40 protein-coding genes are annotated in these 54,237 nt (G+C 60.0%); 21 read left to right on the forward strand and 19 right to left on the reverse strand.

The features are described from left to right. Nucleotides 1–878: hypothetical protein (locus J5J06_00125; GenBank protein ID MCO6435477.1), on the reverse strand; the 878-nt coding region annotated here is incomplete at its 3' end. A gap of 356 nt (nucleotides 879–1,234) precedes the next feature. On the opposite strand from J5J06_00125, the gene J5J06_00130 reads away from it, so the two are divergent. The 5 genes from J5J06_00130 (at nucleotide 1,235) to J5J06_00150 (ending at nucleotide 10,653) form a co-directional block, all read left to right on the forward strand. Beyond that, nucleotides 1,235–1,834 carry a hypothetical protein gene (locus tag J5J06_00130; protein MCO6435478.1) on the forward strand — a complete coding sequence of 200 codons (600 nt, stop codon included), beginning with the start codon at nucleotides 1,235–1,237 and terminating at the stop codon, nucleotides 1,832–1,834. Between the two features lie 100 nt (nucleotides 1,835–1,934). Beyond that, a complete protein-coding gene (locus tag J5J06_00135; GenBank protein MCO6435479.1) occupies nucleotides 1,935–3,332 on the forward strand; it encodes a 3' terminal RNA ribose 2'-O-methyltransferase Hen1 in 1,398 nt (465 codons plus the stop codon). Beyond that, nucleotides 3,329–4,273, forward strand: a complete 945-nt coding sequence (locus J5J06_00140; GenBank protein MCO6435480.1) for a hypothetical protein — start codon at nucleotides 3,329–3,331, stop codon at nucleotides 4,271–4,273. The genes J5J06_00135 and J5J06_00140 overlap by 4 nt, the downstream gene beginning before the upstream one ends. A gap of 8 nt (nucleotides 4,274–4,281) precedes the next feature. Next, nucleotides 4,282–6,873, forward strand: coding sequence for a polynucleotide kinase-phosphatase (locus tag J5J06_00145; protein ID MCO6435481.1), 2,592 nt, complete (start codon nucleotides 4,282–4,284; stop codon nucleotides 6,871–6,873). A 1,149-nt stretch (nucleotides 6,874–8,022) separates the two neighbouring features. After that, nucleotides 8,023–10,653, forward strand: a complete 2,631-nt coding sequence (locus J5J06_00150) for a serine/threonine protein kinase (GenBank protein MCO6435482.1) — start codon at nucleotides 8,023–8,025, stop codon at nucleotides 10,651–10,653. Nucleotides 10,654–11,175: 522 nt separating this feature from the next. On the opposite strand, the gene J5J06_00155 is transcribed toward J5J06_00150, so the two are convergent. The 3 genes from J5J06_00155 to J5J06_00165 form a co-directional block, all read right to left on the reverse strand. Continuing rightward, complete coding sequence (locus J5J06_00155; protein MCO6435483.1) at nucleotides 11,176–12,198, reverse strand: integrase core domain-containing protein; 1,023 nt, start codon at nucleotides 12,196–12,198, stop codon at nucleotides 11,176–11,178. A gap of 235 nt (nucleotides 12,199–12,433) precedes the next feature. Next, nucleotides 12,434–12,730 carry an RNA-binding protein gene (locus tag J5J06_00160; GenBank protein ID MCO6435484.1) on the reverse strand — a complete coding sequence of 99 codons (297 nt, stop codon included), beginning with the start codon at nucleotides 12,728–12,730 and terminating at the stop codon, nucleotides 12,434–12,436. Nucleotides 12,731–13,083: 353 nt separating this feature from the next. Beyond that, complete coding sequence (locus J5J06_00165; GenBank protein ID MCO6435485.1) at nucleotides 13,084–13,494, reverse strand: DUF2294 domain-containing protein; 411 nt, start codon at nucleotides 13,492–13,494, stop codon at nucleotides 13,084–13,086. Nucleotides 13,495–13,856: 362 nt separating this feature from the next. Here J5J06_00165 and J5J06_00170 point away from each other — a divergent pair, with 362 nt between their 5' ends. From J5J06_00170 to J5J06_00200, 7 genes are all read left to right on the forward strand, one after another. Then, nucleotides 13,857–14,300 carry a DUF2294 family protein gene (locus tag J5J06_00170; protein MCO6435486.1) on the forward strand — a complete coding sequence of 148 codons (444 nt, stop codon included), beginning with the start codon at nucleotides 13,857–13,859 and terminating at the stop codon, nucleotides 14,298–14,300. Next, nucleotides 14,294–14,608 (forward strand): carbon storage regulator, encoded by a 315-nt coding sequence (locus tag J5J06_00175; GenBank protein MCO6435487.1) that lies wholly within the window; start codon nucleotides 14,294–14,296, stop codon nucleotides 14,606–14,608. The genes J5J06_00170 and J5J06_00175 overlap by 7 nt, the downstream gene beginning before the upstream one ends. 270 nt (nucleotides 14,609–14,878) lie before the next feature. Then, nucleotides 14,879–15,139 (forward strand): RNA-binding protein, encoded by a 261-nt coding sequence (locus tag J5J06_00180; protein MCO6435488.1) that lies wholly within the window; start codon nucleotides 14,879–14,881, stop codon nucleotides 15,137–15,139. A 304-nt stretch (nucleotides 15,140–15,443) separates the two neighbouring features. Further along, entirely contained in the window at nucleotides 15,444–15,581 is a 138-nt protein-coding gene (locus J5J06_00185; protein ID MCO6435489.1) for a hypothetical protein, read from the forward strand. Between the two features lie 99 nt (nucleotides 15,582–15,680). After that, on the forward strand, nucleotides 15,681–16,916 hold the full coding sequence (locus J5J06_00190) for a glycosyltransferase family 4 protein (GenBank protein ID MCO6435490.1): 1,236 nt from the start codon (nucleotides 15,681–15,683) through the stop codon (nucleotides 16,914–16,916). Next, on the forward strand, nucleotides 16,916–18,049 hold the full coding sequence (locus J5J06_00195; GenBank protein MCO6435491.1) for a hypothetical protein: 1,134 nt from the start codon (nucleotides 16,916–16,918) through the stop codon (nucleotides 18,047–18,049). The genes J5J06_00190 and J5J06_00195 overlap by 1 nt, the downstream gene beginning before the upstream one ends. Continuing rightward, complete coding sequence (locus J5J06_00200) at nucleotides 18,039–19,022, forward strand: glycosidase (protein ID MCO6435492.1); 984 nt, start codon at nucleotides 18,039–18,041, stop codon at nucleotides 19,020–19,022. Before J5J06_00195 ends, J5J06_00200 begins: the two co-directional genes overlap by 11 nt. A 279-nt stretch (nucleotides 19,023–19,301) precedes the next feature. Here J5J06_00200 and J5J06_00205 read toward each other — a convergent pair whose 3' ends face one another. From J5J06_00205 to J5J06_00255, 11 genes are all read right to left on the reverse strand, one after another. Continuing rightward, nucleotides 19,302–19,505 carry a hypothetical protein gene (locus J5J06_00205; GenBank protein ID MCO6435493.1) on the reverse strand — a complete coding sequence of 68 codons (204 nt, stop codon included), beginning with the start codon at nucleotides 19,503–19,505 and terminating at the stop codon, nucleotides 19,302–19,304. Nucleotides 19,506–19,551: 46 nt separating this feature from the next. Continuing rightward, nucleotides 19,552–19,764 (reverse strand): hypothetical protein, encoded by a 213-nt coding sequence (locus tag J5J06_00210; GenBank protein ID MCO6435494.1) that lies wholly within the window; start codon nucleotides 19,762–19,764, stop codon nucleotides 19,552–19,554. 68 nt (nucleotides 19,765–19,832) lie between these two features. Next, nucleotides 19,833–21,089 (reverse strand): DEAD/DEAH box helicase, encoded by a 1,257-nt coding sequence (locus tag J5J06_00215; protein MCO6435495.1) that lies wholly within the window; start codon nucleotides 21,087–21,089, stop codon nucleotides 19,833–19,835. Between the two features lie 495 nt (nucleotides 21,090–21,584). Next, entirely contained in the window at nucleotides 21,585–22,382 is a 798-nt protein-coding gene (locus tag J5J06_00220) for a DUF502 domain-containing protein (GenBank protein ID MCO6435496.1), read from the reverse strand. Nucleotides 22,383–22,570: 188 nt separating this feature from the next. Further along, a complete protein-coding gene (locus tag J5J06_00225; protein MCO6435497.1) occupies nucleotides 22,571–23,623 on the reverse strand; it encodes a hypothetical protein in 1,053 nt (350 codons plus the stop codon). A gap of 120 nt (nucleotides 23,624–23,743) precedes the next feature. Then, a complete protein-coding gene (gene floA, locus J5J06_00230; protein MCO6435498.1) occupies nucleotides 23,744–24,709 on the reverse strand; it encodes a flotillin-like protein FloA in 966 nt (321 codons plus the stop codon). Continuing rightward, the gene (locus tag J5J06_00235; GenBank protein ID MCO6435499.1) at nucleotides 24,693–26,222 is read right to left on the reverse strand and encodes a B12-binding domain-containing radical SAM protein; all 1,530 of its coding nucleotides are present in this window, start codon (nucleotides 26,220–26,222) and stop codon (nucleotides 24,693–24,695) included. The genes floA and J5J06_00235 overlap by 17 nt, the downstream gene beginning before the upstream one ends. A 226-nt stretch (nucleotides 26,223–26,448) precedes the next feature. Beyond that, nucleotides 26,449–26,937 carry a hypothetical protein gene (locus J5J06_00240; GenBank protein ID MCO6435500.1) on the reverse strand — a complete coding sequence of 163 codons (489 nt, stop codon included), beginning with the start codon at nucleotides 26,935–26,937 and terminating at the stop codon, nucleotides 26,449–26,451. Between the two features lie 63 nt (nucleotides 26,938–27,000). Further along, nucleotides 27,001–27,951, reverse strand: a complete 951-nt coding sequence (locus tag J5J06_00245; GenBank protein MCO6435501.1) for a fatty acid desaturase — start codon at nucleotides 27,949–27,951, stop codon at nucleotides 27,001–27,003. 13 nt (nucleotides 27,952–27,964) lie between these two features. Next, nucleotides 27,965–29,887 carry a radical SAM protein gene (locus tag J5J06_00250; protein MCO6435502.1) on the reverse strand — a complete coding sequence of 641 codons (1,923 nt, stop codon included), beginning with the start codon at nucleotides 29,885–29,887 and terminating at the stop codon, nucleotides 27,965–27,967. Between the two features lie 424 nt (nucleotides 29,888–30,311). Continuing rightward, the gene (locus J5J06_00255; GenBank protein ID MCO6435503.1) at nucleotides 30,312–30,716 is read right to left on the reverse strand and encodes a DUF2294 family protein; all 405 of its coding nucleotides are present in this window, start codon (nucleotides 30,714–30,716) and stop codon (nucleotides 30,312–30,314) included. Between the two features lie 373 nt (nucleotides 30,717–31,089). On the opposite strand from J5J06_00255, the gene J5J06_00260 reads away from it, so the two are divergent. Next, the gene (locus J5J06_00260; protein ID MCO6435504.1) at nucleotides 31,090–31,470 is read left to right on the forward strand and encodes a DUF2294 domain-containing protein; all 381 of its coding nucleotides are present in this window, start codon (nucleotides 31,090–31,092) and stop codon (nucleotides 31,468–31,470) included. 355 nt (nucleotides 31,471–31,825) lie between these two features. Here J5J06_00260 and J5J06_00265 read toward each other — a convergent pair whose 3' ends face one another. The 4 genes from J5J06_00265 to J5J06_00280 form a co-directional block, all read right to left on the reverse strand. Continuing rightward, nucleotides 31,826–32,254: a hypothetical protein gene (locus J5J06_00265; GenBank protein ID MCO6435505.1), complete on the reverse strand. Its 429-nt coding sequence runs from the start codon at nucleotides 32,252–32,254 to the stop codon at nucleotides 31,826–31,828. A gap of 6 nt (nucleotides 32,255–32,260) precedes the next feature. After that, complete coding sequence (locus J5J06_00270; protein ID MCO6435506.1) at nucleotides 32,261–32,485, reverse strand: hypothetical protein; 225 nt, start codon at nucleotides 32,483–32,485, stop codon at nucleotides 32,261–32,263. 99 nt (nucleotides 32,486–32,584) lie between these two features. Then, the gene (locus J5J06_00275; GenBank protein ID MCO6435507.1) at nucleotides 32,585–32,869 is read right to left on the reverse strand and encodes an RNA-binding protein; all 285 of its coding nucleotides are present in this window, start codon (nucleotides 32,867–32,869) and stop codon (nucleotides 32,585–32,587) included. Nucleotides 32,870–33,672: 803 nt separating this feature from the next. Continuing rightward, complete coding sequence (locus tag J5J06_00280; protein MCO6435508.1) at nucleotides 33,673–33,870, reverse strand: hypothetical protein; 198 nt, start codon at nucleotides 33,868–33,870, stop codon at nucleotides 33,673–33,675. Between the two features lie 277 nt (nucleotides 33,871–34,147). On the opposite strand from J5J06_00280, the gene J5J06_00285 reads away from it, so the two are divergent. The 8 genes from J5J06_00285 (at nucleotide 34,148) to J5J06_00320 (ending at nucleotide 53,432) form a co-directional block, all read left to right on the forward strand. Beyond that, nucleotides 34,148–34,546 carry a hypothetical protein gene (locus tag J5J06_00285; GenBank protein MCO6435509.1) on the forward strand — a complete coding sequence of 133 codons (399 nt, stop codon included), beginning with the start codon at nucleotides 34,148–34,150 and terminating at the stop codon, nucleotides 34,544–34,546. Between the two features lie 163 nt (nucleotides 34,547–34,709). Next, nucleotides 34,710–36,371: a hypothetical protein gene (locus tag J5J06_00290; protein MCO6435510.1), complete on the forward strand. Its 1,662-nt coding sequence runs from the start codon at nucleotides 34,710–34,712 to the stop codon at nucleotides 36,369–36,371. 58 nt (nucleotides 36,372–36,429) lie between these two features. Next, nucleotides 36,430–42,150 carry a hypothetical protein gene (locus tag J5J06_00295; GenBank protein MCO6435511.1) on the forward strand — a complete coding sequence of 1,907 codons (5,721 nt, stop codon included), beginning with the start codon at nucleotides 36,430–36,432 and terminating at the stop codon, nucleotides 42,148–42,150. Between the two features lie 20 nt (nucleotides 42,151–42,170). Then, nucleotides 42,171–48,560 carry a VCBS repeat-containing protein gene (locus J5J06_00300; GenBank protein MCO6435512.1) on the forward strand — a complete coding sequence of 2,130 codons (6,390 nt, stop codon included), beginning with the start codon at nucleotides 42,171–42,173 and terminating at the stop codon, nucleotides 48,558–48,560. 167 nt (nucleotides 48,561–48,727) lie between these two features. Further along, nucleotides 48,728–49,423 (forward strand): hypothetical protein, encoded by a 696-nt coding sequence (locus J5J06_00305; GenBank protein MCO6435513.1) that lies wholly within the window; start codon nucleotides 48,728–48,730, stop codon nucleotides 49,421–49,423. Nucleotides 49,424–49,504: 81 nt separating this feature from the next. Continuing rightward, nucleotides 49,505–50,134 (forward strand): sigma-70 family RNA polymerase sigma factor, encoded by a 630-nt coding sequence (locus tag J5J06_00310; GenBank protein MCO6435514.1) that lies wholly within the window; start codon nucleotides 49,505–49,507, stop codon nucleotides 50,132–50,134. A gap of 158 nt (nucleotides 50,135–50,292) precedes the next feature. After that, nucleotides 50,293–52,779: a serine/threonine protein kinase gene (locus J5J06_00315; GenBank protein ID MCO6435515.1), complete on the forward strand. Its 2,487-nt coding sequence runs from the start codon at nucleotides 50,293–50,295 to the stop codon at nucleotides 52,777–52,779. Nucleotides 52,780–52,970: 191 nt separating this feature from the next. After that, nucleotides 52,971–53,432 (forward strand): hypothetical protein, encoded by a 462-nt coding sequence (locus J5J06_00320; protein ID MCO6435516.1) that lies wholly within the window; start codon nucleotides 52,971–52,973, stop codon nucleotides 53,430–53,432. The last annotated feature ends 805 nt before the right edge of the window (nucleotides 53,433–54,237 follow it).

Here is a 54,237-nt window from a genome sequence, read left to right on the forward strand (position 1 = left end):
TACTCCATCAGCTTCTGACGCCGCCCGAACTCACGGTTCTTCTTGTTGGCTACCGCCTGGCGCCGATCTTGCACACGCCGGCGCTGGCGCTCCACACACTCGGCATCCAGCCGTTCTACTCTGATGCCGGCGACGGCGGCAGCCGCCGTTGTGACGAGTGTACTCAACACCTTCTCCAATCGTTGCGTCTTCCGATCCGCCCACTGCCTGCGAACATCTTCGCCGTACAACTGGGCGCACAAACGGCCTGTCAGTCGCGCGGGGTCCGAGACGGGCTTCTTCTCGTCGATTTCTTCAACGATGCGAACGTAGACCTCATCCTCTCCAATCGCCAGCGCAGTTTGGCCGCCGCCTGTCGCTGCCGCACGGACAGTCCCACCTTGTCCTTCCCACTTGCGAATCAGCGCCTCGTAAAGTGCAAGACAGCGCTGGACCGAATCCGACGAGACTTGCGCGTCCAGTACCGTCTTCGAGTCGGTGCGAAGCAAGCCGTTCTGATCCGGTATTGCGGCAGCCAGTTGGGACTGAGCGGCGACCACTAGCTCGTGTGGCATGGCATCGGCCTCGGCAACGGCCTGCGTTGCCGGCGTGCCGTGATTCGGCCCCTGGACGTTCTGTTCGAAAGCGTCTTCAGGCAGCTGCCACCCCTGCATCAAAACGACGGAATCCCGGTCACTGAGGAGCTTTGGCAGTGGCTTTCGTGGGGGCTTTTGGCCTGCAGCCAACTTGGCCCAATAGCCTCGTGGCGGCCGCGGAATCTTGTGTCGCTTGCACGCCTTCGCAAGCGCGACATCGGAGATTCCATAGAGTGGTGCCAAGCGGCTTCCGGGAATGGTCCACACCTGCTCGTAGAGTTTTTCGCGGTCAACAGCGGACACGGTATCACCTCCTGTGTCTTGGGCAGGATTCGTCGAGCTGCTATTATGTCGCCAATCGGCCGTCGGAACGACGGACACACGAACTCCCAGCCCGCACGGGAGGATCATCTATGCCCGCCACGCATCGAACAGACCATGAGCCAACCAGTGCAGCCGCGACGGAACTTGGGGCGCCGGGGGGGATTGAGGCAACTTCGCCTCCCACGGTCAAGCTGCGCCTGACAAGACCGCACAAACTGACCCAGGCTACGCAAGCTTCGTGGTCCAACAGCGATCCGTATCAGCACTCGAGCCGTTACGCACCAAGATCCCTCGACATCCGTGCTAGCAAAGGCGTACGAAAGAGGGCCTTGGCCGTGATGGACCGGTTCATCAAGGCGCTGGAAGGCCAAGACTTGCAAGTTGAGATCGCGGAGGATCATCGGGGTTCCGGCACGTTTGCCGTAGGTGGGCGAGATCGCACTCAGATTTACGTATACGAAGAGAAGCGGCGAGTAGAACATGTGCCGACTGCCAAGGAACTACGTGAGAAGGAACGGTATCCGCGAATGCGGATACCGAAGTGGGACGATGTGCCGACCGGCGATCTGGTGCTTGTCCCGGGTGGGCCTGTCGATCTGTCGAGCAATCAAGCGATCACTCAGCTGATGAACAAAGCCGTGGCCGATGTGATTGAGAGCCTGGCCGATGTCCGGCAAGAGCGCGAAGCGGACGAAGCGGCGCGTCGTCAAGATTGGGAACGTCGGAGAAAGATCGAGGAGGAAAAGAGCCGGGTCGAAGCAATGCACAAGGCGGCCGCAGCGCTTCAACAGTACCGCCTGTTGATGGACTACATCGAGGAGGTACGCCGCTTCGGCCGGGTGCCGGACGACCAACTCCGAGACGGTCAGACACTGGAAGAGTGGCTGGCATGGGCCGAAGCTCAGGCCCGTCGAATCCACCCGCTGGGCAGTTGATTGGGGTCGCTAGCGGAAGCACAGCTCGGTAAGCTTAACGGCAGAATTTGACCTCCTCATCCTAGTAGTGGTCAGATGGCACAGGTATGCGAGACGTAGATTGCTCTTGTCAATTACTACAACGATGAAGCAAGCAACGGACCTGGGCTGGCTCCTCCACAAGCACCCGGATCGCTGTCAGAGTTTCGATCTGGCTTTCGGGAAGGCCCACGTCTTCTACCCGGAGGCTGGCGAAGATTGCTGCACAGCCGCGCTGCTGCTCGATGTCGATCCGATTGGTTTGGTCCGTAACCGCCGTGGCCCGGCTGGCGAGTGCTTTCATCTTCGGCAGTACGTCAATGATCGACCATTCGTCGCTTCATCGCTGATGAGCGTGGCGATCGCGCGCGTGTACGGGTCGGCGATGGCTGGCCGCTGTGAGGAGAGACGCGAACTGGTCGAGCAGCCAATGCCGTTGATGGCCAAGCTGAGTGTCGTTCCCTGTCGCGGCGGCGAGGTCCTGTTGCGGCGCCTCTTCGAGCCCTTGGGCTATCGCATAGTCGCAACGCGCCATCCGCTCGACGAGACGTTCCCGGAATGGGGAGAGAGCTCGTACTACACGGTCGAGTTGGGCGCAGAGTGCCGACTGCAGGATCTGCTCACACACCTTTACGTGCTGATCCCTGTGCTTGACGACGACAAGCATTACTGGGTCGGCGGCGACGAAGTGGAGAAGCTTCTGGCCAAGGGTGAAGGTTGGCTGGAATCGCACCCGGAGAAGGAGTTGATTGCGCGGCGATACCTCAAACATCGGACCGGGTTGATGAGAGCCGCACTCGAACGACTCGTCGAGGAGGAGAGCCCGGACGCCGACGAGGTTGAGGAGGTCCACGCCGCCGAAGAGGAGGCTGTCGAAGCACCGCTGCGTCTGAACGATCAGCGTTTGGAAGCCGTGGTCGCAGCCCTGCGTGACGAAGGCGCGAAGTCGGTGATTGATCTGGGTTGCGGCGAGGGCAAGCTGCTCAAGCTCCTGCTCCAGGAAAAGTCGTTCGCGCGGATCATTGGCATGGATGTTTTGTACCGTACGCTGGAGACTGCGCAACGCCGCCTCAACTTTGATCGCTTGCCGCCCAAGCAGCGAGAACGCATCGAGCTAATCCACGGATCGCTGATGTATCGTGACGAGCGCTTGGCCGGCTTCGATGCAGCCACCGTCGTCGAAGTAGTCGAACACCTTGACGCATCAAGACTTGCGGCCTTCGAGCGCGTTGTATTCGAGTGCGCGAGGCCGCGAACCGTGATCGTCACCACGCCGAACGTTGAATACAATGTCCGCTTCGAGACGCTTCCGGCTGGCAAGTTCCGTCACAAGGATCACCGCTTCGAGTGGACGCGCACCGAGTTTCAGACGTGGGCAAAGGATGTGGCCGAGCGGTTTGGGTACGCGGTCCGCTTCGCGCCAGTCGGGCCAGTAGACACCGAAGTCGGCTCGCCAACACAGATGGGAGTGTTCAAATGAACAGCCACAACGTCCAGCGAATCAAGAGTAGCGTTGAGGACCTTGTGGATGGCGAGTTCAAGGCTGCCCCGCTTGAAATCCTAGCTGCCCCATTGGTTCTCAATGCGCACGAACTTCTTGACTACGCGAGGATGATCGCAGAAATCGCCAACTACGTTCGGGGTCGGATGCAATCAACAAATGCAGGTCTCGTCGGTTTCCCAACCGGAAGCGTTGCATTAGGGTTGGAATGCTCAATTGCGATAGATATTGGGCCGAAAGTACGTTTCATCCGCGACCTGAAGCACAGCCCAAAGGGTGAATCCAAGAAGGATCGTGAACCGCAGCTCTTCAACCTGCTGGATGAACTGCGTGCGGTCGGGGTTGACGAATATCTTATTTTGGACGAAGTCGTAAGCGGCAGCAGTTTCGCCGGGACGGTAGATTCGGTTGCCACCTGGGCAGGAAGAAACGACCTGAAAAATCTGCATGTAACTCTGCTCGGAGCTTCCCAACTTGGTACCGACGAATGCGAACGCGTCCTCAAGAAGAGAACAAGAAGGCGCAAGGCTGACCTTCAGCTTAAAATTCGAGCTTTCACCTGCAACACGCTCCTTGCTTTTGACGAACTTGGCGAAGCCACTGCCGGAATTGCTCGACACAAGGATAGCACTGGGTATGGGTGGTCGCGTATCTCTGGATTGCTCAACTCCGGGGAAAGTGCTTTGAGGATCGAGTGTCCGAATGGTGGGCCAACGGTGCCATGGCCCTCGTCGTCGGATTTGGCTTCCTCGTTTGCATCAGTAATTAAGCACATCCTTGATGGAGGAAGTAAAGAGTTCTCAAATGCCTGGCCTGAAACGATCAAGAAAGACACTGGATGTAGTGAGTGCAAGGCATTACTAGATGCCGCAAGACGAACGCGATGCGGGGGCGATGGAGGAACTGCGAACGGTCAGTAGGAGAGCGTGTGCAAGTATCGATTCCTGAACTTTCGCTCGTCGTACTCATCGGTCCATCCGGGTCCGGGAAATCTTCCTTCGCGCACAGGCTCTTCACACCGACTGAGGTGTTGTCGAGTGACTACTGCCGTGGCCTCGTTTCTGACGACGAGAACGACCAAACTGCAACGGGCGATGCTTTCGATGTCTTGCACTTCATCGCCCGCAAACGGCTGGCTGCTGGCAAGCTGACCGTGGTGGACGCGACCAACATCAGACCGGAGGACCGGAAGCCGCTGGTTGCACTGGCGCGGGAGTTCCACTGCCTGCCCGTGGCATTCGTGTTGGATATTCCCAAGGCCATTTGCATCGAGCGTAATCGTGACCGTCCGGATCGTAACTTCGGGCCGCGCGTGATCGTACAACAACTCAGCCAGATGCGTCGGGGTCTGCGCGGGCTGAAGCGAGAAGGATTCCGCCACATCCACAAGCTGAGTTCAGTCGAAGAAGTCGAGGCCATCAGTGCGATCGAGCGAACGCCGCTTTACAGCAACCTGAGAAATGAACATGGCCCGTTCGATATCATTGGTGATCTGCACGGCTGTTGCGATGAGCTGGAAGCACTGTTGGGCACCCTCGGCTACGGGGTCACCGAGCGTCGGGAGGGCGAAACGCTCGACAGCGGGCCCGTCTACGCCCACCCCGAAGGCCGGAAAGCAGTCTTTCTCGGCGACCTGGGAGATCGCGGTCCGCGCGTCCTCGATTGCTTCCGACTCGTGCACAACATGGTCAAGTCCGGTCATGCCCTGTGCGTCCCCGGCAACCACGACATGAAGCTCTATCGCCTGCTCCGCGGGAAGAACGTACAGATCAAGCACGGTCTGGACCGAACGGTTGATGAGCTTGACGGGCTGCCTGAGGACATCGCGGCGGCATTCCGCGACCACCTCGCCGAATTCATCTATTCGCTGGTGAGCCATTATGTATTGGATGACGGCAAGGTTGTCGTCGCGCACGCGGGGATGAAAGAGGAGATGCAAGGGCGGGGATCGGGGAAAGTGCGTGAGTTCGCCCTCTATGGTGAAACAACCGGCGAGACGGACGAGTTTGGATTACCCGTCCGCTACGACTGGGCGTCGGAATATCGCGGTCGCGCGTCGGTCGTCTATGGTCATACGCCGGTGCCTGCGCCGCAGTGGCTTAACCGCACGATCAACATCGACACGGGCTGCGTGTTCGGAGGCAAGCTGACCGCGCTGCGATACCCGGAGCGCGAGCTCGTCTCCGTGCCGGCCGCAAGAGTCTACTTCGAATCCGCCAAGCCCTTCCCCACCGCGGGGGACGGGGATTCCGGTCTGACGGCTCAACAGGAACACGACGATTTGCTCGACATCTCAGATGTCACCGGCAAGCGCATCGTAACGACCCGGCTACGCGCCAGCGTAACGATCCGTGAGGAGAACAGCATCGCCGCATTGGAGGTCATGAGCCGCTTCGCTGTGAACCCGAAGTGGCTGATTTACCTGCCGCCAACGATGTCGCCTTGCGAAACGTCGAAGGAGCCTGGGCTGCTCGAGCATCCAGCCGAAGCGTTTGCCTATTTCAGGCGTCAGCGAATCGACCAAGTGATCTGCGAAGAGAAACACATGGGGTCGCGTGCGGTCGTAGTGATCTGCCGCGATGAGAGCGTGGCACGCGAGCGGTTTGGCGTCATCGATGAAGGCATCGGTTCTTGCTACACACGGACAGGGCGGCGGTTCTTCAACAACGACGTGATCGAGGCTGAGTTCTTGCAGCGGATCAATGCCGCAATCGAGCGGGCAGGGCTGTGGCAGGAGCTAGGTACTGATTGGCTGTGCCTGGATTGCGAGCTTATGCCGTGGTCAGCCAAGGCCCAGGAGCTACTGCGCAGCCAGTATGCCGCCGTTGGAGCGGCTGCGCGCGCCGCCGTTCCTGATGTCGTCGAGGCGCTTGCCCGGACGACGCAGCGCGGCTGCGACGTGAACGGGTTGCTCGAACGTTATAGTGCAAAGGGCGGAAGCGCGTCGAAGTTCGTCGATGCCTACCGGCAATACTGCTGGCCAGTTGCGTCGGTCTCCGACTTGAAGCTCGCACCGTTCCACATTCTCGCAAGCGAAGGTGCAGTCCATACGGACAAGGATCACACTTGGCACATGGAGACGCTTGCGCGGCTGTGCACCGCCGGGGAGGAGATGCTGCTGGCGACGCCGAATCGGCTCGTCGATCTCGGTGACCCACAAAGCGAAGAAGCGGGCTGCCAGTGGTGGACTGAGCTGACCGGGCGCGGTGGCGAGGGGATGGTCGTCAAGCCTCTGCACTTCATCGCCAAGGGAAAGAACGACCTCGTCCAGCCAGCTTTGAAGTGTCGCGGTCGAGAGTACCTGCGGATCATCTACGGCGCAGAGTATACGGCCGACGAACATCTCGACAGGTTGCGCAACCGGTCGCTGAGCACGAAGCGGTCACTCGCGCTCCGTGAGTTTGCCCTCGGCGTGGAGAGCCTGGAACGATTCGTTCGGCGTGAGCCGCTCCGCCGCATCCACGAGTGTGTCTTCGGTGTGCTGGAGATGGAAAGCGAGCCCGTCGATCCGCGATTGTGAGCAGACGAATCGGGGAGGGCTATCCTTTGTTCCGCACGCGTACCGCGCGAGTTTTTGTTGAGAAATATGTGTAGTTGGCTTGAATTCCTTGTCCGTCTGTGTCCACCGGTGTACCATGGTGTCACTCTATGTCATGTGTCGAGCGGCGATGCATACGAAATGTGGTGTTTTGACCGATTAGGGAAGGTTGCCTGTAGAATCGATTCCCCCCGCCTCCAATGTAACTCGGTTTTTCGCAATGACTTACGCTTCTTCTCTTCGTTCCTTTTCATCGGGTACGCGATTCTCCCAACTCGTAAGTCTTTTCTTGGTAGGCATTTACGTTCACAGGGATGGGGGATTCGTGCCCCCGTCCCACGGGACCAATCGGGCCCACCGAAGACCGATGCACGTCAGCCAAGGTTTCCCGGCGAGGATGTGCTCGGCGGTATCCGAAGAGCCAAACTGTTGCACCACAAGGTTTACGCACCAAACGCGCCTCTGCACTCACCCGCTCGCACTCAGGCGCGGCATTCTTTGGTCGCGTCCAGCGCCTCGATGGCATACGCGTTGTTGTTCTGCGCCGTGGGGAGCCTCCGGATGAAGTTTCATTCGTTTCCGGTTTGATGCCCGTCGATGCGTGGCAGGATTGGGCCGCGCGAGCTCGCAGGTTCCGCTACGCTCGGTCCACCAGTTGGTATCACGGAGTGACCTGCCCCCCGAATCTTGATCCATCTCCAGGGCGAGTCTCTTGGGGAATTGATTGGGTGCTGATTGGTGCCTCCGCCTCAGCAACAGAGCTGCCAGGGGATGCCCCTTCCGCACCACCGCCTCGCCGCCGCCCCCGACGTAGGGCCAAGGCCAACTCTATTCGGTTCTTTGGGCCTAATCGCGCCTCCGCAACAGGATCAATGGAAGGCATGAGAACGGATTCTTCCGGACACCTTGGAAGTACGCCCGACACGTCACGCCATCACCAGCCAAATCGCGAAATCGCCGTGAAATCGCAGAATCACGCGGTCACGGTCCGCATGTAGCTTTGGGGGTACGTCTCTGTATCATGGTCAGCAGGCCACCGGATTCTCAGAACTGGCCAGGGCCAACAGATGGACGCGGGGCGCGCTCAGGATCGCCTAAGTTCCGAAGTGCGCCCGAGAAGGGAACCGAGCATTGACCGAACATAGGGAGACGCGGGGTGAAGGCCTGGACGGGTCCGCCCAGCCGGAGTCAGCAAAAGCTGAGAATACTTCGTCTTCGCCCACGGAGACGCGCGAACTGACGCCCACGTCGAGCCCAACGGGTATCCCCCAGCGGATCGGCCAATACCGCATTAAGCGGGCGATTGCGTCGGGCGGGATGGGAACGGTCTACGAAGCCGTTCAGGAAAAGCCGCGGCGGACGGTGGCTGTGAAGCTGATGCGCGCGGGGATCGCGTCACGGTCGGCGCTTCGAAGATTCGAGTACGAGTCGCAGCTTCTTGCGCGACTTCGCCACCCCAGCATCGCGCAAGTCTACGATGCGGGAACCCACAAGGATGGCGAGGTGGCGGTTCCGTACTTCGCGATGGAGTACATTGTCGGTGCGAAACCGATCACGGACTACGTGCGCGACAAGAAGCTCGGCGCGCGCGAACGCATGAAGCTCTTCGTCAGTGCCTGCGACGCCGTCCACCACGGCCATCAGAAGGGTATCATCCACCGCGACCTCAAACCCTCGAACATCCTGGTGGATTCCTCAGGGCAGGTGAAAGTCATCGACTTCGGTGTGGCCCGCAGTACGGACAGCGACATGGCGGTCACGACGCTGCAGACGGATGTCGGTCAACTCATCGGTACGCTTCAATACATGAGTCCGGAACAGTGTGCGGCCGACCCGCACGACATCGACACTCGAAGCGATGTCTACGCACTCGGCGTTATCCTCTACGAGATGCTGTGCGAGCGTCTACCTTATAATCTCAAAGGCGCCGCCATCCACGAAGCCACACGACGCATTCGGGAAGAACAGCCGCCGAAACTCAGTACGCTAAGCAGAACGCTGCGCGGCGACGTGGAGACCCTAACCTTCAAGGCGCTGGAAAAGGACCGCGACTGGCGTTATCAAAGCGCGTCGGCGCTGGTGGCGGACATTGATCGGTATTTAAACAACGAACCGATCGCCGCCCGACCGGCGAGTGCAATGTATCAGTTCAAGAAGCTTGTCTCACGCCACAAGGCCCCCTTTGCCTTTGTGGTTGTGTTGTTCCTGACGATCAGCGCCTTCGGCGTTTGGATGAGCGTGATGTACACCCAGGCCGACAGGCTCCGCTTACATGCCGTCGCCGCCGAACAGGAACAAGCGCTCGCCCGCGAGGAGGCAGAAGAGGCCCGTGACAACCTGGAGACGATTACGGAGTTCCAGCAGTCCATGCTCAGCGACATCGACGCCGAGGAGATGGGTCGCGGGATAGTCGATGCGCTGCGTGAAGACATCAGCGCGCACTTCACCGGCGAAGGCGCCGACGCGGCGACGTTGAAGGCGGCCCTGGCGTCGTTTTCGGATCTTGTCAGCAAGGTGAACGCCACCAACCTTGCTCTGAAGGTCGTGGACGAGCACGTTCTTGCCCGAGCGGTGAAGACCATCGACGAGGAGTTTGCCGGCCAACCCATCATCCGGGCCGCCATGCTACAGACGGTGGCAATGACTTACCGCATGATTGGACTCCGTAGCGCCGCCATGCCGTTACAGAGAGCCGCCTTGGAGACCCGCCGACATGAACTTGGCAACGACGACCCCAGCACGCTGTACTCAAAAGACAAGTTGGGCACCCTGCTCCAGTCGACGGGCAATCTGGACGAAGCGAGCCCATACATACGCGAGGCGCTGGAGGGCTATCGCCGCGTCCTGGGCGATGACCACCCGAGAACGCTGTCCTCGATCACAAACATGGGCATACTGCTCCAGGCGCACGGCAAATTCGCCGCGGCCGAGCCATACTGTCGCGAGGCGCTGGAGGGCAATCGCCGCGTACTGGGCGACGACCACCCCAGCACGCTGTCCTCAATCAACAATATGGGTGCCCTGCTCCAGCAGATGGGCAAGCTGGACGACGCGATGCCCTACTTCCGTATGGCGCTGGAAGGCAGACGCCGCGTCCTAGGCGACGACAACACATCTACGCTGATATCAATCAACAACGTGGGCAGCCTGCTCGAAGCGATGGGCAAGCTGGACGAGGCCGAGCCATACTATCGGGAGGCGCTAGATGGCCACCGCCGCGTTCGGGGCGACGACCACCCGATGACGCTGAACTCGATTACCAACATGGGGGGCCTGCTCGAGGCTCAGGGCAAGTTGGCAGAGGCGATGCCCTACTGGCGCGAGGCGCTGGAGGGTAATCGCCGCGTCCTGGGCGACAACCACCCGGCTACGCTAAATTCGATTAATAACATGGGATACCTTCTGAACAAGATGGGCCGATACGACGATGCGGCGAAAGTCTTGCTTGCGGGCGAATCGGCGGCGAGGCGCGTGTACACTGGGGACAATACAATGTGGCTGGGCAATTATCTTGCTAAGCTCGGCGAGGCGCAAAGCGGCCTGCGCAAGTATCCCGACGCCGAAGCGACATTTCTAGAAGCACACGGGCTGCTAGCGGCGGGCTTTGGCGACGACCACGCGCGCACCACGAAAACGATCAACCAATTGATCGCCCTCTACGACGCCTGGCACGCCGCCGAGCCGGGTAAAGGCTACGACGCCAGAGCCGCCGAATGGCGGGCCAAGCTGTCGGCACCGAAACCGGAAGAGAGCAACGGCTGAATGCAGGTCCGGTCGAGCTGTAGTACATCGCCGAGTTCCAACGGCGTCGATGACGCAAACCTGGAAACACAGCCAGCTGCCGAACAACGAAGCTCCCTTCAAGATCGCGACCGAGTTGCAGTTCCTTTCGACACTTAACTTTGAGGGTGATCGGACGTCAGCGAGGCCCGCGCCTGGGCGAGTCGGGCAACTCGGTCAATCCATTCGTAGACCGGTGCCGAGAAGCACACCCGTTTCACGACTTCGAACCTCATAGCGCTGCGCACGGCCATCCGTCACCACGAAGACGATCCGTGCGTCTGGCCAGTAGATTTTCGTAGGCCGCCCTCTGTCGTAGAGCTGTCCCTCCTGAAAACACTATCCGGAGTGTTCTGTGCTCGCGGGGTTTAGGCTTGACGGCACGACAAGGCGGACGCAGCCGAGGCGCGCGACGGCTTTCGGGTCGACGCGGCGCTGAATTCCGGCAGAAGCGCGGACCGGTCCCAGTCGATTCGTTTGGACCCAGACACGCGAAGTTGTTGCTCAAGCCGCGCGTCGGTAGCGATGATGCAACCCGCCCACTTGCGGAATCGCGATCACCCTTCCTTCCGATGGATGCTCGACTCGACGTGGCACTGGTGCATTACATTCCAGCGAAAGATGAGGGCGAGCTTCGTGATAGTACGTGAAGTAGCTGCTGAGAATTCGTCGCAAGTGGGCTGCGTTGAGTATGATAACATGGGCGAGGCACTCTCGGCGGATACTGCCGTTCAGGCGTTCAACGTACGGATTCTGCCATGGAGATCGTGGTGCTATTACGACTTCTTCGATTCCCATGTGCTTAACACGCTGGCGGAAGAACTCGCCGTAGATGGAGTCGCGGTCGCGAAGCAGGAAGCGTGGCGCCGAATCCTCAGGGAATGCCTCGATGACCTGTTGAGCTGTCCACTGCGCCGTCGGATGCGCCGTTACGTTGAAGTGGACGACCATACGGCGGTGATGGCGCAGTACGATGAAACAGAACAAGATGCGAAACGCTGCCGTGGGTACCGTGAAGGAATCGACCGCCACAATGTCACGAACGTGGTTGTCCAGAAAGGTTCGCCAAGTTTGCGACGGTGGTTTTCGGTGACGCACCCTGTACTTGTCTACGGTTGCCTTCGACGCCTCGTAGCCAAGGAGACGCAGCTCCGAACGGATTCTCGGCGTTCCCCACGTTGGGTTTTCCGACGACATGTGCCGTATCAACTTGCGGATCTCAGCGTCGATCTTGGGCCGGCCTGACTTCCTGGATCGCGACTTCCATCGCCCGTAGAGGCGGAATCCCTCTTTGTGCCAGCGGATCACGGTCGCCGGTTGGACGATGACGAGGACGGAACGCCAGTCCGGCCAGAGGCGAGCGATCCAGGTCCAGAAGATGCGGTCCCGGTTCCGCAGCCGCGGCCGTTTCGAGCCTTGCTCAAGGACGGCGAGTTGCTGCCGTAGGACGAGGTTCTCGGTAGCCAGCTCAGCTTGGCTCCGAACTGCTGCCCGAAGGAAAACGAAAACCAGCTGTACCCAGCCCATGCTCCGCTCCCGGACTTCTTACCTAATGTATCTGCGTGTGAACGGCTACGAGCGTAGCCGTGGTCCGGAAACGGTCAATCGCGAATGCTCGACGAGACGCCCCAAACCGCGATTCTGGTCCCGGATGCGGTTTTCAGGACGCACAGGTACGTGCTCAGTGAGGACCGAGCGCATCAGGAGAAGGGAAGGCTACGATGAGCAGCCCTCCCTTCTGGTATTGGTGTCAGAGAATGCACTAGCGGCTACTACCGTAACCGCGGTTGCCACCGTATCCGCCGCGTGATTCGCGTGGCTTGGCTTCGTTGACTTTGAGGGCGCGACCTCCGTGATCCTTATCGTTTAGGGCATTGATCGCCGCCTGCGCCTCTGCGGCGGTGCCCATCTCGACAAACCCGAACCCTTTGCTTCGGCCGGAGTCCCGGTCTTCAATGACCTGGGCGCTCTCAATCGTGCCGTGCGGTGAGAACAGCGTTTCCAAATCAGAGCTATTCACGTCGTAGCCAAGATTTCCGACATACAACTTCTTGCCCATCGTCTTTCTCCTATGAAAGATGGGCGTAACCCCTTGCTTTACTTTCAGGATCACAATTGAAAGTGGCCGTCGTTCCGGCCAAGAAAGTTGAAGGACGATCTAGAGGTAGGAAGTGGAACCTGCAGAACAAATGCCACGCCAGCGACCGGCTCGTCAATTCGACTACGGGGATTATACCCCGTGCCTCGGGGAAGTAAACCGAATAATCTGGGATGTTTTTACTCCGGCTGGATGCTACTGAGAAAAGCATGTCTTGCGGGGTATCATCCGGCCCGCACACTCCGATCGCCCAGAGACCGGGTGCGAGAACACCGAGGAAGCGAAACCCGTTCGCCCTGTCCACGGGTGTCCCTCTATGCGCAACGGCTGTTTTCAGGTTGCGGCCACGGCTTCTTCTTTTCGCGGACGATGGGCGACTCGTCCAAGGTGAAAACTACGATCTCTTCGCCGGTGGTGGTGCTGATGTCGTGGTGCAGGCTCACGACCCTCGCGCCGGTGACCTCCAGGACCATGGATTCCAGAACCGGCCGAGCAGTCTCGACCAGCTGAGTCCTCACTTGTTTGAGCAGGTCTCGGCCCTTCTCGGTCGGAAGCGTCTGAACCAGCTGCTGTTCAGCGGCCGTCAGGACGCCCTGAAGACGTACGACGACAAGGTCGTCAATCAAGTGCGAATGGATGTCTTTGGGCCCACGGCCCATGAACTCCTGTTCAAAGCGCCTGATGCCCTCGCAGATGGCGGACTCGATTTCTCCCTTTGTCTTCATCGTGACATCCCTTCATTGCCACGAAGAGGCCGGCATCCACGCAAGCAAAGCGCCAAGAAGCGGAGCGCGCTGATCCCGACATGCTTCGCAACATGAGACTGTCCCTCGAGCGAGATATCTTCTCATTATTCACGAATTTGGCAACCATCGCCGCGCCGTTGGCGTATACTCTAGCAGCAGGTGCGTCGCCCGGTGAAGACCGGTGACACACTCTCGGATGACTTAATGAAGGGCAGCCCAGCCTTACCGGGTGGCTCGTTGAAGAGTAAGCCGACGCGGTTGAGCACTCTCCGGTGCTTGGCTGCGTCGGCTTTTTTGATTGCGGTGGAAGTGGACGGCCGCAGCGGCCAAGGAGGAACGCCATGGACAAACCCGGCTCGACAATGGCGCGCCAGATTGCCCACGCGGCCAGTGTTTTCGAGCAGCAGAGGACGGGCAACACGCCGAAGTCCGTGACCGTGGTACTGAGCGACACGACGCTGTTGATCACGCTGCACGGGGCCTTGTCGGAGGCCGAGAAGGCCTTGGCGAAAAGCCCCGAGGGTGCCGCCCAGATACAAGACTTTCACCGACAGTTGTTTGCTAACGCTTCCGAGTCGTTGCGGCAGGAGATCAAGAGAATTACCGGCGTCGAGGTGCGCGGGGCTATTGCAGAAATCGAGCCGGCAACCGGCACCATCGTTGGCGTATTCACGACTGGTACGACTGTGCAGGTATACCTGCTTGCAGACACGGTACCTTCGGGTACGTGGAGTGGAAATGTACCCGATGACGTGGCAAAGAATAGGGAGGTTCTGCCATGCTAGTGCTGTCGAGGAAAAACGATCAAGCAGTGATCATTGCGAGCGAAGTCGACCTCCAGAACATCCTCAAGGTTACCGTCCTCGCCATCAGAGGCGGGAGCGTGAGGCTGGGTTTTGAGGCCAACGAAGATGTTCACGTCCATCGCGAGGAAGTGTGGGAACGGGTACGCGCCGCCCGTCCCCGTGACCCTCCTGCCGGCGACACTGGTCGAACGAAACCGAGCAGCACAGTTGAAGTCAAGCGCGTGCTTTCCGGATTGGGGAAGGGAAGGAGCCCGAAATCCTTGGAGGGACGGGCATTGCGTGCGTGAAGCGGCAGGAGCGTGGTTTTGCACGCGGCCGAATGGAACGAAGGGCCGATGCCCGGACTCATCGGTGGGATTTGCGGAAGATGTTCTCGGTGTCGGAAGTGCGCGACGTCGGCGCGCTGGGGGATGGCGGGAAAGAACCTGATGAGTTTGGCGCGGGCGGTAACGCCATAGCTCGCAAGTCCAAATGAGAAAGCAGAGAATCAGGCGCCAACTAGAGAAGCGAATCGTGTTCCCGTCTCTTGGGGCGCCGGAGTTTCTTGGAGCAATTCCTTGACGAAAATCCATATTGGAAACCTGTCTTCTGAGGCCACGGAACGGGGTATCCGTGAAGCCTTTGCAGGCTTTGGGCTCGTTCAAAAAGTGTCGATCATGTGCGACCGTCACTCCGGCGAGCCGCGAGGCTTCGCGTTCGTAGAGATGGAAACCGACGAAGGCGCTGCCAGTGCCATCGCTGCGCTGAACGGGATGCAACTGCAAGGAACGGCCGTGACCGTAAGCCAGGCCCATGTTCGCGCGGCGAAGGCCGGCTGAGGTCGGTGATATGTGTGGCTTCATTGCCGTTGGTGCTGCCCGTGATTCACGAGAACCGGGCGGGCAGCATGATCAAGCAATTCAGACACCGGCTCCCGGTCAGTACGCCTGTGATCGTTAGCGTGGGATCGAAGACCGGTACCGGCACACTCGTCGTGTCAGAATCTGTCGGAACTATTGTGGCGTGGGGGCTTGAAGCCAGGGGCTCGTGGCACGCGAAATCCGGGATCCAAGGCAACCGCTATGGAAACGGCAAACTGGTACTCCACCTGCTCTTGCGGAAGGTCGATGGCGAAATGACGGCTTGCCGAATGACCTCTGGGTGTTTGAAGGACTCTGCGCGGGACTCGAAGACTACCTGAAAGACCTCGGCCTGCACGCTCAACTGGAGATAGAGCTATTGCATCGCTGCTTCGCCCAAGAAGACGGCAGGTCTGGGTAAGGTTCAGACGGCTTTGTGGTTTCGGCCCAGCTGAATTCCTCCGCCAACGCCGCCGAGGCAACCGGGCGAGCGAGAATTGTGAGCTTAGGAGGTGACATTTTGCACCAAGTGCGACCGCTCTTCATTTCCACCTATCCGCCGGAAGAGTGCGGCCTGGCCACGTTCACCAGGGATTCCGCCGATGCGGTGGACTTGGCCGCTGGGAAGCCGGTGTGCTCGTTGGCCGCAATTCAGAAGACGCGCCCGCGAGACCACGACGGTACGCGTGTGGTCCACATTATCGAGAACGCCGACCGCGACGCCTACCGTGTGGCCGCGCAGGTGGCGAATGACGGGCCCTACGACGTGATCAGTCTGCAGCACGAGTTTGGACTGTATCCCGGCGAGTGGGGCGACCGAGTATTGGACTTCTTTCTAGCTTGCCGCAAGCCGATTGTCACCACGTTTCACACACTGATGACTGCCCCGGACCCTTCGCCACGGCGCATCATCCAGAACATCGCCGCCCTCAGCCGAGGCATCGTGGTCATGACGAAAATCGCCGCGACGCTACTCGCTACGGTCTACGAAGTACCGGTGACGGGCGTGCGCGTGATCCCGCATGGGGTGCCGCGAGTTGCTTGGCTGGACGCCAGTGAATGCAAGACTCGGCTGGAACTGGCGGGTCGGCGAGTTATTTGCACATTCGGCCTCATCAATCGAGGCAAGGGGCTGGAGCACATGATCGAGGCCATGCCCCGAATCGTGTCCGCGTATCCTGACGCCTTGTACTTGATCGTCGGGGTGACGCATCCACAGATCAAGCGGCAAGAAGGAGAGACCTACCGGGAATCTCTCTCGCGGATGGCGGAAGGGCTGGGCATTGGCGCCCACGTCCGTTTCGTCAACAGGTTTCTGAGCTTGCCCGATCTCCTCCAATACCTGCAAGCCTGCGACGTGTACACCACTCCTTATGCGGGAAAGGATCAGATTGCCAGTGGCACGCTGGCGTATGCCATGGCCGCCGGCCGGCCGATTGTGAGCACTCCCTACCTCTACGCCGAGGAGGTGTTGGCAGAGGGGCGGGGTTTGCTCGTGCCTTTTGCGCATAGCGCCGCTCTTGCCGATGCGACGCTTCGATTCCTCAATGACGACGTGTTGCGGGAGGAGACTCGCCGCAGGGCCTACAAATACGCAAGACCGATGCGCTGGCCGCATGTGGGCAGGGCGTACTCAAAGGTCTTCAGCGAAACCGTGTCCTCCGGAAAGGCGAAACGGAACGAAGGTTACCCCGCCATGTCGGCAACCTCAGCGGACAAGGCGATACCCGATGCGTTACTTCATGGAGGCGTGTGATGGATGGCTCCGACCGGATTGTGCTGGATCATCTGGACCGCATGACGGACTCAACCGGACTGCTCCAGCACGCCATCTACGCTGTCCCACGGCGCGAGAGTGGCTACACGACCGATGATAATTCTCGGGCGCTGCGGCTTTGCACTCGTCTGTGGTGCCGACGCCCAGAGGACCGCATGTTGAGTCGAGTGAACGCATACCTTAGCCTCTTGGAGTATGCTCGCCGTCCCGGCGGCGGATTTCATAATCTTCTCAGCTACCAACGCCATTGGCTGGATACGGATGGCGACGGCGATTGCCAGGGTCAGGCCGTTCGCGCTCTGGCGGAACTGGTCGGGAGCAATCTGCCGGATGATCACCGCACGTTGGCCCGGGAGTTGATCGAGGCGGTTCTGCCTACGCTCGCGGGTTTGCGGAGTCTGCGTGCACAAGCATATGTAATCCTGGCCTGGGGGCATCTATTTGCGGGCGGGGCAGGCAATGTCGCATCGCTCGAATGCGTGGCCAGGTCCGCAGCTCAGCGGTTAATCGATTGCTTTCATCGTTCCCAACGACCGAACTGGCCGTGGTTCGAGTCCCGAATGACTTATGCGAATGCCGTGCTGCCTCACGCCCTGTTCCTTGCGGCACAATGTTGGCCGAAGGAAGAGTTTCTCGATGTAGCAGTCACGTCGTTTGACTTCCTCGATCGCGAAACGACGAACGGGGATATCTTCTGGCCCGTGGGAAATGACGGCTGGTATCCGCATGGAGAAGAGAAGGCTCCATACGATCAACAGCCGGTGGAAGCCGGTACCATGGCCGATGCCGCGTTCGCCGCGTTCAGCATGCTCAGGGATGAAACATATCTGGACAGCTTCTGTCGGGCGCGAGATTGGTTTCATGGCCGGAACAGCCGAGGTCAGCCGCTGGCTGACACCCGAACTGGCTCATGCCGTGACGGTTTGCAGCGTTCCGGCGTGAATCGGAACCAGGGGGCCGAATCGACGCTCGCTTACTTGTGGACGGAAACACGCAACGCAGAAGTTCACGACTCGCTGCGTGAGACACCCGGTCCATCTGGAGAACGGGCCTCCTCGGAAGAGATTCATACAGAAGTCAATGTTACCCAAGGAAATAAGAATGCACTGTGAATCGAAAACGCCCAGTTTATACAAAGAGTTGTTTCATCGCCATCCCGGGAATCCAATCCTCACAGCTCGCGATTGGCCCTACCCGGCCCACACGGTGTTTAACGCGGGCGCCTGTCAGATCGGCGATGAAACGATCCTGCTCGTGCGCGTTGAGGACCGCCGAGGCCACTCTCACTTGTCCGTCTGTCGGAGCAATGACGGAGTGTCGAACTGGCAAATCGACTCCAAACCAAGCTTCGCTGCGGATCCCAAGAGCTATTCGGAAGAGGCGTGGGGAGTGGAAGACCCCCGCCTGACTTGGGTTGAGGAACGCGATGAGTGGATCATCGCCTACACGGCCTACTCGCCGAGCGGACCGCTGGTGTGCTTGGCGCGAACGAAGGACTTCACCTCATTCTCCCGGCTCGGCCCGGTCATGCCACCGGAGGACAAAGATGCCGCCATCTTCCCCCGCCGCTTCGGGGATCGCTATGCGATGATTCATCGGCCGGTCTCCGCTGGCAGTTCGGGCGCGCACATGTGGCTTTCTTTCTCGGCCGACTTGATTCATTGGGGTGACCACCACATTCTCCTACACGCACGGTGTGGTGCATGGTGGGACGCCAACAAGATTGGTTTGAGTCCTCCTCCTTTGGAGACTCCGGAGGGCTGGCTGATCCTCTACCACGGGGTGCGCGCCACGGCCGGCGGATGTCTTTATCGGCTGGGACTGGCGTTGCTCGACCTTGAGGACCCCTGCCGCGTTCTTCGGCGCAGCGACGAGTGGATCTTTGCGCCCGAGGCGCCCTATGAACGCCACGGTGATGTGGGCGACGTGGTTTTTCCCTGTGGTTGGATTCGTGATATTAGCAGCGGTTCGATTCGTCTTTATTATGGAGGTGCCGATACGTGCGTGGCATTGGCCACGGCCAAGCTCTTCGACTTGCTTGACTATTTACGACAATGCCCCCGACCCCAAAGCAGCGCGAGTTGATCCTGCATCCAGATCGTGCTCAAGCGAGGTGAATCCGGCCGTGTACGAATCCGCGGACAGGCGGCGATTCGAGCAACTTGATGACCGAAACGTCACCGACGCCGGAGCTACGCAGCGCGAACGGTCCGTCATCGCCCTGGCTGAATAAACGGGATGTCCGAGGGTTGTTTGGTCCACAAGAAGATCCCAGTGCCCGGCTTTGTGCCCTTTGGTCGATCGCTAAAGCCAAGGACATGCGTCCATGTGTTCGCGGCGGCGCTCATTCAAAATGATCGGCTTCTATTCCGGCATGATGGCCCCGAGAATCAGTTCGCCCGGAAGCTCCTCGACTTCGTCCCACAGGAGATCGAGCCCGAGCATCTGCTCGGCGAAGTAATCGATGGGAATCGGTAAGCTTAACGGTTTGGCGCCGCAACCATCGACGAAGCGTATCAGCGTCTCGGGGAGCTTTCGAACGGAATCGCCGCGTGAGCGATTGCCCATCGCGCTGCAGGAGAGTCACGGCTCATTCGCTTGTACCGACCCTGCTTCAGTCGATGTGCGTGCGGTAGCCAAGTCCTTCGAGCACACGCTGAATCTCCACACGCGCATCCCAGGAATGGTAGCCCCAAGCCCGAGTGATTTCGTTGAAGGGCGGCCGAGCCAGCTCGTCCGAATCGCCAACCTCCAGTTCGGCAATGACGGCTCGCCCTCGGGCCGTGAGATCAAGCTCTGCGACGGGTGTGTTGAGACCAGATCGCAACCGCCTCGTCTCTTCCAGGTGCGCACGGAGGGCCTCAAACGTCAGTGAACAATTGCGCCGCCGCGGGATCAGCCGTGGGCTGTTTGCGGTGCGGCCCTTTTTTGCGGTGACCGCTTGGGGCGTGGGCGGCGACGGCGGGGTTGGATGGCTTTGGGATTGGCCACGCGAATCAGTCTCGATCCGTCAATGCCGTTCCGAGGCAAATCAACCGCCCGCCGAAGCGGCTCACAGATCAGCCGCTCGATCGCCTGAAGGTCCCCGTGATCCTCCGATGTGCAGAACGACAACGCGATGCCAGCCGCTCCCGCCCGGCCCGCCCGGCCAATGCGATGCACGTACGTCTCAGGGGTAGGCGTCAGGTCGTAGTTGATGACCCGGGAGATGTTATCGACATCCAGACCACGGGCCGCGATGTCGGTTGCCACGAGCACCGGCGTCCGTCCAGCTCGGAATTCGGCCAGCGCACGCGTGCGCGCCCCCTGGCTCTTGTTGCCGTGCAACGCCGCGGCTGGCACACCGGTCCTGACGAGTTGCCTGACCACCTTGTCGGCCCCGTACTTGGTTCGCGTAAAGACCAGAGTTCGCGTGTCCCGCTTTTCCGCTAATAGGCGAAGCAACAGACCCGGCTTTTCAGGCTTCTCCACGTGATAAACCCAATGGGCCACCGATGGAGCGGGCGATGATTCGCGCTCTACCTGCAGCACAACTGCGTCTTGGAGAATGTCACCTGCGAGCTTGCGGATTGGGGGCGGCATGGTCGCCGAGAAGAGCAGCGTCTGGCGCTGACGAGGTATATGGGCGAGAATCCGGCGCAGGTCCGGCAGGAAGCCCATGTCGAGCATGCGGTCGGCTTCATCCAAAACAAGAATCTCGGTCTCCGCGACACTGGCCAGGCCTTGCCCCATGAGGTCAAGCAAACGCCCGGGCGTAGCGGTCAAAATGTCAACCCCGGCACGTATTGCGCGCGCTTGTGGACCCTGGTTCACTCCACCGAAAACTACGGCCCGCTGAACGCCGGCGTGCCGGCCGTAGACACCAAAACTGTCGTGAATCTGCTGTGCCAGCTCGCGCGTCGGGCACAGCACCAGGACGCGGATGCGGCCCGGCGGCGCTGTCGTCCTTACTGCGCGCTCGCTCAATCGTTGGAGGATGGGCAATGCGTAAGCCGCCGTCTTGCCGGTGCCCGTCTGGGCACAGCCGAGTACGTCGCGGCCGGCAAGGATGGGCGGAATAGCGAGGGCCTGGATAGGCGTTGGATGTACGTAACGCGCAGTGCGCACGGCACGCAGGAGCGGCTCACCGAGCCGCAGATCTTCAAACTGCATTAGCTGATACTCTCAAGAACCCCAAGCGAAGATGTGTCGAACGCGCGTCGCGTCTACTGAAGCCACCGATGCCTGGCTGTGCTCCGATGGCTGCTTTTCCACGGGAAGCGAGTAGAGTATAAGGCCCGGATTCTGCGTTGTCAATCGGGCGCAGGAATAGGAACAGATTCGGCTCGGTGGTATCGGCATCACTATAAATTTCGCACGGGATTATCAGGCCATTCGTCTCCACGGCCCCAAGAGCACGCCCGAGCCGGTCATGCTGCGCCAAGACCATGCGGGTCTGAGCCATTCGGTGGATCATTTCTTGCGCCTGGAAATGTAGACGAGCGCGAGGATACCTGCCATTGCGGTGCACAAAGTCACCGCAACTATCGTTTCGGATATTTCCGCAATCATCATTCGTTCCTCCTCATGCTCGCAAGTACCCGGGCGGCGTCATTCGCATTCGTTTGAGCTAGCCCGTTGAATTGTAATACGGTAGCGTCCTGAGTCTCACCTCTTCGCAAGGCCTGGCGCCGTACCGTCCAACACCGTGGCCGGAGTCCGACTCACCGGGTAGACACGGTCGAATGGGATCTTGGCCGGACAGAGTATACCGCCCGACATTAACACTTTAACCGCTTCTTCCACCGTCCAGCCCGTTTCCGATACTTCCTCAAGTGGGAGGATCTGCATATACCCGGTCGTGGGATTGGGTGTGGTGGAGATAAATACCGTAGCCATCTTCCGTCCGGTGTCCGTGTCCTCGGCCACCGACGTGAGGAATCCGATACATTTCATTCCCGGTCGAGGGAACTCAACCAGCACGACCTTCTGGAACTGCATTGAGTCGCTTCCGCCGGCCAACGCACCAATGATGCGCTTCGTTGATCCGTAGACCGTCTTGACCAGAGGCAGACTTTCAAACAGACGTTCAAGAAGCAGAACAATGCGCCGACCCAGCACGTTTGCGGTTAGCAGACCCAGCAGGTACAACGAGAAAAGTGTCAGCAGAACTGCGACCACCGGCACAGCCCAATCCACATAGGTGGGTAGGTCTTCCGCCTGACTCCCCATCGATCGGGCGACCCATTGGATGCCGTGCTCGATGATCGGCTGAGTGGCCGACCGCATCGTATCAAATATGAACTTGATGACGATCCATGTCACCCACAGGGGAATGACGGTGGCCAAACCCGCAAAAATGCGAGTACGGAGCAGAGCGCGCATCGCCGTCCATAGCCGGCGATGCTGCGAACCGCGCTCAGGCGCAGTGGGCGGTGTTTGCCGAGAATCGTCTGTCAAGACCATCGCGGCCTTCCCTTCAAGAATTCTGGAGCTGAGACAGCCACTTCATCCAGGGATTGGGAATCACGCCCTCCTCGAGGAGTCTCCTGAAGCTCCTACTGTGGCATTTGGATCGGTGTCATCCCGGCCGACAAGTCTGACCGGATGTTCAGCGCTTCGACCTCGGATCACGTAGCCCTGCCTGGGAACCGTCATTTCTCGACGGTTCCACTTTCGTTACGCTCGTTCGAAGCTTGTTCACTATCGATCTCGCGCATTTCCATGCGGATACGATTCAGGCCAGCGTCTATGCCATCTAGGAATCGATCGATCTGGCCTTTCGCTCCCAGGGGTGGAACGGACCATTCTGCCAACAGATCAGCCAGCTCCAAGACGATGCCCGTGAACCACTCCCCATCGCAGGCGCGAATCTTCTGGATCGCCCGAAGGTATCCGATCTCCGCTTCGCGAAATTCCTCGGCGGTATCCGGAACCGCACATGCCACTCGATGAAACTCACGGACCGCGGCAGCGTGGGTTCTGACCTCAGCGGTAATGGCCCGTTCGCGCTCGAGCAGCTTCTTCGTCGTAAGCTGGTATTGCAGGCGTTCGTCAGCAGCATTGATGACGTCGCGACGAATATCTTCCAACCCGGGCTCGTCGAGTAGACCCGGGTGGGCGGCATGAATTGCCGCGAGTCGGCGCATCGTGCGCGCCAGGTCCCGTTCATTCCCTTTGCGGGATGCCACGACCGCCCGCTCTGCCAGCGCCACGATTTCGTCCGCAAGCTGCCTGATGTGGAGCTGGAGCCTCTCGACACGTTGCGCGTATTCCTCGATAACGGGGGCTGGAATCACCTCCGGGCTTCGTTGTTGGAGGGCTCGCATCTTGGCGAAGGTAATCCGGGTCTCTTTTTCGTTGCCACGCTCCAGTGATGTAGAGAGAGTTAGAACCAGCCGGTTGAAATTCACTAGATCCGGCTCAGGCGTCGTCCTGGGAACCGTCTCTGGCAGACTCGGCGTCCGATCTTGTCGGGGCTCTGATGGTGTCGGCGCGGCCCCTTGATCCTGAGATTCCTGCTCGAGTTCGGCTCGGCGTTTCTGTAGTTCGGCCTGGATCATGCTCTGAAGCGTCGGGTCATCGTGGACGTCCGTATCAGCCAGCGCACGTACGCCGACCTGTTCCAGCGAAGCAGAATCCCGAGCCTCGCGCCGAATCGCATTGCTCCAACGTTGGAAGACGACGTCGCGCTGCTTTGTGTTCATGCTCGCCTCCTGTTCATTCTCCGACATCGGCGAGAGTCAGGGATCGGATCCCCCACGCGGTTGTCAATCGCACCGCCACTTGGCGTAACCACAGCGAAAACGCCGACAGTGATGCGAACATCAGTTGCCCATTATGCCGAGATTTCCTGAACGGAAGGCTTCGGACAAGGCCCAGGGCACTTCGGCTTCGGCGAGGACAATCTTTGCACGGTTCTCTTCGACCTTGGCCGTGTTCTCTGCCACCTTGGCAAACGCCATGGCGCGGCGCTTTTCGGCTTCGGCCTGGAAGCGGCGCATGTCGGCTTCGGCTTGGTCGACCTGGAGTTTGGCCCCGATATTCTCGCCGACATCCACGTCAGCGATGTCAATCGACAGAATCTCGTACGCCGTTCCTGAGTCGAGCCCCTTGCTTAGGACGGCCTTGCTGATTCGATTGGGGTTCTCAAGCACGGCCTTGTAGGTACCGGAGGATCCAATCGCGCTGACGATGCCCTCGCCGACGCGGGCGATGATCGTTTCCTCCGTGGCGCCGCCGATAAGCTGGTTGAGGTTTGTGCGGACCGTAACGCGAGCCTTGGCCTTGAGTTGGATTCCGTCCATCGCCACAGCGTCTATGGATTGTCTTCCCCGCCCCGGATTAGGGACGTCAATCACCTTCGGATTCACACTGGTGTTGATGGCGTCCTTTATATCCCGACCGGCCAAATCGATAGCGCACGCCTTGTTCCAGTCCAAGGCCAGAACAGCCCGGTTGGCGGCAATCATGGCACGGGTGACGTTGCTTAAGCGTCCGCCAGCAAGGTAGTGGCTTTCCAGGTCGTTAACCGACACGTCGTCGATGCCCGATTTGACGAGCTGAATCTTGGCGAACACGACGGCGGTCATCTCGACTTTGCGCAGATGCATGCCGATCAGGTCGGTCATTCTCACGCCGGCGTTGCTCATATAGGCCTGCAGCCACAGGCGGAAGAACTGCGCGACAACGACAAAGACGGCCAGAATGATCACGCCGCCAATGCCGGCGAAAATCCACCAACCGGGCCAAATCGAAGACTGGGCCAAACCGATTCTAATGTGCAAGCTCATGACCCACTTTCTCACGCGTGTGCGCATGCGACCATAGCGGTGGTGGCTTGCCGCACTGCACCTGTGTGTCCTTCCGATTCTCCTTATCCCGGCATTGCTCGAAAGCATCAGTGTGAGCAGCTTGGTTGACCCGATGGCCGCCTTGCAGCAGACCCTGAGATGCCATGAAGGCAATCTGACTCCCAGGACTCAAATTGAGGTTGCTTCGATAGGAAAGATTGGCGACTAGTGCGATCAGAGGGCTCCGCCAGTGGCGCACGCAGCGCCACGCCCGGCGCAAGATGCGTCCTACGGAATAGAACGTCCCGTCGCAGACTTCCATCTCCTTCACGATTTCAAGACACGAGAGATGCTGGTAACGACCAACGGGAAACGTCAGCGTGTAATACTTCCAGTCCTCCGGAAAGCTATTTGCGACAAGACGGCGCTGTGATTCCATTTCGTCCCACAGCCGCGTGCCGGGCAGGGGTGTCAGAAACAGCGTGTTTAGCGTGTCTACGCCATAGCCCATGGCCGCGCCTGCAATTCGTCTGCCGATCCCCGGCTCATCCGTGTCCAAGCCCATGATGAATGAGCCGGCCACCAGGATTTTGTGGCGCTGGATTCGACGAACGGAGGCGGCAAAATCGCGGCCGTTCGTAATGTTGAACTTCTTTCCGACCTCCTTCAGTCCTTCCGCAGTCGGGGATTCAAAGCCGATGAATACGCCGACACAGCCGGCTTTGGCGGCCAACGTCAGCAATTCCTCGTCGTCAGCCATATTGATCGTCACCTGGGCGATCCAGCGCTTACGAAGTCTCGCGCGAATCATCGCATTGAATAGGTCCTTTGCACGGGCAACATGGCGGTGGCTCGTGCCGATCAGATTGTCGTCTACGACAAGAACCAGATTCTCCGGAATCCCGCCGAATTCCCGAACCACTTCATCGATAGGCCGCTGCCGATAGCGAAATCCATTGAAAGCCGTCACGCTGCAGAAACTGCAATTCAGCGGACATCCCCGCGTCGTCTGAATGGCCCCGAACGCATAATCGCCGGACAACAGGTCGTTCCGGGCCGGCGGGATCCGGTTCATATCTGCATGGGAACCCTCGTATTGGCGCTGCAAGGCACTGCGCTGTGCGTCGGCCAGTACCCGGCTCCACACGTGCTCTGCCTCGCCTGTTACCACAGAGTCTACGCGCTCTGTGGCTTCCTGGGTCCGCATCGTGGCATGAATGCCGCCCATTACGACTGGCACATCGCGGCTGCGGAAGTCAGCCGCCACTTCGTACGCACGGTTCGCCTGGGACGTGAATGCGGTGACTCCCACGAGGTCCGGTCGCGGCAATTTTGCGTAGTCGGGCACGCGCACATTCTCGTCGATGATGGTAATGTCCCATTCCGGCGGGGTCAGCGCCGCCAGAGTGGCGAGCCCCAGCGGCTTCCACACGCGGTAACGGTTCCAGCGACTCTCTTTCACGCGCGTCAGGCACACCAAGGGGTTGCGTGGATTGATCAGATAGAGGCGCATGCCTGCATTCCTTTAACATACCGCGGACTTCATTCGACGTACGGCAATTCGCCCACGAGAGCTGTCTTATTGCCCCGCAAAGGCTTGAGGGCAGCCCAAGATAGGCCATCGACCGTCTCCGAACATGCATCTCCGATCCGATCGTGGTTTTCGCCGGTCCGGGCGTAGGGTCGGACAGTGGCCTTATGCATGCCAACGCCTCGGACGAGTGTTCCCTTCCACACTCTCATCCGGATCCACCTACTTCTTGGGCAAAGGAATGCTGGAGCAAAGCCATCTCCTTTTGTCCATGTTCCTTCAGTTTGATAAGATAGTCCTCCAGTTCTGCGCACACGCATGCGAATGCTGTCTCTTCGTCTGGAGAGACATATTCAAGTCTTAGAATAATCGCCTCAAAACTCTCCTGAAGCTCTCTGCGATTGGCCCGCAGCGTGCTTACCTCGCTGGCCAGGCGTGGAGCCGCCTCTATGATCGACTTCATGTACCCTCCATGGTCGGCAAGAACTCGTGTGCGCGTGAGGTGGCGCTCAAAGGACCTCGCGGCAAAGCGCAGTGTTGAGAGTTTGTGGTTGTTACCTCGATCGCGCGTCATCCACTGGAGCGCGGTCCTGAGCGATTGCTCAACGCCCAGCAGGATCGCCAGCTCGGTTTCGAGCTGTCGCGCAATCTCATTCGCATCGTTGGTGTCGGGGTCCATGGACTTGTCGTCTGTCATCCGGATCTCCTATTCTCCAAGAAGGCCGAGGTCTCTGGTTGTGCCTCTCGTGTGCTGGTGAAATCACGCCGGTGGTGGGTGCGGGGCGCCGTCATTCGCCGCGAGTCGGCAGCACGCCGGTACCCGTACGGCGCGGGCTAATCCTAGCAGCTCCATAGCCCGGATGGTCAAATAGCTCATGTCAAGCTGCCACCATTTTAGTCCATGCCTTGCCGAATATGGAAAGGAATGGTGGTTATTGTGCCAGCCTTCTCCGAAGGCCAAAACGCCAAAGAGAAAGTTGTTCCGGCTCTGGTCGCCCCGATCAAAAGGTCGGCTTCCCCAAAGATGGCAAACCGAGTTGATGCTCCATGTGACGTGGTGACCAATGAAGATGCGCACCAAGCCTCCCCAGAGAAACCCCAAAAACGCACCAGACCACGTGCCCGTGAAAGCCCCACCGAGCGCGGTCGGAATGAGAAGGCCGAGGAGCACCCACGCCCCGAAAAAGCGGCTTGTGGTACGGATCAGGCTATCGGAGTAGAGATCGCGCACATAGCGCTTGAGGTTTGGGTAGTCACGCTTGAAGATCCACCCGACGTGCGCGTGCCCAAAACCCCTGAGAATCCCGATTACACCGCCGCCATAGTGGTGTGGGGAATGCGGATCTTCAGGTTCATCACTGTGCTGATGGTGTCGACGGTGGACAGCGACCCATTTCAGCACCGGCCCCTGGACCGCCATGGAGCCGAATACGGCCAGCAGGAACTTGACCGGTCGGACTGCCTCGAAGGATCGATGGGCGAACAACCGGTGGTAGCCGACAGTGACGCCCAATCCAGCTACGGTATACATACCGGTCAAGAGCGCCAGCTCTGTCCATGTGACGCCCCATCCCCAGAAGCCGTACACAGCGACCACCAAACCCAAGAAGGGAACCACGACGCCTACCGCCGCGGCGAAACGCTGCGTGGCCGGTTGGGTAGCCGTGGAATTCGCCCCGCCGTCCGCAATCACGTTGCTTGTTGTCCTCATGGTTAACAGTGCCTCAGTTAATTATGGCTGTTGTCCACGCCGAAGGCGGATTGAGTTGAGTCAGGACCGGCAATGGCGTGCTCGCCTCGCTATCCACCGGGCCGGCCGGGCATTCGGCCCTTGTCCCTCTTGTCGCCGGAGTGACCGGGATCGCGTGGCTCGCGCCAGACCCATCGACGGCACGCATTGGAATGCTGTTGACAGGTACCGCCGTTTTCCTTCGAATCTTTCCGAAACGCAGTCGTAGGGCCCAGCCAAACGTCTTACGGGCAGTTTGCGCGAGGCCCCACATTCCGAGGACCTGCCAGATGGCGTCGGCAAAATGCAGCCGGGTGACGGGGCGAACGAGCGACCGGAGCAGGCGCATCGGGTTGTAGAAGTACGCGTACGCCAGAAGAATGTTGATCTGCTTCCGCCAAGGTCGCCGGTGCCGCGACGCAACGACATAGTTGCCCCCGAGCATATACTCCTCAACGCGGCGCCCGCCGACGCTTTCGAACGCCATTCCCGACGTGTAATTCCCGACGTACGACTGCGACCCCGTGGCGGGGACCAGCATCAAGACTTGCATGCTGACCGAGCCGGCCTTTCGCAGCAGACGTACCTGGTTCAGCAGGCCATACGGCTTGGGTCCGAAGCTGATCAGCGGTTGTTCATCGTGATGCATCATCATTGGCATGGGATGAATGCTGTTCTCCTTGAGCAACCTAAATGCCTCGCTCGTCTTGTCCACGCTTTGGCCCTTCTTGATCAGCGTTGCGGTCATGTCCTCAACGCCCACCCAGAGGCTTTGCGCGCCAGCTTTCCGAACCAGCGGGAGGTGTTCTTGAATTTTCAGCGTATCGTGCACCGTCGCTTCTGTAGCCCATCGAAATCGGCCTCTACGACGACGGTTGCTCCTGCGAACCTGGGCAAGTGTTTCGACGATCTCGAGCGTGCGTCGTTCGCAATTGAAGAAGTTGTCATCTGCGCCAAAGAAAAATCGCAGGCCGAACTCGCTTTGGATGCGGGTCATCTCGTCGGCGATGCGCTCGCCGCTCTTGACACGGTGTTGTCGCTGGTTATACGCCGGAATCGGACAATACGGACAAGCGAACTTGCACCCGAACGTCATCACCAGCGATCCGATTGGACTATACCTTCGAACCTGATCCGCGGAGAGTGCACGCGGGCTCAGCGTGGCCGCCCGACTTGGCGGCTCGAGCAAACGGTAGCCGAGCGCAGCATGAGGCAATTCGTCAAGATCTCCAACAAGCCGCTGAATCCCCGTGTCGATCAACTCCGTGGCGACGTTACCGCCGTCGGATCGCGCGTAAACAAGCCCTGGTATTGTGTCCAATGCGCCGCTGTCGCGGGCACGTAGAAAGGTCGCGCGGATGGATTCTCTTCCGCTGCGAACGGTCAGGAGAGTCTCAATAAGGTTCAGGAGTACATATTCTTCGCCCGTCACAGCGACATCCGTACTCCACGGATCCTTCGGATCCGTACCGAAAACATCCCAAGGTTCGTAAATCACTTTCGGCCCGCCGGCGATGATGAGCGGGCGGTGTTCGGAAGCGATCTGGCAGGCATCCCGGATCAGCCCTTTGCACGCGGCGGTGTGCAGCTGCATGCTCGACACCATGAAGATGTCCGGAATCCCCCCATCAACGCGCATTTGTGACGGCCGGAATTTCCGGTTCCATTGCTGCAACACGATGCGGGTTTTCTCAAACCCAACGTCTGCCATCGCAGCGCCGATCGCTCGAACGCCCGCCGGTGCCATCCGTATGTCGGCATAGATAAATGGCAGCATGCGGGTGCGGTGGTCGAATGCACAAGCGACGACACTGGTAAGATCATGATCGCGGGCGATTCGCCGTATGCGTCTGCGCAAACTCAGCAGCGCGCCTGGCGCCAAGAGTTCATCACCTCTTGTGCGACGTGGTAGTTCCATGTCTAACCACTCCTGGGAGTCGCTCGGTGGAGTCTCAGTTTTGCACCCGCGCCGGTCATTCGAACGTGAAGTCTTAATTCGGCCATGGCTTCCGACACGGCCGTATCAAGGAGGAGAACGTTCTTGCCTTCATGGATGAACGTGGTGTCATCCGGCCTCGAGCGGTCCGGGCGCAGTCGCCACCCACCCGTTTCTTGCGTGAACCTGAATGCTCGGTCACCGCCGACCTTCCTGTTGGCCAGTTTCTTTGACAAGCGATCCAATGCAGCCTTCGTTACCGTTAACATCTTTCACCATTGATCCGCACAAGGTCGGATCCCTTCGGAGAACAGCCTTTGCAACGATGGCGCTTTGTGATCGGGACGTCGGCCATGTCTTGCTCCAGCTATCGTGAGACGGTTCATTTGGCGTAACGGGTATTCGCCTATTGCTTTCCCGCGGCTTCCGGTCCTGAGCTGGTTCCGCTCCAAGTCTCCCCCGGCACAGCCTGAGCGAGTGCGAAGAGCTGAACCATGGCTCCGGTTGCTGTTTCGACTTCCGCGGTAGCCGCAAGCACCTCGACTCCGAGAATGCCTCGGATCTCTTTTCGCAGGGATTGGGATGCCATACTGAACAGCTGCTGATGAAACTCACGAAGCCGAGCGGCACCTTCCGGACTCTTGGCCAACGCTCTCTCGGCGCGTGAAAGCGCATCGTGAAGCGTGATGACGACCGTATCGTGGCTCATGACCACGGTGATTGCACCAGGCCGCAAGCCCGTCGTTCGCCATTCAAAGTCAATGGCGGCGTGTGCGATCTGTTGAGCTCTTGTCGGAGTGGAAGAGAGCATCAGGTTTCTGTCGCCGACCCGTCTTGCTTCCGTTGTCAAAAAAAACCGACGCGGTAGAACACGCACAAGCGTGCTCAACCACGTCGGTTTACTTTTCGATCGGCCACCCGCTACTGCCGGGCCGCCCCTCATCAAGTCATCCGAACACTGCGCTCGGGCCCGACGTTCCAAACATCGCGACTCCGCTCACATCTCTATTATACGCCATTGGTCCGGTGGCGGTAGTCAGATTCCGGAAAGAATCGTAGAATTTCGGCCGACGGACGGCGTTCTTGAGGTCAGGACGGCGAAGTTGGTGGTTGCCGCGCTCGTTGGGGATACGTCCGGGCCGACGGCAACGAAATTGCCACTTGAAGACAATTTCGAGGTCACGATGAAAACGCAGGGAGAAATTGAGGCCGCGATTTGCGAGGGCATCAAGCGCTTCGAACTGGAGTTTATGGGCCGTGGCCCTAAAGACATCCGTTCGCACCTGATTGACGACCTCGTTGTTGTCCGACTTCAGGGCGTTCTTACTGCGGCCGAACAGCAACTGGTCCAGACGCTTCCAACCGACAAGGGCCGAGACCTGCTTAAGCAAGTACGAGTTCAACTAATCGAAACCGCCCGCCCGGTGCTGGAATCCATGGTTCAGGAGATTACAGGGGTTGAGATCGTGAGCCTGCACCACGACATCAGTACTTTGACCGGCGAAGAAGTGGTTGTCTTCACGTTGGCTCAATCGCCACTCGTCCGTGAGAAGAAGAGACGGTAGTGGGTTCTTGAAGCATGCGCTCGATCGTCTCCGATGGTGAGAATCTCACGCAGGCTTCAATCGGTTCTTCCTGCAATTGAACCGAAAACGCGGGAGTGTCCGTCCTGCTCCATCGACCAAGTCATTGCGCATTCAATTCGGCCCACTACGTGCCGCCGGACCGTCAGCCTCTTCAGTCCGCCCGACTTGGCCCTCCTCAACGGGTGGTTTCGATTCGCCCGGAACACGGTTCTGTCGCCGCTCTCGTTTCCGTGCCGCCTTCTCGGCCTTCTTTTGATCGCGATGTCTCTTTTGTTGTTCGCGCTGGATTTTCAGGACCGATGGTCTTTGCTTAGCCATTAGCTCTCCACGGTGCTTAGGATGCTGCCTGCGAATCGCAGGCCTTCGTTTCCTTTTCTCCAAACGCGCTTTGTAACTGGGACCCCTCGGTGCCATTGCGCCAGATCGGCATCGATTCGATCTGCCCACGAATGACTTCGAGCGTCGTGTCGTCGCGATCGTTGAATTCCTGCAACGATATCATCGCGCGCAGCTCTTCATCCGGAACAGGCCATCCGTACGTCTCTCGCTTACCATGAATGTGGCGGTCGCATTGGTCAAAGAGCACAAACGCTCGCTGCCAGCCGAATAAATGGCACATCGCTCCAGAAAGATCCCATGCGACTGCCATTGCATTATCGTATGCAACGTGCTCGCCGTTTACATCCACAGCCTCGGCGTTACGGCACCAAGCACCGGGACTTGCGAACAGCGTCAGTAACTGTTCCTTTTCGTCGTGCATCATGGCAGACTACTCGCCTTCTGCCGCCGGCCGAATCGCAAGCTGATCCCCCTCAACGTCGAGGGCGTGGTCGGCAAGCAAGTCGGAGACCTGCGAGTCCGGCAGCAATACGACTCGGCCGCCGTGGTCGAGTGTCGCGTCATCCTCCCGCACCCGATCCGGTTGAAGGGAGATCCCATTCCCGTCGTACACGAGGCGGATTGCGACATCCGATGGCGCTCCCTGCTGCGCCAACAATCCCTCGAGGCTGGCACAATCAGCATGCGCAACGGCTTGAAGTGTACCCCCCGATCCATGAATAGTCCTTTGGTGGCCCAACAAGGTCGCGACTAATTACCAACGTTTTCCACGATCTTGACTACCGGCCTCCACACGTGGTCTAGCCTCGTTCACCTTGATCGTACGGCCACCGAAGTCCTTGCCGTCCAACGCGGAAATCGCCGCTACGGCTTCCGCGTCGGATTTCATCTCCACGAATCCGAACCCCTTGCTCTGGCCAGTGTAGCGATCCGTGATCACGGTCACGCTATCAACGGTACCGTGGTCAGCAAAGAGCTGCTCCAAGTCCGGGGTGCTTACGCTGTAGCCGAGATTTCCTACGTAGAGTTTCTTACCCATCGTTCATCTCCTCGAGAGATCTGCAAACCCGCATCACCACCGGGATCAACCGCGCTGATTCAACTTGGTTGCCTTCGCTTCAACGCCCATACTAAGCGTTGAGACAACTGGGAGTGCTTCGACCGCCATTTGTTGCTGTCCGGAAACGGACAAGACTTGGCTCTGCGCGTTAGAATACTGGTAAAACGGGATGCGGGAACTCTCTCAATTCCGTGTGGCGGTTGCCGCACGAGACCCGTCAGGCGGTGATTTCGGCGAACAGTAACGCACTGCTCCAACGACCGCCCGGTCATCATCCGAGCCTCAGTGACCAGTCCTTATCGGGAGAGCACGCCCGCCGAGGCGAGCAGAATCTCAGGAAGTGGAACAATCAACGAAGATCGCTAACACCGGAAGCATATGCTATTCGGTTTGTGCTGCCAAGAGCGATTCCAGGATTCTCTCCAATTCTGAGAATCCTGGCCGATGCGGTGGAGCCGTCCGAAACGCTGCTCGAGCCGATTGAGGTCCCAGGGTAGGTCGTAAGCGCAAGGACAGCGCGATCTACCGTTTGAGACCGCCTTTTGACACGGAAATGCGCCGAGAGGAACCCAATACCGAGGATTCTCGCGGATCACTATGGTCCGAAGAGCAGACTGGTTCAATGCTTCGACCGGTCCATTCCGGCGCCGAATTCGACCGATCGGGCGACCAGTACCGGTCCGACTGTCGGACTCAAGCAGGACCAAGGAACAGGGCAAGATATCAGGCCAGCCGTGGTGCTTCTGCGACGCCCTGGATAGAAAACATCGCCCCCGAAGATCTCACAGAGGACGCGCGTACGCTTTCGCTTTTCGTCCGCCCTGCCCGTTGGCCACGAACATCGCGGCCGTATCGTTCATCGCGCGCCGCGTGGACAACGCCAAGGCGGCTGTCGCCACCGGCGTCCCGTACCCGATGAGTACCCGATAGAATTGGTCTTCGATGGTGCCCGATGGTCTCGACGGGTCTGGAGTGGTCATTCAAAACCCGCTTTGCTTTCGCAAAATCCGCGATTCTGGCGCAGGAACGCTGCTTTTCGGCCAGGGGGAAACGGAATTCGATTCCCCCCGCCTCCAATTCGCAAGTCTTTTTATTTAAAATAGTTACGAATTTGGAATTGTAAAAGTGCGGAAAAAGTGCGGAGTTGACATCTGAAACGCCCACAATTCACAGGCCGCTTTAGTCGGTAGGCGGCCCCTGGCCAATACGCTGCTGGCACTTTTCGCGGGGACCGACCCCGCGGCTAGGAGCGGCGATATGGCCTGCATTTCTCATCACAAGATCAAGGGGTATCGGGTCCACTGGCGGTTCACGGTCAAGGCCGGGCCGCGCGCCGGCGAGGCGGTCCGCGGAAGCCTTCTTCTCGGCCGTTGCTGCAAGGCCGCGGCGAAAGCCCACCTCCGCATGGTCGAGGCTTGGGAAGCCTCGGTCAAGACCGGCGAGCAGATCGCCGACGCGGCCTGGAAAGTGGTCCGAGAGGCGTGGCTTCGCGAGCGGGAACTCGTCTACACCGAGCAAACCCTGGCGCGCGCCAAACGGGTCATCGGCACGCACGAACGCTGGGGCCCGAAACCGCAACCCTTGGCCCCGCGGCCACGGTGGTTCGAGATTATTCTCGCAAATCTGACGTTCCCGGCACGTAGTCCACGCATCTAGGACAAGGCTGAACAACGGCCGACACGAGTGCCCTGCGTGCGTACGCGGGTCCTCGTGGTTCGCAGAAGGCTGCTTCGCCGTCGCAAGAAAGGCCGTCAGCGGAGGCAATGTCCTGGCAGCCAAACTCGGCGGGCAAGAGCAAACGGACAAAGGGCCCGAAACCATGCGCGATATTAACGTGACCCTGTTTGCCGCGACATGCCTGTTGGGCGTGGCCCCGGCGGTCAGCAGAGCACAACTCGTCACAGAATCCGTCGACTTGGAGCCGGGATGGAATGCAGTCTGGCTAAACATTGAACCGGAGCCAAACGAAGTGGCCACGCTTCTTGCCAATCTGCCGCCGCCGCTTGATTGTCAAGCGGTCTGGTTGTTTGATCCGACGCCAATTGGGTCAACCTCGACAATCGCCAACGCGCCGGGTCGATGGTTCGTATACGACAAGAGCCTGCCGGCCGAACTGCAATCACTCCACGCAATTCACGGACACTTGGCCTACTTCATTAAGGTCAACGTGGCCGGCCAGTTACTGATCAGTGGTCACCCAGTGAGTCGCAACACGTCGTTCTCCAGCCACACCAGCAACTTGTTCGGCGTACTCACGAAGCCGACGGTGGGTTCGCTTACTTTTGAGGAGTACTTCTCGCTGCCCGGCGTCATCGGCAAGATCCGCACCGGTGCTCAGCCGAATCAACACGACCTTTTCGCCCTGGAAGATGGAGCGCTGGTGCGGCGCAGCCTCCTGGACCTGGTCGCGCCCAATCGCGCTTATTGGGTCAACGTCGTGCAGAATTTCGATTTCGGCGGCCTGGTGGACGTCACGACGGCCGGCAAGGGTCTATCCTTCGGGCGAACCACGGCGCTGACTACGCTCAACATCGGCTTACCCTCCCTGCCGACCAGTCGGACTCTATCACTCCACGCGAGTAGCTGTGTGTCGCTCGGGAGCGAGGCGTGCCCAGCCGGCTCCTCGGGCGAGGCGTGGCTTGAATACCGGGACGATTCCGGCGGCGGGCTCCCGGTCTGGCGTTCGTTGGCGGACGGCGTGGACGTCATCGTGCCACCGAAAACAGCCAAGGTGGAATTGACGCTGCGTGCGCGACGTGCGTTGGTCTCTGACAGGGGCAGGAGTGCGATGGGTGCCGTCCCCATCAACCCGCTGCCGCCCGTGGTCATCGATGTTACGGATGACCAGGGATCGCGCGCGCTGGTTTCGGCGGACGTCATTGTAGAGCCGATATTCGGCCAATGGGTGGGCCAGGCACACCTGACCAAGGTCAGCACGCACCCGGTACTGCAGAGCCTGCCGCTCGATCAGGCTGAAGCGATCCCAATGGATATGACCCTCATTCTGGAGCTGCCCGGTCCGGACGACCAGGCGGGAGGGGCCGTGCCACATTTGCTGGACTCCATAGCTCTTGAGACATTTCGCGACGGGAGAGCCCTGCAACGGCGTTTCACTTCCGCATTAATCGATCGCCCCCTCGTGTTGGTCGAGGACGAGGGGGATCCGGTTGACCCGCTCGGCGCGACCGGAACGCTGCACGGCACGCTGCATATCGCGCCGCACGATCCGTTGAACCCATATCGGCATCGCTACAACCCGGAACATCGGCTCGGCTATGACATCACGCGCGACATCACGATCGAGATTCGATCGCTGGGCGCCTCGGTTGCGGACGAGTTGGCCGGGCTAGACGGGACGTTCGGCCCACATCGGCTCGCCGGTCGGTACACCGAGGTGATCACCGGCATTACGGCCGACCCCATCACGGTCCAAGGGGAATTCAGGCTGGATCGGTTCGAGGGCCAACCTGTTTCCAATTGACGCATCGCTGAATGGGTGAAGGCGAAGAGTCAACGCTTTATTAAGATGGAACGCTCCGATGCAACATATGCTATTTGACAAAACTGAGCAGAACACTCTTCGAAGTACGGCGAGAATCCGCACGACCACAGTTCGCCGGCGCCTGGTGGCGAGGAGCGTGTTCGCGCTGATGATGTTCACCGCCTCGCGAACAACGGTTGCCGGCGAGTTGTGCGACCCACAAATCGCCGTCTGTTTTCAAAGCATCGGTGATCTTTCGGGTGGAGACTTTTTCAGCAACGCATTGGGCGTCGTTCACGTCAACGGTGTAGTGGTCGTGGTCGGGGAAAGTGCCTCTGACGCGACGCCCCCGACCTGCGGCAACTGTCGGGAAGCGGTCAAGTTCGCCAATGGGCAGCTCTTTCGCGTTGTAAACCTGACAAACGGGATCATCTCCTCCACCGCGAGGGATATCGCCCTGGTCGACGGGGCGACCGTGATTACCGGGAACGCCACGACCGATCCTCCCGGCCCCGGCGCTTTGGTGACCAACGCTTTTCGCGCGGTCCAGGTCGGGGACGAGTCGGTGGTCCCGCTCCTATTGCCAAATGCCGGCTTCAAGTCCGGAACGTCGATCTCGGACGACGGCATGGTCGTCGTCGGTCACACGACCGACGATCTCCTTTCAAACAGCACTGCGTATCGATGGACGCCTTCCGGCGGCACAACGGTGCTGCCGATCTCGGGTCTTCATCGCACCGCCTTTGGCGTGTCACCCAATGGCTTCTACTCGGTCGGTACGCTGGGAGATCAAAACGTCCCGTGGGTCTTCCCCAATCCAAACCTGGCATGCCCTGATCCGAACGTTTGTAGTGCGTTGATCGGCGGCATGGCCGACTCCGCAACGAGCGTATCTCCCATCACCGGCCGTGCGGTAACAGACACCGGCGTTGTCGTCGGCATGGCCAACCTGATCTTTCCACTGTCCGGTCAGGAGGCCTTTCGCTGGACCCCGGCGCACGACTCGGAGCCGGCGTCCGTTGTCGCGCTTGGTGACCTGCCTGGTGGATTCGTGAAGAGCGAAGCCTTGGCTGTCTCCAACGACGGAAACACCGTTGTGGGCTACAGCGCGGCTTCACTCTCGATTCCGACCAACGCCGCGTTTATCTGGAATTCAAACTTGGGCATGCTTAATCTTCGTGAACTCGCCGCCGAGGACGACCATGTCGGCGTGTTGGATGGCTGGACGTTGGTGCAAGCGAACGCTATCTCCACCGATGGCTTGGCCATCGCAGGCACCGGTCTGAACCCCTCCGGAAATACCGAAGGATGGTTCATCACGCTGCCGGACTGCAACGGCAACGGCTGGTGGGACGCCGCAGAATCACCCATCCCGTCGACGCGCACCACGAGAACAGTATTGGAGCTCGACGGAATCGTTGGCTTCGCGGAATTGGTCGCACCGCCGCCGGCACTTGAAATCACGGGTGATCTGACGATCGAGGCTTGGGTCTACCTGCGGCGCATCGGCGTCACCCAGACCGTGATCGTCCTGGGCGGGAATGTCGAAGACCCTGCGAACAATGTGCTGTACGGCGTGGAAGTGGATGCGACGGGCGACGTCGTTGTCACGCATGAGCGATCCGATCTGTCCGACGCCGTGTTTGTGGCGGATACGAATCTGCGGCCGGGCCGATGGTATCACCTGGCCGTTATGCGTACGGCGCCGCCATCACAGGATGCCGAATACGCAGTTCAGATCGACGATCGACCGGCTCTGGTGGGAGGCGTCGGTGGCGGGCCGGATGGTGGGACGTCTGGAACGCTGCGCATCGGTCGAGGAACGGGCGGAGCCGGAGATCGGCAACTCGACGGTTTTCTGGCTGACGTGCGGGTGTGGAATGTTGTTCGCAATGCGGCGCAGATTCACGGATCAATGTTCACATCTGAGCCGCTGGACCCGGACGGGCTCGTGGCTTCCTGGCCGATGGACGAGGAGGACGGCACGATACTCGTGGACACGGCGGGTTCCAGCGATCTGACGTTGGCAGGAAACGCCCAACGCGCCACGGTGGGCGCGGATTGCAACCACAATGGCGTGCCTGACGCCTGTGACCCCGACTGCAACGGAAACGGCATACCCGACGAGTGCGACGTCATTGACGGTACAAGCTGCGACAACGACCTCAACGGCCATCCGGATGAGTGCGACGCGCCGCAGGTGTTGGCCGAACTCGCCAGCGCGGATGCGGCGGCGACCCAGGTGTTTCGGGAGGAACGCGACGATCCGGTGAGCCCGACCACGTTTGGCACGATGATTCAGCACTACGGGCGCCCCTGGAAGCCGGACACGGGGCAGACGCCTGGCGGCGGCATCTGCGTGGACGGTTCGCGTGACGGTCTGACGTGTGGCCCGGGTGAACCATGCCCCGGCGGGAGCTGCCTTCCGCCACTTGGCACAGGCACGACGCGCGATCCGGCCGAGCGCCTTCGCATACTGGCACGCAACCCTTCGTGCCTGCCGACGGACGTAGCCCAGACGGTCCTGAACGAATTGTTTTCATTCGAAATGTTGCTGGGCAATGAGGCCTTCTCCGATGCGATGGATCCTACGGTCGGCGAGGGCGCTTTGGGCGAGTCGATTTCCCTGGACCAGGTACCCGGAATCTTTGCGTTCAACGGGTTGCCGGGCATCAACTCGTTGATGGCCGAGGAGCTGGCGCTGCTGCGCGGGCGTGAAATCGCCCTGCCGGCATCGCCCATGGATCCGCTTGACGACGGATTGGCAAGCAACGCCGATGGCAACTATCCGCAGTTTGGCGCGGCCAAGCGAGCCGCGGTCTATAACAGACTCCGGCCCAACACGACGGGAGCGCTCGGCTCCATCGGCTTTCGCTCCAACTATGGTTTCTCGAGTACGACAGACAACGCGGCCGCTTCGGAGGCGTACCCTCAAGGTTACGGCGACGCCTTCGGGTACTACCTTACAGCCACGACCACTTATCTGGACGCATTCGGGGCGGCCGGGGCTGAACCGGTGCCGCCCGAGTATGCAGATCTGCTGGTGGAATCGCTGGTCGTTCCTGACGGCAGCACGGATTGCAACGGCGCCGACTGCGAATCGATCCAGGATGACGACGGCGTGATTCACCACGTCGGTTTCCGGTCGGTGCGCAACATGGCTGCGGCCATGGCGGCGCGAGCGCGAACGGCTGATCGCATTGTGGAACTGACCTTTCGCCGCGACTACCGGGAGGACATCGACACACCGCTGACGGATTCAAATCCCCAGCGGGCGTGGGGCATCGCGGATTGGGCTCGTCGAGGCGCGGTCGGCGCCTACTTCGATTGGGCGGCGCTGAACCACCTTCTGCCGGCACCGCAGGCGGGCGACGGCACAGGCGTCGCCGATGTTCATCGCCAGAACGCCGAAGAGGTTCGCATCCTATGCTCGACCGTGGAGCAGATGCAGGAGCGCGTCAATTCCGCCGGTGCCGGGCTGAATCCCCTCGGCCTCGTACCGAACGTCGTTCCGTTCCGCATCATCCAGCCGGGGCAACTGCTGGACTTTCTCGAGGGTGGTGCCAGCGCCGGCAATTCACACTACGGCATCGTTCGCTCCGCGGCGCTCGACGCTATCAAGAACGCTCGCGGCATTCTGCAGCGGGCCAACCTCGCGCTCAATCGACTGCGAACCAACGAGACCTCCTTTACAGACTTCGAGGACCAGGTTCGCGAAAGCGACGTCGGCCTTAACGACCGGCTGATCGAAATCTTCGGTCTGCCATCGGTTTCCGATCAGTCGGACAACGACGGCGAGGACAACGACGCAGACGGCGTTCAGCTCACCGGGGGCCTCAACGATCCGGACGACGACCTCCTGGAGTCAGGCTGCAATGGCGACTGCCCGGGGAGTCCGGACCTGGTCAACTTCCTGCTCGACGCCCAGGCGCTGGATGATCTGGGTTGGGCGGAGCGCGGCGCAGTTGGACAAGTACAGTTGGCGATGTTCGAGCTGAGAACGGCTACATTGCGTGCGCAAATCGCTCGACAGGCGCTGGCCAACCTCGAAGCCTCGATTCAGGATCACGCGGAACACGTGGCGCTGGTTCGCCAGGAGGCGGTCGAAGAACTAGAAATTCGCGCTGACGCCTGCGACGAGCAACTCAGCGTCGTCGCGCGCCAGGAGGAACTGGCCAAGGCTCGGCAGGAGCAAGGGTTCCTTAGCCGCGTGGGTGGGTTTTTCGAGCAAGCGGCGGCTTGCGCCCTTTCGGGAGGAACCGTGGGCTGCGGATCGGCCCTAAATGGGGCGCTCGGGATCGGAGGCGAAGCCATCGGTCAGATCGCGTCGGGCAGCAGTCCGGTCGACGACATAAGCGAACAGTTCGACCTTCAAAAGGAGGAACTGCGCGTCAACTGCTGGCAGACTGCCTCGCTCACGAAGATATCCAACGACCAGACCATCCGGTCCCTGGAGATCGCCCTGGAGGACCTTGTGCGGCGAACTCCACAGGCGATTCTGGAGCTCGCCGTCGCGGAGAATCAGGCCCGCCAGGCATTTGCCGTCGTGCGCAAGGACTTCCAGGAGGGCAAGCGGCTACTCGACGAGCGAGACCGCGTTCGTCGCGTCCAGAGGGACAAGCTGCAGGACTTTCGCTTCCGCGATCTGGCCTATCGCACGTTCCGCAATCACGCCCTCGAGCAGTACGGCGCCTTCTTTGATCTGGCTGACCGCTACGTCATGCTGGCGGCACGCGCGTTTGCGTATGAGTACAACGAGCGCGACGCGGTCGACACCGAGATGCGCGCGTTGTATGGCGAGCAGCTTCTGGGGACCGAATCGGCAGTCGACCGGGGTCTCGAAAGCGTCATCGCCAGATTGGACGAGCGGCGTCAGGAAAGCGACTTCGCGTCGCGGCTTCAGAAACTATCGCTGTTCGACCAGGGCGGCGACGAATTCAGCTTGCGAAAGAACCTTCTCGGCCTGGCGATCGACCCGGCGCACGACACCGCGCAACAGCAATTGGAGAAGAACAAGGCGTTCCGCGCCGTGCTCGAATCGAGCATCGTGCAGGATTTGCTTGAGGTTCCAGCTTTCGCACAGCTGGCCAGCATCGACAGCGATCGCGACGGCGGCCCGGCAATCGTACTGACTTTCCCTACGGAAGTGGCCGGTCGAACCCTGTTCGGCAGGCGGCGCGGGACACAGTTTGGGGCGCCGGCCAACTTCGACACCTGTTCGAATCCAAAGCTATTCGAGTTCGCGATCCTTCTGGAAGGGGTGGACAATCCAAGTGCTTTGGGTGTGGACGGACCACTGATCTTCGCACACTTCCTACCCGTGGGGTCGAGCATGTTGCGTACGCCGACGACAGGCGACTGTGCGTTGCGGCCGGTGCGGACCTGGGCGGTCGTGGATCAGAAGATCCCCGGCGTGCTTTCGGCCTACCGCAGCGCGGGCGAGAGCATCCTGGACGTGTTTGATTTGCCGCGGCTTGCGACGTCCGCGGATCTCTACGAGATCAATCGATTCCCAGTTTCGCAGGCCCAAGTTCGCCAGACCGAGAACCCGGTTTTTCAGGATGACCTTGCGGGGTGGTCGGTGTGGAACACGCAGTGGATGCTCGCCATCCCCGGGAGACAGTTCGCGGACCACGGCGACAACGCCGATGTCGTGCGGCAAAAGCTGCTGATATTGATTTATGACGCGGATGCGAATGGAAATCCCAGAAGCCCGGATGCCAACTTGGGCATCGACGATATCAAGATCCGCATCAAGGCCTACGGCAAACCGTCTTGAGACGACCACGGAGTGATCCCATGAAACGGCGCACAGTATTAGGAATCATCTTCCTGTTCTTGGTTCCAATCGCCGAAGCGTCGGACAAGAACGGCGTATCGCCGCAGGCTATATCGCTTCCGTCCGGACCGGGGTCGATTCAGGGCTTGGGGGAGTCTTTTCAGCCGCAGCTTAACAGCGGAAGCGGATCGTACTCCGTAGTCCTTCAACTTCCGAAAGGACCAGCCGGCTTTGGACCGTCGCTGTCGCTCCAGTATCACACCGGCAACGGGAACGGCGTGTTCGGCCTCGGCTGGCGGCTCTCAGGCGTGACCACGATCTGCCGGAATATCGACCACGGTCTGCCGCTTTACGTCGAAGCGCCGAATGGCGTGGACGATGATTTCGACGGTGTCGTCGACAACCCGGGAGAGATCGATCGCTACAGCGGCGTGGACCTCGAGGAGCTGGTGCCGCTTGCCGACGGCACCTTCCGCAGCGAAAGCGAGTCGCGGTTTCTTCGGTACGAACGGACACCGTCGGGTTGGCTGACCCGCGAAAAGAAGGGCATCGCACACGAATTCGGCGCCACGCCGTCGGCACGCATCGAGGACAACAGCCGGGTGTTCGCATGGCTACTTGACCGGACTACTGATCTGCACGGCAATGCCGTCGAGTACCGATACGTTTCCGATGTCGATTCGCCCGGGCAGAAGTACTGCAAGGAGATTCGTTGGCCAGCGGCGCCTTCGTTCTATGCTGTGGTGATAAGCTACGATCACGGCCGGCCCGACGTCTACTCCGATTTTCGCAGCGGCTTCGAGGTCCGCACGGCGCAAAGAGTGTCCCGAATCGACGTGATCGCCCAAGGCGTCCCCGTGCCGCCCGGGGCATTGACGGGCGACTTTAACGATGACGGCGTGTCGGACTTTCTGATCCGGCGCTACGTTCTCGAGTATGCTCCCGACACATTGCAATCGCTGCTTTCCCGAATCATATTGATCGGTGCGGACGGCGTAACGGCCCTGCCACCGATCACGTTCGACTATACGGGGTGGCAGCCGCTTGACGACGTCGCCGCCACGATCACTCAAAGCTCGGGAGATCCCCCGGCCGCCCTGGACTCAGACAACGTCGAGCTTATCGATATGAACCAGGACGGCCTGCCCGATCTGCTGCAGGCTACCACCTCGTCTCATCAAGTGCACGTCAACCTGGGCATGGATGTGTCGGGCAAGCTGGCTTGGGATGCCGTCGGGGTCACCATCCAGGGTGCCCCAAGTCTTAACCTTGGATCGACCACCGTTCACTTGGCCGACCACTCCGCAGACGGCGAGGCCGATCTCATCCACAAGGTCAACGACACGACGTTCCAGTGCTTTCTGAACAGCGGTCACCTGAGCTGGTCGGGTGAACTCATCCTTGGCAACACGGACAGCTGGCCGAAGTGGCCGTTTGAGAATGCCGATAGTCGGACGCTCGACGCCGACCACAATCGCATGAACGACATTCTGTTTACGTCAGACAACAGCTATCGCCTGTGGATGCTCATGTCCGGCGGTCGTTATGGACGGGAAATCTCGATCCCGGTGCTTTCGGACGGGACGGGAGCGTTTGGCTTCCACGATCCCGGTGCGCGAGTCGCCGATGTCAACGGCGACCGCATATCCGATCTCGCGTGGATTCAAAGCACGCGGGTCGTCTACTGGGCAAGTTGCGGTCGCGGCAATTTCGACGGCCCGATTATGCTTCCGTTGTCAGGAACGCTCAGTGCGCAGGATATCACGCATTCCGACTTCGCCGACGTGAACGGCGACGCGCTGGCCGACCTGATCGTGGTACGCCCGGCGGCGTCGCCCAACGGCATCCAATATTACCTGAACCGCGGGCAATCGGGTTTCGATACGGTGCGGACGATTCTGGGGCTTCCGGCGGTTCAAACGGGCGACACCGTTCGCTTCGCCGACATGAACGGCAACGGTTCCGTTGACTTCCTCATTTCCAACAGCAATCGACCGACGGGTACGCGCGAGCAATTTCTCGACTTCGTGCCAGGCATCCGGCCGCACCTGCTTCGGCGGGTCGACAACGGCCTGGGGCTCGTGACGACGATGGAGTACGAGACGTCCGTAACGCAGATGATACGGGCGCGAGATCAGGGCACGCCCTGGACGTCGAGCATGCCAATGTCGATCCCTTTGGTGGCGCGCATTACCGAGGACGATGGGCGGGGCGACCTGACTGTGCGCGAGTTCGACTATGCCAACCCCTTCTACGATCCAAAGAGGCAGGAGTTTCGCGGCTTTTCCAATGTTGTGGCACATGATCTCGGTGACAATTCAATACCGACACGGACTACGAAGTATGAATTCGACACAGGAGCCGGAGCCGAGTGCCGCAAAGGGATGATTTTGAGCCGCGACGTCAGCGACGCCACTGGGACGCACTTCGAGCGTATAGAGAACACGCTGCAGGATCGCGTCGTGGGCACATCGGCCGACGGGCAAGAGGTTTGCTTCGCCTTCAACGCCACGAGCGACCTGCAGGTTTACGAGCAAACCGCAAACCCGGTAATCGTCCGTACGGAAATCCAGGTGGACGATTTCGGAAACGCGCTCGTGGTAGACCAACGCGGCGTGGCCGACACTGAAGGCGATGAAACACACGTCGAAAACACGTTCGCCTACCACCCGGACATCTGGCTGATGGACCGAAGGTCGCACGCGACGACGCGCAATCGCAATGGGGAGAAGGTCGCCGAATCCCTGTTTGAGTACGACGAGTTCGGCGACCTCATCGAGCGGCAGGACTGGCTCGATACTGGCGATCGCTACATCTCCGCCGTCCGCAGGGAATACGACGACTTCGGTAACGTCATTACGATGATCGACGCCAACGATCATAGTCGCTCGATCGCCTACGATGACGTGCTGCACGTCTACCCACTGTCGGAAGCGGTGCATCTGCAATCCTACGATTTGATTACGACCGCGGCTTACGACATGGGGCAAGGGAAGGTGACCGCGATGGTGGATTTCGCGGGCGCGACGACCTCGTTGGAATACGATGCGCTGGGCCGACCGGTTGCCATACGCCGGCCGGGCGGTGCAGAGACAAGATACGCCTACAAGCTGGGCTCGCCCATCAGTCGGATCATCACCTCTGTGCGAGAGCAACTCGGGGGTGGTACGTTTGACACCTATACCTACACCGACGGTCTGGGCCGCGGCCTTGGATCGAAAATCGAAGCCGAGGACGGTCAATGGCGATTCGTCGATGCCGTCACGTTTAATAGTCGCAAGCTCCCTCGCCAACAATGGCTCCCCTATTTCACGTCGGGACCTGACTATGAGGCTCCCGACCCAACGATGCCGAAGGACACGATGGCGTACGACGCCCAGGGTCGTCGCGTGCAGACTATTCACCCGGATGGAACGGAAACACGCACCGACTACGGCCCCCTCACGCGAACGGAGCATGACGAGAACGACATGGCTACGACCGACACGCCGCTGGTGGTCCGCATCGACGGGCTCGGCCGGGTCGTCGAGGTTACAGAGGCGAGAAACTCCGCCCAAGAAGGCCATACACACTACACGTGGAATACGCTGGGCAGTCTCACTGACATCGTCGACGCGCACGGCAACAGAAAGTCGATGACCTACGATTCGCTCCGGCGCAACGCGTCGCTGCACGATCCGGACAGGGGCAGCCTGACGTACGAATACGACGACGTCGGCAACCTTCTGCTGACGACCGATGCAAGCGCGCGGCAGGTCGCCTATACCTATGACTATGCCAATCGGCTCGTCACCGAGAACTACCTCGACCAGGGCGGTGGTCAGGATGACACCGTGGACGTTCGCTACGTGTACGATATCCCGGCGGAGGACGTGGACTTCGGCGACGGACAATCGGCCACAGCGACGTTTACGGGCGGACGGCTCTCTTCGGTCGAGGATCTCTCCGGACAAGAGTATCGTTCGTACGATGCCCGCGGCAATCCGGTTTGGGTGGTCAAGCGCATCCTGGATCCGCTGCTCGGCGTTGCGACATCATTTCGGACGGGTTTCGCCTACGACACGATGGATCGCATTACGAGCGTCGACTACCCGGACGGCGATCGATGCGGGTACACGTACAATGAGGCGTCCTTCCTCGAGACCGCCGGCGGCGGCGCGGGCGGGCAGATCATCGTCGCGAGCGCGAGCTATGATCCGACCGGTCGGCCGACGGAATTCACATTTGGCAACGGGGTGGTCACCACAAGTTCCTACGACGACCGCGATCGCTTGTCCGCGTTGCAGACCGTCTCGCCCGAGGGCGGCGACCTCATCCATTACGGCTACACCTACGATCCTGCTTCCAACATCACACGCATTGACGACCTACGTCCGCAGTCGGGCTCGCAGGCAGTCCCAGTGAATTCGCCGCGACGGAATACTCAATCTTTCCAATATGATGACCTGTATCAACTCACCCAGGTGAAGTATGCACCCGCGGATGGCGTCACGCCCGACCTGGGCCAACTCGATTACTCATATGATCGAATCGGGAATATGCTCAGGCAGTCCACCCCGGCAGAGGGCGAGGTCGGGCATCTGACCGATGCCGCGATGGATCTCGGGCTCTTGACCATTGGCGGCACAGCCGGAACCGAGAACCGTGTCGGCCGACTGCCCGGCGATCCCCCGGGGCCGCACGCGCTGTCCGCCGCGCAGCATGCCGGCACGTCGGAATACGACGACAACGGCAATACCACAGAGACTGATGGCGCGACCTTGTACTGGGATTTCAAGAATCGGCTCGTGCGTTACCGCCGTCCGGGCGCGGAAGCGAAATATGTCTATGACTACTCGGATCGCCGCACAGTGAAACTCGTCACGGCGCGTGAACGGGTGGAACGGACATTCTACGTCAACCCGAACTTCGAAGATCGTCCCGGTAACGCGCCGACGAAATATGTCTTTGATGCCGATCGGCGGCTGGCCAAAGTCACCGGCACACTTGACCCCGGACGCATGCGCGTGCAGCGCATTCGGCTCGTCGCGGGATGGAATCTTCTGACCATCGCGGTGCAGACCTCGCAGATCATTGGCGAGTTGTTCGGTCAGGACGCTCAGGTCTACGAATGGACCGGGACGGACTATCGGCCGGTGGCGACGGATTCGCCCGTCCCGATCGGAGTAGCGCTTTGGGTCGATGCGGCTACCGCTCGCGTGGTCGCTGTCCGAGGCGCATATCTTCCGCCGATGGATCCGCTCGTCATTCCCGCCGGACAAATGCTGGTCGCGTGGCCTCGGCTGCAGCCCTTCGTACCGGAGCGGCACGTGTCCACGCCCGACGCGCAGATTCAGGCCCTTGACCCGCAGCAATTGCACTGGCTGCTTCGCGAAAAGTCTTTGCCAGCCGGCGTGGCAGAAAACCCAGATTTCCTTGCGTCCGCCGGGGCGATGTGGCTTACGGCTCCGTCTCAGCGCATTATCCTTCCAGAGAGCGCGGACGCCCGCACTGTCGTGTTTTATCACGGCGATCACCTGGGCTCGGCAAGCGTAGTCACTGATCACCAGGGCGCATTGGTAAAGGAGATTGCATTCTACCCTTTCGGCGGTCTGCGGAACATGTTTGAACCAGGCGCGCCGGCTCACGAGCCGTATGGATTCGCGCAAAAGGAGCAGGATGAAGAGTCGAGACTCCAGTACTTTGAAGCGAGATGCCTGGCCGGCGCTGTGGGACGATTCATTTCGCCGGACCCGAAGTATGGAAGCCCTGGTATGCTCTTGCCTGACGAACTCCAGGGTTACCTCTCCCAGCCCCGGAAAGCCAACCTTTACGCTTACGTGCAGAACAACCCGCTGAATCGAACCGACCCCACCGGTCAGGACGACGACAGCATCTGTTCGCTTATCGACACCGCCGCGGAAGTCTCGGACAAGACCAGTTCCGCTCTCGACTTCCTCGAATACAGTCGCGCAACCAATTTGGCCGAATCGGCCAACATCACAGTGGATGCGGCGCGCGACCTCACTGCGTTCAAAGTCTCGCCGGTCGTTGGCAAGATTGCCACCGGCCTCGGCATTGCCTCCAACGCGGTGGAGGCCTACGAGTTCATCAAGGATCCCACGGTGGAAAAGGGCGCACATCTGGGTGGGACCACCGCTATCACGATCGGGGGCTTCATCAGCGGCCCGGGCGCGGCGATTGCCGCGACGGCCCAAGCTACGTACGACAGTTCGCCCACGATCCACCAAGCGGCCAATGCGGCGGGCGACTGGGCGGCAAGTCTTCCTGGCGGCACCAAGGTCAGCGGCGGGATCGTAGCCTCGGAAGTGTCGGTGGGTTTGACTCTGGTCAAGGTCGGCGCGATGGCCGGGGCAGGCGCGCAAGGGGCTGAGGGCTTTGATCGATTTCTCTCGTGGGTGCTCGATTGATCGGAACGCTGGACCTTGAATTGGTGAGCCGCGAAGACAAGGTCGATTGAAGCAGAGAGGTCGTTGAACGGTCCATTGCAAACGAATGAACCTGGGCTGCTGAAGCCCATGAAATATGTTGGCGTGGAAGTGGCAAGAGCAGGATTCTCTGGCGGGAGGGTTATCCCATGTTGCGAACGATGGGTGCAGTCGTCACAGGTGTCGTCGTGTGTTGTTCGAGTGCGGCAAGCGCGGGTATTCCCGAACCCGATGCAATTCTTTACGGTACGGCGCTTGTGAACGGCGCTCCCGTGGCCCAGCAAAACGACGTTGTAATCGTCGCCCGTCTTGATTCGGGCCAGGAGATCGGCCGCTACAACTTCGCGGACTGTAATGCCGACGGCGTGCGCGATGCGTGCGAACGGAGTTGCCAAGCCCCCGGGTGTCTCGGAATTCCCGGTTGCGGAACGGCCACCGACATAAATCCGGTCGACGGGCTTCTCGATGACTGCCCTGGCAACCTATATGCCCTGAAGATCCGTTGCGAGTCGACGCCCGACGGTGTAACACCGAGCGGCCAAGCCGCGATACTTGACCCGACCCATCCGACGTCGGTACACATTCTGCTGCAAACAAATGGCGAACCGGAAAAGTTCGCCAGGGACCTCCAGATTACCGACCGCGGCATCATAAGGCAGGTCACGCTAAGTGAATTGAACCTGGCCATGTTCGGCAGTTTCGCTTCGTGCATTGGCGGTCCGTCAGGCCCCGTGCCCGGTGGCACGTGCAGCGACTTGCTGTTCGCTACGGCGGATTACGACGGGGACGGCGACGTGGACCTTCGTGACTACGCCGTCGTTCAGATTCACTTTGTCGCGCAGTAATCATGACAACGAACAGGATATGCCGAGCGTGCGTCGCCCGGAACGGTGCCGCCAAGTATAATCAAGCGCACGATACATGGTATGACCCGCTCCGCTTCTGAATTCGACGAATCCGCGCCATCGCCCGACGAGGGTGCCGCGGAGGTCACGCGCCTCATGGGCGAGGCCGCTGCCGGCAGCGCGCAGGCGGCCCGTGAACTCCTGCCGCTGGTCTATCGATCCTTGCACAAACTTGCGGCGCGACGAATGCGCGGCGAGCGACGCGGTCACACGCTTCAAGCCACTGCACTTGTTCACGAAGCGTACATGCGACTGGTGGACGGGCGAAACCTCGGATGGGACAGTCGGGCACATTTCTATGCGGCCGCAGCGGAGGCGATGCGCCGCATTCTGATCGAGCACGCCCGCCGCCTCGGGGCCAAAAAACGCGGTGCCGGGGCCATACGAGCCATTGCCAGCGTCGCGGATCTGGCACACGAAGAAACCGTCCAGGACGCGCTCGAAATCGATGCGGCGATCGAGGCGCTTCGCATGGAAGACCCGCGGGCGGCAAGCGTGGTACAATTGCGCTTTTATACGGGCCTGTCGATCGACGAGACGGCTGCTGCACTGGGCATTGCGCCAAGTACCGTAGATCGGGAGTGGCGCTACGCCCGCTCGTGGCTTTTGCGATGGGTGCAGCGGGAGAGAGAGTCGGAACGGAAACCGTGAACTCCGCCAATCGGGAACGTGTCAAGGAATTGCTTTCTCGAAGCGCTCGACTTCCCGCCGTGGAGCGTGAAGCGTTCATCAGGCAGGCATGCGGTTCGGACCATCAAACCGCCGACGAAGCGATAGATCTTCTTGGCACATTGGACGATTCTCGGTTCATGAGCGCGCCCACCGGCGTCGGCCTGGGTGCCGCTCGCCCCAGAGCTCTGCCGCCCGGTGAAATTCCGGGCACGCGCATCGATCGCTATCGACTGCTGCAGTTGATCGGCGAAGGGGGCTTCGGCTCCGTATATATGGCCGAACAGTGCGAGCCGGTACAGCGGCGCGTGGCCCTGAAGATCATCAAGGCAGGAATGGACACCAAGCAGGTGATCGCCAGGTTTGAGCTCGAGCGGCAGGCGCTGGCGATGATGGATCATCCCAACATCGCGCGGGTGCTGGACGCCGGCGCCACAAAGACGGGTCGCCCCTACTTCGTGATGGAACTGGTTCGCGGTGAGCCCGTGACGGGCTACTGCGACCAGAGACGATTGGCGGTCAGTGAACGTCTTGAGCTGTTCCGGGATGTCTGCCACGCCGTGCAGCACGCGCATCAGAAAGGGATCATCCATCGAGACCTCAAGCCGACCAATGTCCTGGTCACCGTTGCCGACGGCCGGCCCGTACCAAAAGTAATCGACTTTGGAATTGCCAAGGCGACCGGCGCCCGTCTCACCGACAAGACCCTCTTTACCGAAATGCATCAGCTCATCGGAACGCCGGAGTACATGAGTCCGGAGCAGGCCGAGGTAGCCGGCATCGACGTCGACACGCGAAGTGACGTCTACTCACTTGGCGTGTTGCTGTATGAACTACTCGCGGGGAGTACACCTCTCCAGCGCGAACGACTGCGGTCCACACCCCTGGCGGAGATCCAGCGGCTCATCCGCGAAGAGGAGCCGCTCAAGCCCAGCTTGCGTTTCGCGGCCATCGCCGCTTCGTCCGCGGGCACAAACCGCTCGTGCTCCAGGGCCCTCGAGATCGCGCAGCAACGCCAATCAGAGCCGGCAAATCTCACACGCACGATTCGGGGTGACCTCGACTGGATCGTCCTGAAGTGCCTGGAGAAGGAGCGCTCGCGCCGCTACGGGACGGCCAACGCCCTGGCGGAGGATATTGGGCGATTTCTCGCGGACGAACCGGTGTTGGCGATACCGCCTCGTCGAAGCTACCGGCTACGAAAATTCGCTCGCCGCCACCGTGCAGGCCTGATCGGCGCCACTGCGGTTGGGCTAAGCCTCATGCTTGGAACGATCGGGGTGGCCATCGGTTTTGTCCGAGCGCGTGAGGCGGAGAGACTGGCGCTGACACGCTCCGAGGAGTCGTCGCGCTCTGCAGCAAAGGCTGCAGCCGTCAACAGCTTTCTCCAGGAAATGCTCGCGTCTGTCGATCCCGCGAAAGCGCAGGGAAGCGAGGTCACCATTCGACAGGCGCTCGACGAAGCCGCCGCGACCGTCGACGCCGGGAAACTCAGGGGTCAACCGAGTGTCGAGGCCGATCTGCGTTCCACCATTGGCACGACTTACTTTGCGATTGGCCACTATCTCGAAGCGGAGCACCAGCTGCGAGCCGCGTTGGCGCTCCACCAAGGATCGTCAAACGAAGACGCGGCCGATAGAGTGGCCGAGGACATGGGCAATCTTGCCGGCGTGGTTGGCGCAGAGGGAAATTATGCGGAGCAGGAATCATTGATGCGCCAGAGCCTTGAGATTCTACGGCGCCTTCATCCAGGCGACGACGTGAACGTGGCCGGCGCCGAACAGGGCCTTGCCGCTTCGCTGCGCGTGCAAGGAAAGCTTAACGAGGCGGAGCGGCATTATCGTGCGGCGCTGGAAATGCGTCGTCGTCTGTACGGCGCGGAGAACATCGAGATCGCACAGAGCCTGAACAGTTTGGCACTCTTGATGCAGAACAAGGGCAATCTCGCCGAGGCCGAGGCGCTTTTCCGTGACGCACTGGCCATGAGACGCAGGCTCCTTGGACCAATGCACCCGATAGTGGCTGATGCACTTAACAATCTGGCGAATCTCGTTCACCTGCGCGGAGACCTAACTGAACCGGAATCCTTGCTTCGCGAAGCACTCGATATACGCCGGACTGTCCTTGGCCCAGATCATCCCGCCGTGGCACAGAACATCAACAATATCGCCTCGCTGATGATCGATCAGAAGAAGTTCGCGAGTGCCGAAGGGCTCTACCGGGAGGCACTGGGCATCTGGCAGCCAATCTTGCCCGCCGATCATCTTGACCTCGCGGCCGCAAAGGACGGTCTTGGTTGTGCACTCTTGAATCAGGGGAGCCTCGCCGAGGCGGAATCTGTGCTTCGCGAGAGCCTGACCATCCGCGAATCCCGACAGCCCTCCACCGACATCCAGCGACTCACGACCGCGAGCATGTTGGGTGAGGCGTGTGCTCGAGAGGGGAAGTTCAAAGAAGCCGAGTCCATCCTGATGCAAACCTATTCAAGAATCGAAACAAACAGGAATAGCATTGCGCGACGGGAGACGATTGGGCGTCTGGTGGGGCTGTACGAGCAGTGGGACCGGCCAGCCGAAGCTGCCAAATGGCGAACCGAGCTCGAGCGCGCTTCGCAGGACGGTGGATAGACGGGATGCGCCAAGCCAGCGATTCTGCCATGTGCGCGACTTCCGGCAGACGAGGAGTACTCACACTGTAGCTCCTGAAAATGTCCTCCCCGCTGCCCGCCAATACATTCTGCGCTTTTGTGCTCGAGTTCTCGCCACTTGGGCTGAGCACGGTCCTCCCGCTTCCACGAACGGTACCGCGACTACGACAATTGCAATATGCGCAGAACGGCGCGCAACGACTGGACGGAACGCGAGCGCTCGATGGCTCGAAGCAGCGAGACCTTTACAGCTGCATCGGGGAGCCGAGTGTAGGCGAGCGAGGCACCGCAGACTCTCACAAAGACGACTACGAGCCTGAGAACGGCAACAAGCCGATCGACGCGCTGCCGAAGAGCGAGCACCTCACGCTGCAGGTCACGAAAGTCTGCATCAATGACGTCCAGAGTGATGACCTTGGCGGGAGCCGCGGTGAGCCAGCCGCGTGCTGTCGAGCATGGAATACCTCGTCGCGTCGCGTGTCCAATGACTCCGGTCGATCGGACCAGATCGCGGAGGCGATGATCGTGCCTGCGAAGAGCTCGAGTCGTGGAAGCCATGACTCCATCAACTGGGCCGCCGCAAAGGTGGCGAGTCGCAACACAATCTATATGCCGCGGCCCCTGATGAAGTGAGGCCTTTGATGCCTGAAACCACTGGTGATGATGGCGAAAACTCGCGCAAACAAGTGCACAATGTCGTGAGCGATAGCATGGCTGCGAGGCAGAGGAGGCCAAGCTCCGAACTGCCACACGCTTGACCAATCTCATATCGATCTACTGTTTCGTGAGCTGGCGGATCTTCTGGTTTTGCATGATCAACCGTACCGACCAAGACGCGCCTGCCGGGCTCGTGCTCACCAAGACCGAGCAACGCCTACTCGATCATATCGATCCGAAACCACCCGGCTCCATTAAGCCCACCGCGTCGCGTTATTTGCTCGCCGTCGCGAGACTCGGCGGATACATGTCGCGAGCGCTCGGCCGGCCACCTAGAAACATGGTTCTATGGCCTGGTCTCAACCGCCTCACTAACGCCCACCTCGGATATTGCATCGCCAACGGAATTGTGGGTAATTGGTTCGGCCGAACGCTTACGAAGTTTCTCGGGAGGCCGCGCATACCACAACCATGGTATCACAAGATAAAGAAAGTTCGTCCGAGGCGATCTCATTGTCAGGATCCCTCAAAACGAACAGAGTGACGACAGTCGCTGAATGGCCTCATCCCCCGGTGAAGGCGACTGCAAAGAGGGCAAAGTCGGCTAGGTCCACCGTGCCGTCTCCGGCCAGGTCGAAACAGCGGCATTGCAAACTAACCCGGATATTTCATGAGTTGACGTTGATTCGCGCATAAGGAAGGCCTTCGAACCTGGTATGATAGGGTTTGCTCCAACGCAATCATGCCGAGGCACGGAGGCCGTTCGTGACAGAGTGTAACC

Source organism: Phycisphaerae bacterium, assembly GCA_024102815.1.
GTDB lineage: Bacteria > Planctomycetota > Phycisphaerae > UBA1845 > UBA1845 > JAGFJJ01.

What these genes read in the sequence shown, in the direction of transcription:
- J5J06_00140 (MCO6435480.1), top strand. Translation starts at nt 3,329, where the DNA reads ATGAACAGCCACAACGTCCAGCGAATCAAGAGTAGCGTTGAGGACCTT.
- J5J06_00155 (MCO6435483.1), bottom strand. Translation starts at nt 12,198, where the DNA reads ATGGGCTGGGTACAGCTGGTTTTCGTTTTCCTTCGGGCAGCAGTTCGG.
- J5J06_00160 (MCO6435484.1), bottom strand. Translation starts at nt 12,730, where the DNA reads ATGGGCAAGAAGTTGTATGTCGGAAATCTTGGCTACGACGTGAATAGC.
- J5J06_00165 (MCO6435485.1), bottom strand. Translation starts at nt 13,494, where the DNA reads ATGAAGACAAAGGGAGAAATCGAGTCCGCCATCTGCGAGGGCATCAGG.
- J5J06_00170 (MCO6435486.1), top strand. Translation starts at nt 13,857, where the DNA reads ATGGACAAACCCGGCTCGACAATGGCGCGCCAGATTGCCCACGCGGCC.
- J5J06_00175 (MCO6435487.1), top strand. Translation starts at nt 14,294, where the DNA reads ATGCTAGTGCTGTCGAGGAAAAACGATCAAGCAGTGATCATTGCGAGC.
- J5J06_00195 (MCO6435491.1), top strand. Translation starts at nt 16,916, where the DNA reads ATGGATGGCTCCGACCGGATTGTGCTGGATCATCTGGACCGCATGACG.
- J5J06_00200 (MCO6435492.1), top strand. Translation starts at nt 18,039, where the DNA reads ATGCACTGTGAATCGAAAACGCCCAGTTTATACAAAGAGTTGTTTCAT.
- J5J06_00205 (MCO6435493.1), bottom strand. Translation starts at nt 19,505, where the DNA reads ATGGGCAATCGCTCACGCGGCGATTCCGTTCGAAAGCTCCCCGAGACG.
- J5J06_00215 (MCO6435495.1), bottom strand. Translation starts at nt 21,089, where the DNA reads ATGCAGTTTGAAGATCTGCGGCTCGGTGAGCCGCTCCTGCGTGCCGTG.
- J5J06_00220 (MCO6435496.1), bottom strand. Translation starts at nt 22,382, where the DNA reads ATGGTCTTGACAGACGATTCTCGGCAAACACCGCCCACTGCGCCTGAG.
- J5J06_00225 (MCO6435497.1), bottom strand. Translation starts at nt 23,623, where the DNA reads ATGAACACAAAGCAGCGCGACGTCGTCTTCCAACGTTGGAGCAATGCG.
- floA (MCO6435498.1), bottom strand. Translation starts at nt 24,709, where the DNA reads ATGAGCTTGCACATTAGAATCGGTTTGGCCCAGTCTTCGATTTGGCCC.
- J5J06_00235 (MCO6435499.1), bottom strand. Translation starts at nt 26,222, where the DNA reads ATGCGCCTCTATCTGATCAATCCACGCAACCCCTTGGTGTGCCTGACG.
- J5J06_00240 (MCO6435500.1), bottom strand. Translation starts at nt 26,937, where the DNA reads ATGACAGACGACAAGTCCATGGACCCCGACACCAACGATGCGAATGAG.
- J5J06_00245 (MCO6435501.1), bottom strand. Translation starts at nt 27,951, where the DNA reads ATGAGGACAACAAGCAACGTGATTGCGGACGGCGGGGCGAATTCCACG.
- J5J06_00250 (MCO6435502.1), bottom strand. Translation starts at nt 29,887, where the DNA reads ATGGAACTACCACGTCGCACAAGAGGTGATGAACTCTTGGCGCCAGGC.
- J5J06_00255 (MCO6435503.1), bottom strand. Translation starts at nt 30,716, where the DNA reads ATGCTCTCTTCCACTCCGACAAGAGCTCAACAGATCGCACACGCCGCC.
- J5J06_00260 (MCO6435504.1), top strand. Translation starts at nt 31,090, where the DNA reads ATGAAAACGCAGGGAGAAATTGAGGCCGCGATTTGCGAGGGCATCAAG.
- J5J06_00265 (MCO6435505.1), bottom strand. Translation starts at nt 32,254, where the DNA reads ATGATGCACGACGAAAAGGAACAGTTACTGACGCTGTTCGCAAGTCCC.
- J5J06_00275 (MCO6435507.1), bottom strand. Translation starts at nt 32,869, where the DNA reads ATGGGTAAGAAACTCTACGTAGGAAATCTCGGCTACAGCGTAAGCACC.
- J5J06_00280 (MCO6435508.1), bottom strand. Translation starts at nt 33,870, where the DNA reads ATGACCACTCCAGACCCGTCGAGACCATCGGGCACCATCGAAGACCAA.
- J5J06_00285 (MCO6435509.1), top strand. Translation starts at nt 34,148, where the DNA reads ATGGCCTGCATTTCTCATCACAAGATCAAGGGGTATCGGGTCCACTGG.
- J5J06_00290 (MCO6435510.1), top strand. Translation starts at nt 34,710, where the DNA reads ATGCGCGATATTAACGTGACCCTGTTTGCCGCGACATGCCTGTTGGGC.
- J5J06_00295 (MCO6435511.1), top strand. Translation starts at nt 36,430, where the DNA reads ATGCAACATATGCTATTTGACAAAACTGAGCAGAACACTCTTCGAAGT.
- J5J06_00300 (MCO6435512.1), top strand. Translation starts at nt 42,171, where the DNA reads ATGAAACGGCGCACAGTATTAGGAATCATCTTCCTGTTCTTGGTTCCA.
- J5J06_00305 (MCO6435513.1), top strand. Translation starts at nt 48,728, where the DNA reads ATGTTGCGAACGATGGGTGCAGTCGTCACAGGTGTCGTCGTGTGTTGT.
- J5J06_00310 (MCO6435514.1), top strand. Translation starts at nt 49,505, where the DNA reads ATGACCCGCTCCGCTTCTGAATTCGACGAATCCGCGCCATCGCCCGAC.
- J5J06_00315 (MCO6435515.1), top strand. Translation starts at nt 50,293, where the DNA reads ATGAGCGCGCCCACCGGCGTCGGCCTGGGTGCCGCTCGCCCCAGAGCT.